40 protein-coding genes and 1 pseudogene (1 of these 41 only partly in view) are annotated in these 50,666 nt (G+C 60.3%); 19 read left to right on the top strand and 22 right to left on the bottom strand.

Translation table 11 applies throughout. The features are described 5' to 3' along the window. Positions 1-2,036, top strand: a 2,036-nt coding sequence (locus ICY20_RS25155; RefSeq protein WP_194938889.1) for a hypothetical protein, incomplete at its 5' end; no start/stop codon positions are given. Positions 2,037-2,140: 104 nt separating this feature from the next. On the opposite strand, the gene ICY20_RS25150 is transcribed toward ICY20_RS25155, so the two are convergent. Both ICY20_RS25150 and ICY20_RS25145 read right to left on the bottom strand, forming a co-directional pair. Then, on the bottom strand, positions 2,141-3,091 hold the full coding sequence (locus ICY20_RS25150; RefSeq protein ID WP_194938888.1) for an alpha-E domain-containing protein: 951 nt from the start codon (positions 3,089-3,091) through the stop codon (positions 2,141-2,143). Between the two features lie 2 nt (positions 3,092-3,093). Beyond that, positions 3,094-4,503 (bottom strand): circularly permuted type 2 ATP-grasp protein, encoded by a 1,410-nt coding sequence (locus ICY20_RS25145; RefSeq protein ID WP_194938887.1) that lies wholly within the window; start codon positions 4,501-4,503, stop codon positions 3,094-3,096. Between the two features lie 255 nt (positions 4,504-4,758). On the opposite strand from ICY20_RS25145, the gene ICY20_RS25140 reads away from it, so the two are divergent. Both ICY20_RS25140 and ICY20_RS28280 read left to right on the top strand, forming a co-directional pair. Next, positions 4,759-5,304, top strand: coding sequence for a hypothetical protein (locus tag ICY20_RS25140; protein WP_159962104.1), 546 nt, complete (start codon positions 4,759-4,761; stop codon positions 5,302-5,304). A gap of 22 nt (positions 5,305-5,326) precedes the next feature. Continuing rightward, complete coding sequence (locus ICY20_RS28280; RefSeq protein WP_267464015.1) at positions 5,327-5,449, top strand: hypothetical protein; 123 nt, start codon at positions 5,327-5,329, stop codon at positions 5,447-5,449. 6 nt (positions 5,450-5,455) lie between these two features. Here ICY20_RS28280 and ICY20_RS25135 read toward each other — a convergent pair whose 3' ends face one another. Next, the gene (locus tag ICY20_RS25135; RefSeq protein WP_194938886.1) at positions 5,456-8,197 is read right to left on the bottom strand and encodes a hypothetical protein; all 2,742 of its coding nucleotides are present in this window, start codon (positions 8,195-8,197) and stop codon (positions 5,456-5,458) included. Positions 8,198-10,244: 2,047 nt separating this feature from the next. Between ICY20_RS25135 and ICY20_RS28515 the strand changes: the two are divergent. From ICY20_RS28515 to ICY20_RS25100, 7 genes and pseudogenes are all read left to right on the top strand, one after another. Continuing rightward, positions 10,245-10,754, top strand: a pseudogene (locus ICY20_RS28515) (methyl-accepting chemotaxis protein); the annotation flags it as partial. A 167-nt stretch (positions 10,755-10,921) separates the two neighbouring features. After that, positions 10,922-12,454: a sugar ABC transporter ATP-binding protein gene (locus tag ICY20_RS25125; protein ID WP_159962101.1), complete on the top strand. Its 1,533-nt coding sequence runs from the start codon at positions 10,922-10,924 to the stop codon at positions 12,452-12,454. Beyond that, positions 12,447-13,424: an ABC transporter permease subunit gene (locus ICY20_RS25120; protein WP_159962100.1), complete on the top strand. Its 978-nt coding sequence runs from the start codon at positions 12,447-12,449 to the stop codon at positions 13,422-13,424. The genes ICY20_RS25125 and ICY20_RS25120 overlap by 8 nt, the downstream gene beginning before the upstream one ends. 34 nt (positions 13,425-13,458) lie before the next feature. Beyond that, complete coding sequence (locus ICY20_RS25115; RefSeq protein WP_159962099.1) at positions 13,459-14,391, top strand: ABC transporter substrate-binding protein; 933 nt, start codon at positions 13,459-13,461, stop codon at positions 14,389-14,391. Positions 14,392-14,412: 21 nt separating this feature from the next. Further along, a complete protein-coding gene (locus ICY20_RS25110; RefSeq protein WP_159962098.1) occupies positions 14,413-15,414 on the top strand; it encodes a LacI family DNA-binding transcriptional regulator in 1,002 nt (333 codons plus the stop codon). Positions 15,415-15,421: 7 nt separating this feature from the next. Continuing rightward, positions 15,422-16,882: a xylulokinase gene (gene xylB / locus ICY20_RS25105; RefSeq protein ID WP_194938884.1), complete on the top strand. Its 1,461-nt coding sequence runs from the start codon at positions 15,422-15,424 to the stop codon at positions 16,880-16,882. A 180-nt stretch (positions 16,883-17,062) separates the two neighbouring features. Next, on the top strand, positions 17,063-17,734 hold the full coding sequence (locus ICY20_RS25100; protein ID WP_159962096.1) for a DUF3313 domain-containing protein: 672 nt from the start codon (positions 17,063-17,065) through the stop codon (positions 17,732-17,734). Here ICY20_RS25100 and ICY20_RS25095 read toward each other — a convergent pair. The 4 genes from ICY20_RS25095 to ICY20_RS25080 all read right to left on the bottom strand — a co-directional run bounded on the left by ICY20_RS25095 (position 17,731) and on the right by ICY20_RS25080 (position 22,578). Further along, positions 17,731-18,717 carry a DUF3829 domain-containing protein gene (locus ICY20_RS25095; RefSeq protein ID WP_159962095.1) on the bottom strand — a complete coding sequence of 329 codons (987 nt, stop codon included), beginning with the start codon at positions 18,715-18,717 and terminating at the stop codon, positions 17,731-17,733. The two genes, ICY20_RS25100 and ICY20_RS25095, sit on opposite strands and share 4 nt — an antisense overlap. Then, positions 18,714-20,243, bottom strand: coding sequence for a J domain-containing protein (locus tag ICY20_RS25090; RefSeq protein ID WP_194938883.1), 1,530 nt, complete (start codon positions 20,241-20,243; stop codon positions 18,714-18,716). Before ICY20_RS25090 ends, ICY20_RS25095 begins: the two co-directional genes overlap by 4 nt. 16 nt (positions 20,244-20,259) lie before the next feature. Beyond that, positions 20,260-21,660, bottom strand: coding sequence for a DUF1254 domain-containing protein (locus ICY20_RS25085; protein WP_159962093.1), 1,401 nt, complete (start codon positions 21,658-21,660; stop codon positions 20,260-20,262). Positions 21,661-22,212: 552 nt separating this feature from the next. Then, the gene (locus ICY20_RS25080; protein ID WP_159962092.1) at positions 22,213-22,578 is read right to left on the bottom strand and encodes a response regulator; all 366 of its coding nucleotides are present in this window, start codon (positions 22,576-22,578) and stop codon (positions 22,213-22,215) included. Positions 22,579-22,818: 240 nt separating this feature from the next. On the opposite strand from ICY20_RS25080, the gene ICY20_RS25075 reads away from it, so the two are divergent. From ICY20_RS25075 to ICY20_RS25055, 5 genes are all read left to right on the top strand, one after another. Next, complete coding sequence (locus ICY20_RS25075) at positions 22,819-26,310, top strand: response regulator (RefSeq protein WP_194938882.1); 3,492 nt, start codon at positions 22,819-22,821, stop codon at positions 26,308-26,310. After that, positions 26,311-27,141 (top strand): CheR family methyltransferase, encoded by an 831-nt coding sequence (locus ICY20_RS25070; RefSeq protein ID WP_371857052.1) that lies wholly within the window; start codon positions 26,311-26,313, stop codon positions 27,139-27,141. Beyond that, complete coding sequence (locus ICY20_RS25065) at positions 27,138-27,743, top strand: chemotaxis protein CheB (protein WP_159962090.1); 606 nt, start codon at positions 27,138-27,140, stop codon at positions 27,741-27,743. Before ICY20_RS25070 ends, ICY20_RS25065 begins: the two co-directional genes overlap by 4 nt. Beyond that, on the top strand, positions 27,737-28,930 hold the full coding sequence (locus ICY20_RS25060; RefSeq protein WP_159962089.1) for a hybrid sensor histidine kinase/response regulator: 1,194 nt from the start codon (positions 27,737-27,739) through the stop codon (positions 28,928-28,930). Before ICY20_RS25065 ends, ICY20_RS25060 begins: the two co-directional genes overlap by 7 nt. A gap of 79 nt (positions 28,931-29,009) precedes the next feature. After that, positions 29,010-29,387 carry a response regulator gene (locus tag ICY20_RS25055; protein WP_016974745.1) on the top strand — a complete coding sequence of 126 codons (378 nt, stop codon included), beginning with the start codon at positions 29,010-29,012 and terminating at the stop codon, positions 29,385-29,387. Positions 29,388-29,526: 139 nt separating this feature from the next. Here the strand turns inward: ICY20_RS25055 and ICY20_RS25050 are convergent, their stop codons facing one another. The 4 genes from ICY20_RS25050 to ICY20_RS25035 all read right to left on the bottom strand — a co-directional run bounded on the left by ICY20_RS25050 (position 29,527) and on the right by ICY20_RS25035 (position 34,838). Next, a complete protein-coding gene (locus ICY20_RS25050; protein WP_159962088.1) occupies positions 29,527-31,197 on the bottom strand; it encodes an ATP-binding protein in 1,671 nt (556 codons plus the stop codon). Further along, on the bottom strand, positions 31,197-32,696 hold the full coding sequence (locus ICY20_RS25045; RefSeq protein ID WP_159962087.1) for an ATPase domain-containing protein: 1,500 nt from the start codon (positions 32,694-32,696) through the stop codon (positions 31,197-31,199). Before ICY20_RS25045 ends, ICY20_RS25050 begins: the two co-directional genes overlap by 1 nt. 124 nt (positions 32,697-32,820) lie before the next feature. Then, positions 32,821-33,879: a tetratricopeptide repeat protein gene (locus ICY20_RS25040; protein WP_194938881.1), complete on the bottom strand. Its 1,059-nt coding sequence runs from the start codon at positions 33,877-33,879 to the stop codon at positions 32,821-32,823. Positions 33,880-33,944: 65 nt separating this feature from the next. Then, positions 33,945-34,838: a bestrophin family protein gene (locus ICY20_RS25035; protein WP_194938880.1), complete on the bottom strand. Its 894-nt coding sequence runs from the start codon at positions 34,836-34,838 to the stop codon at positions 33,945-33,947. A gap of 201 nt (positions 34,839-35,039) precedes the next feature. Between ICY20_RS25035 and ICY20_RS25030 the strand changes: the two genes are divergently transcribed. From ICY20_RS25030 to ICY20_RS25015, 4 genes are read left to right on the top strand one after another with little or no spacing between them, the layout of a single operon-like run. After that, on the top strand, positions 35,040-35,807 hold the full coding sequence (locus tag ICY20_RS25030; RefSeq protein WP_159962084.1) for an SDR family NAD(P)-dependent oxidoreductase: 768 nt from the start codon (positions 35,040-35,042) through the stop codon (positions 35,805-35,807). Positions 35,808-35,820: 13 nt separating this feature from the next. Continuing rightward, the gene (locus ICY20_RS25025) at positions 35,821-37,005 is read left to right on the top strand and encodes an acetyl-CoA C-acyltransferase (protein WP_159962083.1); all 1,185 of its coding nucleotides are present in this window, start codon (positions 35,821-35,823) and stop codon (positions 37,003-37,005) included. 12 nt (positions 37,006-37,017) lie between these two features. After that, positions 37,018-38,145: an acyl-CoA dehydrogenase gene (locus ICY20_RS25020; RefSeq protein ID WP_194938879.1), complete on the top strand. Its 1,128-nt coding sequence runs from the start codon at positions 37,018-37,020 to the stop codon at positions 38,143-38,145. Positions 38,146-38,156: 11 nt separating this feature from the next. Next, positions 38,157-38,930, top strand: a complete 774-nt coding sequence (locus tag ICY20_RS25015) for an enoyl-CoA hydratase (RefSeq protein ID WP_159962081.1) — start codon at positions 38,157-38,159, stop codon at positions 38,928-38,930. A 291-nt stretch (positions 38,931-39,221) separates the two neighbouring features. Here the strand turns inward: ICY20_RS25015 and ICY20_RS25010 are convergent, their stop codons facing one another. The 11 genes from ICY20_RS25010 to arnT all read right to left on the bottom strand — a co-directional run. Continuing rightward, positions 39,222-40,373 (bottom strand): acyl-CoA dehydrogenase family protein, encoded by a 1,152-nt coding sequence (locus ICY20_RS25010; protein ID WP_194938878.1) that lies wholly within the window; start codon positions 40,371-40,373, stop codon positions 39,222-39,224. A gap of 3 nt (positions 40,374-40,376) precedes the next feature. Next, a complete protein-coding gene (locus ICY20_RS25005; RefSeq protein WP_194938877.1) occupies positions 40,377-41,480 on the bottom strand; it encodes an enoyl-CoA hydratase/isomerase family protein in 1,104 nt (367 codons plus the stop codon). A 117-nt stretch (positions 41,481-41,597) separates the two neighbouring features. Beyond that, a complete protein-coding gene (locus ICY20_RS25000; protein WP_194938876.1) occupies positions 41,598-42,464 on the bottom strand; it encodes an alpha/beta hydrolase in 867 nt (288 codons plus the stop codon). Beyond that, positions 42,449-44,062: a cytochrome P450 gene (locus tag ICY20_RS24995; RefSeq protein ID WP_194938875.1), complete on the bottom strand. Its 1,614-nt coding sequence runs from the start codon at positions 44,060-44,062 to the stop codon at positions 42,449-42,451. Before ICY20_RS24995 ends, ICY20_RS25000 begins: the two co-directional genes overlap by 16 nt. A 2-nt stretch (positions 44,063-44,064) precedes the next feature. Next, positions 44,065-45,675 (bottom strand): acyl-CoA dehydrogenase family protein, encoded by a 1,611-nt coding sequence (locus tag ICY20_RS24990; protein WP_324187965.1) that lies wholly within the window; start codon positions 45,673-45,675, stop codon positions 44,065-44,067. Between the two features lie 262 nt (positions 45,676-45,937). Further along, positions 45,938-46,642 (bottom strand): HPP family protein, encoded by a 705-nt coding sequence (locus ICY20_RS24985; RefSeq protein WP_194938874.1) that lies wholly within the window; start codon positions 46,640-46,642, stop codon positions 45,938-45,940. Positions 46,643-46,807: 165 nt separating this feature from the next. Continuing rightward, a complete protein-coding gene (locus ICY20_RS24980) occupies positions 46,808-48,430 on the bottom strand; it encodes an ArnT family glycosyltransferase (RefSeq protein WP_194938873.1) in 1,623 nt (540 codons plus the stop codon). Next, entirely contained in the window at positions 48,431-49,813 is a 1,383-nt protein-coding gene (locus ICY20_RS24975) for a UDP-glucose dehydrogenase family protein (protein ID WP_159962075.1), read from the bottom strand. It abuts the gene before it with no gap. After that, on the bottom strand, positions 49,810-50,211 hold the full coding sequence (gene arnF, locus ICY20_RS24970) for a 4-amino-4-deoxy-L-arabinose-phosphoundecaprenol flippase subunit ArnF (RefSeq protein ID WP_159962074.1): 402 nt from the start codon (positions 50,209-50,211) through the stop codon (positions 49,810-49,812). The genes ICY20_RS24975 and arnF overlap by 4 nt, the downstream gene beginning before the upstream one ends. Then, the gene (gene arnE, locus ICY20_RS24965) at positions 50,208-50,555 is read right to left on the bottom strand and encodes a 4-amino-4-deoxy-L-arabinose-phosphoundecaprenol flippase subunit ArnE (protein WP_159962073.1); all 348 of its coding nucleotides are present in this window, start codon (positions 50,553-50,555) and stop codon (positions 50,208-50,210) included. The genes arnF and arnE overlap by 4 nt, the downstream gene beginning before the upstream one ends. Then, positions 50,552-50,666, bottom strand: partial view of a lipid IV(A) 4-amino-4-deoxy-L-arabinosyltransferase gene (gene arnT, locus ICY20_RS24960; protein WP_159962072.1) — the end only. Its footprint extends 1,541 nt past the window's final position; 115 of the gene's 1,656 nt are visible here — the last part of the coding sequence; its start codon lies off the right edge, out of view — the gene reads right to left on this strand; it ends in the stop codon at positions 50,552-50,554. Before arnT ends, arnE begins: the two co-directional genes overlap by 4 nt.

The raw sequence follows: 50,666 nt of genomic DNA, 5'->3' as shown, positions 1-50,666 counted from the left end.
CCGGCGAAAGTGGCTCGGTGCCGCACGTTGGCAACCAGGAGCTACCTGGCGGCAGAACGTATTATTTCGATGTACCGAATGAGCTGGTCAAGGCCATCGCCAAAGGCAGCGCAGTGGTGCATTACCGACTCGAAGGCAACGGGCAACCGCCCAAGCGCTCGCATAATCTATTTTTGTCGGTCATTGGCGAGGTTATCCGCTGGCCAGCGCCTTGGGTGGTGGAGCAAGTGGGCGGCATTCTCGACCCGGACCTTACGGCGATTACCGTGCAGTTTCCTGCGCAGGCCCTGTGGCGTCCTGACGATGAAATTCAAGTCAACCTGTTGTACAGCGACGCTAGCAACACCATCGAATACAAAGTCAGTGCACGGTTTGACAGCCTCCCCAACAACAACGGCACGTTGTCGTTTGTGCTGACGGACGCCAATATCAAGCGGTTTGACGGGCTGCGCATGGAGGTGTTCTACGTGCTGCTGCGCAACGGGCTGGAATCACTGCGCGAAAGCTACCAAGTAGGCGAACCCAAGCGTGACATGCCGGCGCCGCAGATCGAGAAGGAAAGCGGCGGCCAACTGGACCCGGGCGATGTGCCGAGTGGCGCCGAGGTGGTTGCCCCGTTCACCGGCACCTTGGTTGGCGACCGGATGACACTGTTTTGGAGTGGGCCGCTGGCCAGCACCCAGGTAGAAAAAGATGTGGTGCAAAGTGGCGCCCAGACCAAGTTTGTGGTGGCGCACGCCTTCATCGCGGCCAATCTGGGCCACGAGGTACTTGCCTGGTACATCCTTGAACGCGGCACAGAAAGGCCACGCTACTCTGAAATCACGCCCGTGCTGATCGCCGAGGGCTTGGCAGACCTGCCGCCACCGGACTTGATCCAAGCGGTCATTACCGGCCCAGGCACGGCGACGCTGGTCCCACTGGATGCCCTGAATGGCAGCAAGTTACGGGTCAGTTATGCCGGGATGCGTAACGACGACGAGATCAAAGCCTACGTGAGCGGCACGCCGGGTGACGGCTCGCCTGACATCCCCAGCAAGTGGGGCGATGCGGCCACGCAGTGGGTAGAGTTTGATGTTTCCAGGGAGACGGTTGCGGCCAACATTGGTAACGGCAATAAAATCGTGACGATCAGGTATGAAGTGACACGCGCCGGTAAACAGAAAGAATCACAAGCGTTAACCGTGACAGTGACGCCGATACCGCAAGATGAGCTGAATAAAACGATTATCCGCATCAACGAAGCGGACCCACATACCCAGATATTGGACCTGACGAAAGTGACCGAAGGGGCGACGTCATATGTGGGTACCTGGCCGTTTATTACCGCGCCATGGCCTGTTTGGCTGCGCCTCAAGGGCAAAAAGAATGGTGTGGATTATGCGCATACGCTCTATGACGGCAGTGCAGGGGCTTACGTCAATGCGGGCTGGATCGCCAATGGTTACTTTGAATACCCCATTCCTTACGATTACTTGAAAGAGCTGGATCATGGCTCGGTGCTGATTATGGAGTTCAAGGCGGCGTTTAGTGGGAGTACCGTTGAGGCGGATGCGATCAGTTTCCGAGAAACCCAATACTCTGTTATGAAACAAGAAGACTTATCTCTCGATTTTACGCCCTTTGATAATTATTCTTTTAATGGTTGGGAAATAGGCCCTGCTGCTGACCCTAGGGACTTGCGTTTCAGAGTTGATCAAGGACGCGTTCGCTTGTTCAACAACAGCTACAGTAACAAGGTCGGCGTGCTGCTAAAAAAAACCTTCGAAAATATGCGCATAGGCGCACGCTATCAATTTAGAACACAATTTGCTCGCGTATATATCGGGGGAACCTCTAATATTCCGATAATTTCCCTAGAAACCAGCCAAGGGATATTGGTACCCGCTATCTCTCTCACTGGTACGAACTGGCATGTGCTTGAAGGTGAATTTGTAGCGAACACCACCATGATTGAATTCAGGGTAAATCATCTCCTCGCCACCCATGATGGCAATGATTACGATATCGCCTATTTTGTAATCAAGCGGCTTTAGCCGTCGGTGTAGTAACGGGCCACCAGAAAGCGATTGCCGCGATTACGCTTTTTCTTGCTGGTGGAGTGGGGGCGGAGATGGACAACTCCATAACCGCCCTTGGATTACAAGACTTCCAAGTAAGAACTGTGAATCGCCCGCGCCAACTCGCGCACACTGTCGATAAAGTCCGTCAGCCGGCTATGCAACCCATCCTGCAAAATCTCATCAATGCCCGTATACCTCAGCCGCGCCTCGAACTCGGCGGCCAAGCGCTGCGCCGCACGGCCATAACTGCCGGGGAGGTCCGCCAGGATATGGCTCAACTCCTCGATACACGCATGCAACGAGCGCGGCACATCACTGCGCAACAACAGCAACTCGGAAACGGAGCGCGCGTTCAACGCGTTGGGGTACAGCTCGGTATACGCCTCGAATGACGACAACGCGCGGAGCAGGGCGCTCCACTGGTAATAACCACGTGCCGACACGTCGCTGACTTCTTCCGACTCTTCACCAAACATCTCATAACGCGCATCCAGCAGGCGCAAGGTATTGTCGGCGCGCTCGACAAAGGTGCCCAGGCGGATAAACCGATAGGCGTCATTACGCATGATCGTCCCGGAAGTAGCGCCCCGGAACAGGTGCGAACGCTGCTTGACCCAATCACAGAAGTGGCTGATGCCATGTCGCGCCAGGCCGCCGGCGGCGATGCTGCGCATTTCCAGCCAGGTGGCGTTGAGGTTTTCCCACATGTCGGCGGTTATGCGACCGCGTACCGCGTGGGCATTGCCCCGGGCGGCGCGCAGGCAGTTATAGATGCTGGCGGGGTTTTCTTCGTCGAGGGCGAAGAAGTGCAGCATGCGCTCGGCGTCCAGTTGTGTGTGGCGTTCCAGGTAACTGTCCAGGGTGCCGCTGCTGAGTAGCGACATCGCCAGTTCATCCAGGCCATCGCTGCGCCCGGCCTGGGGCATCAGCGACAGGGAGTAACTGACTTCGAGCATGCGGGCCAGGTTCTCGGCGCGTTCCAGGTAGCGGGACATCCAGTACAGATCTGCGGCGGTTCTACTCAACATACTCAGCCCTCCACCACCCAGGTGTCCTTGGTTCCGCCGCCCTGCGACGAGTTGACGATCAGTGAGCCTTCACGCAGTGCCACCCGCGTGAGGCCTCCGGGCACCAGGCGGGTTTCCTTGCCCGAAAGCACGAAGGGCCGCAGGTCGATATGCCGGGGCGCGATGCCGTTTTCGACAAAGGTGGGGCAGGTGGACAGGCTCAGCGTGGGTTGGGCGATGTACGCATGGGGGCGCGCCTTGATGCGTTGGCGGAAGTCTTCGATCTCAGCGGCGCTGGAGGCCGGGCCCACCAGCATGCCGTAGCCGCCGGAGCCCTGGGTTTCCTTGACCACCAGTTCCGGCAGGTGCGCCAGCACGTGGGACAGCTCATCAGGCTTGCGGCACTGGAAGGTCGGCACGTTCTGCAACACGGGCTCCTCATCGAGGTAGAAGCGGATCATTTCCGGCACGTAGGGGTAAATCGACTTGTCATCAGCCACACCGGTGCCGATGGCGTTGGCCAGCACTACATTGCCCGCGCAGTACGCCGCCACCAGGCCCGGTACACCGAGCATCGAGTCGGGGTTGAAGGCTTTGGGGTCGAGGAACGCATCGTCGATTCGCCGATAAATCACGTCCACCGGTTTGGGGCCATCGGTGGTGCGCATAAATACTTTCAAGTCCTGCACGAACAGGTCGGCGCCTTCCACCAGCTCTACACCCATTTCCCGCGCCAGGAACGCGTGCTCGAAGAACGCGCTGTTGAAACGCCCAGGGGTGAGCACCACCACATTGGGGTTATCCAGGCGGCTGGAGCTTTTGAGGGTCTTGAGCAGCAGGTTGGGGTAGTGGTCTACCGGCGCGATGCGTTGTTTGGCGAACACCTCGGGGAACAGGCGCATCATCATTTTGCGGTCTTCGAGCATGTAGCTCACGCCGCTGGGGGTGCGCAGGTTGTCTTCGAGTACGTAGTAAGTGCCGTCGCCGTCGCGTACCAGGTCAACCCCTGAAATATGCGAGTAGATGTTGCGGTGCAGGTGCAGGCCAATCATGGCCTTTTGGTAACCCTCGTTGCCCAGCACCTGATCGGCGGGAATGATCCCGGCCTTGATGATGCGCTGGTCGTGGTAAATGTCGGCCAGGAACATGTTCAGCGCGTTGACCCGCTGAATACAGCCACGTTCGATCAGGTTCCACTCACTGGCGGGGATGCTTCTGGGGATGATGTCGAAGGGGATGAGGCGCTCGGTGTCTTGCTCGTCGCCATACAGGGTGAAGGTGATCCCGGCGCGGTGAAACAGCAAGTCGGCTTCGCGGCGTCGCTGTGCCAGCAGCTCTGGAGGCGTATTGGCCAGCCAGCGGGAGAAATCTTGATAATGCGCACGGCACTTGCCGTCTGCGTCATTCATTTCATCGAAGAAGGATCGAGCCATTCCAGTACCCCTAAGGCCGGCAGTGATGAATGGATAAAGCAATGCCTGTGCCGAAACACTCAAAATGCCGGGCTCTTGTAGTGAGCGGGCTTGCCCCGCGCTGGAGTGCGCAGCGCTCCCATTTTTTGGGCCGCTTCGCAGCCCAGCGGGGGGCAAGCCCGCTCACTACATGCCCGACATTGGTGCATGAACAAACTTGAACTTCACACAACGCCGGTTCTTCTAAAAGGGCTTGAACCCCAATGGAGCACCACCGTGCCCAGAATCATCTCGCCACAATCCCCGGAAACAGCCCTGACCGATCACAGCGAACACAACGCCAAGATTTTCGGCTCGCCCAAGGACCGCCTGGACTTCTACCGGCGTGAGATCCAGTACGAAACCACCATCCTGGCCAACCGCACCGACGCCTACCTCACGGCACAATCGTTTTTGGTGATCGCGTTTGTTTCCGGCATGGGCAATCTCAACCCGGAGTGGGGCAAGCTGTTCACCCTGGTGGTGCCCGTGTTTCTGGTGCTGCTGGGCGTTCTCAGTTCGCTGAATGCGTGGCCGGGTATCCGCGCGGCGTACGAAATCATCGACCATTGGCACTACAAACAAAGCGAGTTGCTGCGCAGCGAACCGGTGATGGGCCTGGCCTACGACGAATCGCCGCTGTTTTCCGAGGTCGAGTCGTCCCACAAGGGCTATCGCAAGTCGCTGCTATTCTCAATGCGTGCGCCGTGGCTGTTTATGGTGTTTTGGCTGTTGCTGGGGGCGTACGCGTTTTACATCCAAGTGGATAATCCGGGCTCCTGAACAAGGGCCGAAGGAGGCTGTCATGGCACCGGTGCCGGAAGATGATCGGGAGGACGAAGAAGAGGAAGAGCTCAACGACCCCGGCAATGAAGATCCAGGATCGTTGATGGATGATGCAGAGGTGCCGCTGCGTGAACCGCAGTGATTGCTATCAGGGTGCCATGCGCAAAACACTTGCGTTGAGCTCGCGGGTGGGCGTGTAAGCCATTTCTCGCGCCGGTGGGCCATCCAGCCATTTTTGCAGGTTGGCCTTGCCAGTGTTGTCCAATGCGTAGACCTGGCAGGCCCCAGCCGTGACAGGTGACTGATTGCGAGCGGCCATGGCCATGTCCAGGCTCGGGTCGTTTTTGTTGAACAGAAACAACTCGCCGGTCTTCGACCGCTGTATGTAGACCGTGTGAGAAAAGGGCTCGGTTTGACCTGCACGCTTAACATTCAGAATGCCGGATTCGGTAATGGCCTCGGGTTTGAACGTCTTGGTGGTGTTGCTGGACGTGATGCCCATCAGGTGCTTGTAAGCCTGTGTATAGCGTGTGCCGATTGACTGGGCGTCATTGGTTACGTGCAAAACCCAGTCGAGGGTCTTGGGCATTACCGTGCCTTCAACGATCCCGACCCTTAGCGCGGCTTCGTAACAGGCGGCTTTGGCCATATCAGGTTTTTTTGCCAGGGCAATATCCAGCTTGTTCAGCAACTGGCTGTGGCTGATCGGGCGCTGCAAACCCGCCGCTTGCGGGTTGAAACGGATGGGCAGCCCATAGGCCTCGCCGGTTTTGGCGTTGTAGTGGTACCACTTACCTGAGCCGTGATCATACTTGGCGAGCGCCTGGAGCTCGATGCCATCGGCTGTTTTCATGCTGCCCTTTGCCACATCCTTGCCTTCAATCACGGCACGGTACGTCACTTCGTGAACGTCGGGGCTCAAGCGCCGAAGACCTTTAACGCCCAGTTTTCCAAGTTTTCGCCCGAATCGGGCAACCCCCTTGGCCATATCACCCAAGCCGTCCACCGGATTAAGCGCGCTGAGGGTGGCTCGCCCAAGGATGCGGGCAGTCCGCGCGAGCTTTGTGCTGAGCGACGCGGTGGTTTGCGCAACTTTGGCCACCTTTGCCAGCGCACCGGCAAACACCATGAAGCCGAATAGATCGACCACCAGGTCGGCGCTGCCTTTGCCCGTGCGGCCCATTCGAAAGTGCTCGACAGCCGAGTAAAAGGGAACCAACCCGGTCACGATCCCGTGGGCGACCTTGAGCGGCGTTTGCTCGGTATCAAACGTGGTCACGCCGCGGGCTTGCTGCCCCAGTTTGTCAAAATCCAGTTGTGCGAGCGTGGCCTCGGCGAGGTATGCGCTGCGTGGGCTGTTGAAACTGTCCGGGATGGCCTGGTTATGCCCTTCGACAGGTTTTTGCGTAACCGGGTTTGCCTCATAAATGACTTGGCAATACTCATCTGTCGATTTGAACGCCAGCACTTTGACGAATGGAATGGGAAATTCCGGGTAGGGATTATCGGGCTTTTCCAGTATCCCGTACTCCGGGCGCGACACGATCCGCCCCCCACTCAGGTCAACCTCGAAGTTAAGGTGAGGTGCGCCGGCATTGAACAGCAAGGTATTGGTGATCTCTTCGTGTTTATGTGACTCCAGCCCGCGATTGGGCACCGTGGCGAGTTTGAACAGCTTGAGTTCACCACGCTCCAGCGTGTCTCTGGTTTGCAGGGGCAGGGCCGAGATCATCAATTTGACTTGCACGGTGAGGGCGCTTTTCAGGTCGGTGAGGTAGCGCTTGATGTCCTCTTCAAATGTACTTTTGAGCACATTGATATCAGCCAACAGGCTGGTTTTTTTTAGGACCGCGCTGTAAGGCAGTGCCGCGTTGGAAGAGGTCCAGGCGTTATTGGTAATCACCAGCTTCCCGTCCTGATACAGGTCCAGTACGGAGTAGGGGCCTTTATAGCCTGGGGTGCTGTTGCGCAGCGTAATGCACTTGTCTTCAAGGGGTAACTTGTCGCCGTAGACCCGCCGCAGTTCGGCCAATGCGCGCTGCGTACGGCCCGGTATCGGCGTGGCGAAGGTGAGCAGGGCCGCGTTCAGTTGTTCCAGTTGTAGGTTGAAGTGCTGGTGAACCTCGTTTAGCTGGGCGTCTGTGTAGTGGTCGTCAGGGTCGAAACGGATCAGGCCATTGGCGACACCCCAATCTTTGAGTGCGTCATGCAGCGCCGCGCGTTCGACGGCTTGATCCTCAGGGGTTGTCGGTGCCAGGTTGCCGCGCGCCATTACCTGCGCAAAGCTCATGCTCGATGTCGCCCCCGGCGTCTGGTGTTCGACACGGGCCACGGCGGTGCTGAAGGTGACCCACGCGTGGGAACCCACCTTCAGGGTTTCGGGGAGGTCACGCACCCAATACGCGGGCGCGCGGTGGGCCAGCAACAGGGCCGCTGCAACGGGCGCGAGCTCGGCGGTGGCGACCTTGCCTTTGATCAAATGCTCAATCAGCCCTTGCTTGACTATAGAAGGGTGCCTGCCCCAATGCTCAGCCTGTGACAGATCGTAGCCGGCAACGATGCCGCGAGGGGATTGCTCCACAGCGGCTTTGTCCAAAGAAAGCTGCAGTGCGGCCAATACCAGGTCATCGGCGCTGCCGGGTAACGCCTGGTGGCGCTCCTGGAGTTTTTTGCCCAATGCCTGAGCCGGCTCTGACTGGAGCATCAGGGCAACCACCTGGCGCGGGTCGGCGAGCTCGGCGGCCGACCACGGCCGCTGGCGGGTCAGTTGGTCAAACAGGTTGTCGGTGTACAGATCGGCGCGTTGCGCCTTGTTCAACGACGCCGGCCAGGATAAGGCACCTCCCAGGTCGCCGTGAGGTGGGCGGGCTTCATGCCGGGATGCTGACACCGCCTCTTCGTCGTCTTCGACAACTCGACTCAGCGAGGGGGCGGCATTCTTCGCTGCAAGCGCAGGGGCCGGCGGGGAGGGTGAGAACACATGAGACAGCAGCGAAAGTATCATCCGGCGAGCACTCGATTGGGGGCACTTGCATTGGTGTCAGTAGGGCGCGGCTGATTCCAGTGACCTTGCACTCAAAGGTAACAACCCGCGACATCGGTCACTGCGTCACCGGCGGATCAATGGGCTTGAACGATCATCCGTTGGCAACAATCTGGTGCAACCTACTGATAGCGCACCATTTTGTGACGCTTGTCGAAAGGCTGGGTGGCGGAAAGCCTGGAGTCGGTAGTTAGCTAGCTATCTGGCGTGGTAATTGCGTTAGGTCATGGCAATTGGATATCACTTCGGGAGAAATGCCATGAGCTTATCGAGCGCCGCCATGCAGTTGTCACCCTCCGAAAAATCCTGGCTACCGTGGCTGGGTAAGACCGGCAAGCTTTCCATGGGCTGGTCCTGCCGCCTTAATCGGTCGCTGTACCCGGTGATGGAGCGCACCTTCGATGCCTTTGCCGATACCCGGGTCAAACTCCTGCAAAACTGGGCTCGGGAACAGTGGGAACATCTCAGTGAACTCTCATGCGCTCTGGCGGGCGAGGCAGGCCCTGGCGACAACACCTTGCTGCTCGACAAGTTGCGCCAGGCCAGCGATTTTTCCGAGCTGTTTGTAGTCGATACGAGTGGCCAGGTGCAGGCATCCACCTGGAGCCCGGCAGCACCTCGACACCTCAGTGCCGAGGCCTTGGCTGCCGGTTTAAAAGCGCCGTTTCTGCACGGCCCGTATATCGACCCGCTGACCCTGGAAATCGGGCCGTCGTCGTCGCGCTTTCATGATGAAGTCACGCTGATGTTTTATCAGCCGCTGGCCCGCGAGGGGCGGGTGGTGGGTTGCTTGTGCGGGCGCGTACCCAACGACATCCTCGGTGACCTGATTCAGCGCGAAGCCGGGCACATCTACCCGGAGTCTGGTGACAACTACCTGTTCATGGTGCAGTCGCGTTTCGACCCGTCGATTCAAGCGGGCATCGCCTTGTCGCGCTCACGCTTCGAAGACGGCGCCTTCACCCATGGCGAGAACCTCAAGAGCGGCGTGCACACGCCGTGGAAAACCGTACAGATCCAACGCCACACCGAGCTGGAGTTGCGCTTTATCGACCCCGCTACGCAACAGTTGCATCCCGGCGTGCGGGAAACCATCCGCAAGGGCTCCAACCTGTTTGTGACCTATCCCGGTTATTCCGACTACCGACACATCCCTGTCGTCGGCAAGGGCGTGACGTTTGAGCTGCCCGGTTCGCCGGACCGTTGGGGCATGATGTGCGAGGCCGATCTTGAGGAGGTCTACCGCCGCCGCTCCTTGAGCCACGGGTTGATGAAGCCTTACCTGGCGACCATGGCGGGCTTGTTTGCGAGCAACTTCCTGGCCCAGCACTACAGCGGCCTTACCCAACCCTGGCTCGACGCGCTCGAAGTGCTCAGCATGGGCGTCGCGGCACTGTTGTTCAGCCGCCTTGGCCCCAAACGCCTGGCCAGGCGCCTGGACGAAATGACCGATGTGATTCGCACCATTGCCGAAGGCGAGGGCAACCTGCGCCAACGGCTGGACACCGGGCGGATGGTCAATGATGAAACCGGTGAGATGAGCCGCTGGATCAACAGTTTTATCGACCGGCTCGATTCAGTAGTGGGCCAGGTGGTCAAGGCCAGTCACAGCGTCGGCAGTACCAACCAGATGATGCTCGGCCGTAGCCAGGAGGCCGGGGCGATGTCGATTGAAGTAGCCGACGCCACTCACCGCATGATGATCATTGTCGAAGAGCAACTGGGAGAAATCCAACAGGCGTCAGTCAGCGCCGAGCAAATGAAGCAGGCCATGGACGAAGTGGTGCACCGTGCGCGTGAACAGTTTCAGGCGGTCCAGGCCGGCACCCAGTCGATTCGCGAAGTGGTGCTGCGCTCCAGCGAGAGCGTGCAGTTACTCGACAACCGTATGGCGCAGATCAGCTCGATCACCGGGTTGATCAGCACCATCACCAATCAGACCAATCTGCTGGCGCTCAATGCGGCCATCGAAGCGGCACGCGCCGGTGAACACGGGCGCGGGTTTGCGGTGGTTGCCGATGAAGTTCGCAGCCTGGCGCTGCGCACTTCCCAAGCGGCAGACGATATCCGGCAGATGGTCGAAGGGCTGCAGGGTGAGACCCAAAAGGCGGTGAGCTTTATGGACAGCGGGGTCACGGACGTTGACAACAGCCTGCGTCTGGCCGAAGAGGCCTCGTCGGAGAATGTCCAACTGCACCAGGCCGTGGAAAGCATGTTCAGCATCATCCAGCAGCTCAACGCACGCAGCCTGGACTATGGCAAGACCATCAAGCAGGTCAGTCATTCTTCCGAGCAGATGCGGGTAACGGTGAGTGTGATGCAAAGCAGCGCGCAGACAGTGCGGGCCAATGCCAACAAATTGCAGAAGTTGGTGGGCTTGTTTGAAGTCAGTCACGCGGCATGAAGTCGCAGCATTTTTGCAGGGTGAAACGTTTAATCAGCCGATAAACGGCATACGCAAGCGCTTGCGTAAACAAATGTGTCTCCATTAGAGTCGGTAGCACTCAGGTTCGCCCATGGCCTTCATGGGCGTGACCACACAATAAAAATAATAAATCCAGGAGCTCATTCATGAGCCTTGAACCCTTGCTTGAGATGCAGGGCATCAGCAAGACCTTCAACGGTCTGCGCGTGCTCAAGAATGTCGGCCTGAAGGTCTACCCCGGCGAAATCCACGCCTTGATGGGGGAGAACGGCGCCGGCAAATCCACCTTGATGAAAATCCTCTCTGGCGCCTACCAGGCCGACCCAGGCGGTGAAATCCGCATCGGCGGTGAACCGGTCGCCACCTTCGACCCTGCTACCGCCAAAGCCCTCGGCATCGCCGTGATCTACCAGGAACTGAGCCTGTGCCCCAACCTCAGCGTGGCCGAAAACATCTACCTGGGCCGTGAACTGCGGCGCGGCTGGACCATCGACCGCAAGGGCATGCAGGCCGGTTGCATCGAGGTGCTGCAACGGCTGGGCGCCGAATTCACCCCGGCCACCCAGGTCAGCAACCTGTCGATTGCCGAGCGCCAATTGGTCGAAATCGCCCGCGCCCTGCATGGCCACGCCAGGATCCTGGTGATGGACGAACCCACTACGCCGCTGTCGTCCCGCGAGACTGACCGCCTGTTTGCGCTGATCAAGCAACTGCGCAGCCAAGGCCTGGCGATCATCTATATCAGCCACCGCATGGCCGAGATTTACGAGTTGTCAGACCGGGTGTCGGTGCTGCGCGACGGCCACTACATCGGCGAACTGACCCGTGAGGCGCTGTCGGCTGAGGTGCTGGTGAAGATGATGGTGGGGCGCGACCTCTCCGGGTTCTATAAAAAGGAGCACGCCGCCTATAACCCCGGCAACGTGGTGATGCGCGTGCGCGACATGGCCGACGGCAAGCGCGTGCGCCATTGCAGTTTCGACTTGCATGCGGGTGAAGTGCTGGGCATCGCCGGGCTGGTGGGGGCAGGGCGCACGGAGCTTGCGCGGCTGATCTTTGCTGCCGACCCGCGCACCTCGGGCACGCTGGAAGTGGTTGGCAAGACCATCACGCAACTGCGCACCCCCGCGGACGCGATTGGCGCCGGTGTCGTTTACCTCACCGAAGACCGCAAGGCCCAGGGCCTGTTCCTCGACATGAGCGTGGCCGACAACATCAACGTTTGCGCCTGTGTGCCGGACGCCCACGCCGGTGGCGTGCTGGATCGCGGGCATGGCGCGCAGCGTTCCAATGACGCGATCAAGTCGCTGTCGATCCGCGTGGCGTCGGGCAAAGTCAATGTGGGCTCACTGTCCGGCGGCAACCAGCAGAAGGTGCTGCTGGCGCGGCTGTTGGAGGTCAAGCCCCATGTGCTGATCCTTGATGAGCCCACCCGTGGCGTGGACATCGGCTCCAAGTCCGAGATCTACCGCATCATCAATCAACTGGCATTGGCGGGCGTGGGCGTGGTGGTGATCTCCAGCGAGCTGCCGGAAATCATCGGCACCTGCGACCGCGTGCTGATCATGCGCGAAGGCCAGTTGGTGGCTGAAGTCGGCGGGGCCTCGGGCCACGTCATCTCCCAGGAACGTATTATTGACCTCGCCACCGGTGGCGATCAGGTGGCTGCCAATGGCTGAGTTGAATATTGCAACGATGGGCAAGGCTGAACGCGCCCGCGAACTGATGCGCACCGTGGGCATGTTGCCGGTGCTGGTGCTGCTGCTGGTGGGCTTTGCCCTGGCCAGCGAGAACTTTTTGACCGTGCAGAACCTGTCGATCATCACCCAGCAGGCGTCGGTCAACGTGGTGCTGGCGGCGGGCATGACCTTTGTGATCCTCACAGCGGGCATCGACCTGTCGGTGGGGGCGATCCTGGCGGCGTCCGCCGTGGTGGCGTTGCAGGCTTCAATGTCGCCGCAGTTCGGCATGTTCGGGATTGCGGCCGGTATTGGTTTTGGCCTGTTGCTGGGGTTGGTCAACGGTGGGCTGATCGCATTTATGCGCCTGCCGCCCTTTATCGTCACCCTTGGTGCGCTTACCGCCATGCGCGGTTTGGCGCGGCTGCTGGCCGATGACAAGACCGTATTCAACCCCGACCTGCCGTTTGCGTTTATCGGCAATGACTCGATCCTCGGCGTGCCGTGGTTGGTGGTGATTGCCGTGGCGGTGGTGGCGCTGTCGTGGTTCATTCTGCGGCGCACGGTCATGGGGGTGCAGATCTATTCCGTGGGCGGTAACCCGGAAGCAGCGCGGTTGTCGGGCATCAAGGTGTGGAAGGTGCTGCTGTTTGTCTACGCCATGTCCGGTGCATTGGCCGGGCTGGGGGCGGTGATGAGCGCCTCGCGGCTGTTTGCAGCCAACGGCCTGCAACTGGGGCAATCCTATGAGCTGGATGCGATTGCGGCGGTGATCCTGGGTGGCACCAGCTTTACCGGCGGTGTCGGCACCATCGGCGGCACGCTGATCGGGGCGCTGATTATCGCGGTACTCACCAACGGCTTGGTGCTGTTGGGGGTATCGGATATCTGGCAGTACATCATCAAGGGCATCGTGATCATTGGCGCGGTAGCGCTGGATCGTTATCGCCAGTCCGGTGCGCGGACCTGATTTCACTCATACAACAATCACAAGAGAGACCGGCATGAACTTCAAACGCGTATTTCCCGTTATTGCCTTGGCTGCCCTGATGTCCCAAGCCGTGGAGGCCCGTGAGTTGAAAGCCTTGGGCATCAGCATGGGCTCGTTGGGCAACCCGTACTTCGTGACCCTGGCCGATGGCGCCACGGCGAGGGCCAAGGCGCTTAACCCCAATGTGAAGGTCACGTCGGTGTCGGCCGACTATGACTTGAGTAAGCAGTTCTCGCAGATCGACAACTTTATCTCGTCCAAGGTCGATTTGATCCTGATCAACGCCGTCGACCCATCGGCCATGGCCTCGGCGATCAAGAAAGCCCGTGACGCCGGCATCGTCGTGGTGGCCGTGGATGTGGACGCCAAAGGCGTGAATGCCACGGTGCAGACCGACAACGTCGAAGCCGGCAAGCTGGCCTGCCAGTACCTGGTGGACAAGCTCGGGGGCAAGGGCAATGTGATCATCCAAAACGGCCCGCAAGTCACCGCCGTGACCGACCGCGTCAAAGGCTGCAAGGCCGCGCTGGCCGGTGCGCCGGATATCAAGGTGCTGTCTGATGACCAGGACGGCAAGGGCTCGCGCGAAGGTGGCCTGAACGTGATGCAGGGTTATCTCACGCGCTTCCCGAAAATCGACGGCCTGTTTGCAATCAACGACCCGCAAGCTATCGGCAGTGACCTGGCGGCCAAGCAGCTCAAGCGCAGCGGCATCATCATTACCTCGGTAGACGGTGCGCCCGACATCGAGAACGCCTTGAAAACCGAGACGCAGATCCAGGCCTCATCCAGCCAAGACCCCTGGGCCATGGCCCAAACCGCAGTGGATGTGGGCAATGACCTGCTCAATGACAAAGCGCCCAGCGAAGCAGTTACCCTGCTCACGCCAAAATTGGTCACCCGCGATAACGTCGGTACGTACAGTGGCTGGTCGAGTAAACATTGATTTATTGAGAGGAACGCCAGCGTGGTGACCATGGATGACGTGGCAAGCAGGGCCGGCGTGTCGGCATCCACCGTGTCCCACGTGTTGAACGGCACCCGCAAGGTCAGCCCGGCCACGGTGCAGGCGGTGCAGCAAGCGATCCAGGCGTTGGGTTACATCCCCAACACCCTGGCGCGCTCGTTGGCCCGTTCGAGCACTAACACCATTGGTGTGGCGATCTCGGCGTTGTCCAATCATTACTTCAGTGAAACGGTACACGCGATTGAAACCGAGTGCGCCAAGCACGGCTACATGATGTTGTTTGTCGATACCCACGATGACCCGGAGCAAGAGCTTCGGGTGGTCGCGGCGCTGCATCATCGGCGGGTCGACGGCATTCTGCTGGCGCCGACCACTGGCTCCAGGGCGTTGCAATACCTGCGGGCCAACGCGGTGCCAACGGTGTTGGTGGACCGCATGCTGGGCGAACAATTCGATCAGGTCGGGGTGGAGAATACCCAGTCTACCCAGGCGCTGATCACGCATTTAATCGAGCACGGGCACCGACGCATCGGCTTTATTGCGGGGCGTGAGGGGCTGGGTACGACGGATGAGCGCGTCGCGGGTTACCGCGCTGCGTTACACGCGGCGGGCATTGAGTTTGACCCCCAATTGTTGGTGTCTGGCGGTTCCAGCAGTGAGCCCGCGCGGGCCGCCACCGCTCAGTTACTGGCGCTGCATGCACCGCCCACAGCGATCATGGCCGGCAACAACCTGATGACCCTGGGCGCCATGCATGCCCTGCGCGATGCGCACATTGAGGTGCCGGGGCAGATGGCCTTGGTGGGGTTTGATGATTTTGACTGGGCGGACTTTTTTGTGCCGCGCCTGACGTTGATTGCACAGCCGGTCAAGGCCCTCGGTGCCCGGGCGGTGCATTTGTTGCTGCAACGCATGGCCGTGCCGACGGCGCCGATCGCCCGTGTGCGCCTGGCACCACGCCTTCAATTGCGTCACTCATGTGGCTGTACTGGACTGGAATGAGCTGCGTATGAGCAACCCTGTATCCCTCGGCATAGACCTCGGCACCTCGGAACTCAAGGCGGTTCTGATGGACCTCGATGGCGCTGTATTGGCCCAGGCCGGCGTACGCCTGAGCGTATCGCGACGCCATAGCGGTTGGTCCGAACAGGCCCCAGAAGACTGGTGGCAAGCCTGTCTACAAGCGCTTGCGCAGTTGCGTGAACACGAAGCCTTTGCGCGCGTTGCCTGTATCGGCCTGTCGGGGCAGATGCACGGCGCGGTACTGCTGGGGGGTGACAACCGCGTGTTGTATCCCGCGATCCTGTGGGACGACTCCCGCGCTATTAATGAGGCGCAGCAGTTGTGTGCCGGATTTGCCCAGACCACCGGCAGCTTGCCCATGGCCGGCCTTACGGCGCCGAAATTGCTGTGGTTGCAACGCCATGAGCCCGACGTGTTCAACGCGATCGATTGCGTGCTGTCACCCAAGGATTACCTGCGTCTGCGGTTAAGTGGTGAGCGCATCAGCGAGATGTCCGATGCGGCCGGTACGTTGTGGCTGGACGTGGCGCAACGGCAGTGGTTCAGCCCGATGCTGCGTGCCACCGGCCTTGTGCCTGAGCAAATGCCCAGGTTGGTGGAGGGCGGCTCAGCGAGCGCCCGTGTGAGCGCAAGCGACATGGGGTTGCCGGCTGGCGTGGTGATTGCCGGCGGTGGAGGCGACAATCCCGTGGCCGCTGTGGGCATCGGCGCAATCAACGCCGGTGACGGCTTTATTACCCTCGGCACCAGTGCCGCGATTGTGGCGATTACCGACCATGCCGCCGGCAACCCGGCCAGCGCCGTGCATAGCTTTTGCCATGCGCTGCCCAACCGTTGGTACACCATGGGCGCCATGCTGGCCGGCGCCAGTTGCCTGCGTTGGGTGACCCGGCTGACGGGCACCATGGATGAACAGACGTTGCTGCAGCAGGTGCAGGCGCAATTGCCAATTGAGCAGCCGGTGCCGGCAAGCACCCCGTTATTTCTGCCGTACCTGGCCGGTGAGCGCACGCCCCATAACGACCCGTTGTTGCGTGGCGGTTTCATGAACCTGGGCCACGACTGCACGCCGGCCATGCTTGGCTATGCGGTCATGGAAGGCGTGGGCTTCGGCCTGCTGGATGCCTTGCACGCGGTGCAATCGGCTGGCGCCCAGGTGGGTGCGTGCGCCTTGGTGGGCGGCGGCGCGCGCAGTGAGTACTGGGCGCAGTTGCTGGCCAATATCCTGCAACGCGAAATCTTTACCTTGCAGGGCAGCGAGCTAAGCGCGTGCATAGGGGCGGCGAAATTGGGGTTTTTGGCGATCGGGCAGGGAGAGCACTTGTTGCAGGCGGGGATGCCGGTGAAGGCTCGGTATATGCCCGACCTGGCCCAACGGCCGGTGCTGCAAGCGCGTTATCGCCAGTTTCAGGGCTTGTTGGTAGCGGCTAAGACGCTGCATGGGTAGATGCAGCGGGCATAGAGGTGTTGTGCCTGCACCACCGCCATCGGGGGCAAGCCCCCTCCCACAGTTGAGCGCATTTCAAGGGGGTGAACGCGTTCAACGGTGGGGGCTTTGAGCTAATTTCCCAGGATTGGCTATACCTACAGCTCAATGTTTCTGTGATAACCGCCAGGGAGTTCAATGATGAAACCAAGGCTCATGGTCAGCACGCTCTGCCTCGCTTCAATCGCAATGACAGGCTGTGCCAGCAAAGTCACCCAGCCGGACGAGTATTCCGGCTTCCTGTCGGACTACAGCCAACTCAAGCAGGCCCAGTCACCGTCGGGTGCCGAGGTAATGCGCTGGGTTGATCCCAAGCTGGACTTGAGCCGCTACCACGCGGTGTACGTTGAGCCGACCCAGTTCTACCCCAAGCCCCAGGCCACGGCGAAGATCCCGCAGAGTACCCTCAACGGCATCAATGCCTACTACAACCAGGCGCTCAAGCGTGAGTTGGTAAAATCACTGCCCCTGGCCAATGCGCCCGGGCCGGGCGTGATTGTGGTGCGTGCCGCCATTACTGCGGTGAGCAGCAAGACCGAGGCCCTCAAGCCCTATGAGTACGTGCCGGTGGCACTGGTGCTCGCAGCGGTGAGCACGGGCACCGGCATTCGGGACCAGGAGACCACCCTGGGCACCGAGGCGCAGTTCCTCGACGGCGCCAACGGCAAGGTGCTTGCCCAAGTGGTGCGCAAAGGCACCGGCAAGCCGCTTTCCAACGACGCCCAAGTGATGCAGGCCGGCGATGTCAAAAGCGTGATCGACGGTTGGGCGTCAGACCTGCACCAGTCCTATGTGAAGCTGCACACGCACTAGAACGAATTACGCGCCTGCCGGTTGTAGTAGCTGAGCAGGGCGTCGTAGCGGCGGGTGACGAGGTAGTAGTCGTCGCTCAGTTGCTGCGGTTTCGCGCGGCCTCGCCAGTCTTGCTCCAGTGTGTGTAGCGCGGTGAGGTAGGCATCTGCCGCCGGCGTAATGGCCTGCCACATGTACTCGGCTGCTTCATCGCGCTCCGGGCTGGCGGGCCTGCGGATGTAGGCCTTGGCGCCCTCGGCGGCCTGTTGCAGCGTTGCCGCCAGCGTCGCGACGGTTTGCGGCGTGAGGCTTTTGTCGCGCATGCCGTGTTCGATCTGATTCACGGCTTCACGTGCCGCGATCATGTAATTGAGGATGTGCCAATGCACATCCCGGCCAAATCGTGACTCCAGCACTGCCAGTTGTGCCGGGCGTACGCTCAGGTCTTCATCCTCCAATTGCTTGCGCAGATCAGTGGACGCCCGCACGTAGTCGTCGCCCTTTTTTTCCAGTTCCTGCGCCAAGTGCTTGTTCATCACCTCGGCCACCATTTGCCGAGCGCTTGGCGGTACGCCGTCGACCCGATAGACCGGTGTGACCATGTTTGCCAGCGAGGTGAATTTATTCAGTTGGTAGGCGTAGTCACTGGCAAGGCTGAGCAATCGACTGCCCGGCTGCTGGCGTTCCAGTTTCAGGGTGTACAACTGCGAACACACCGACGCCTGGATCAGGCGTGGCTCGGCTTCGTTACGGTCGCCAAATTTATCCGTATCAGGCGCCTCGGGCTGGGTTGAGCGCTTACGGTAATACGCCAGGCGCGTATCGCGGTCGATGCGGTTAACGCAGTCGATGATGGGTGCGAGGGCGCTGGCGGTTGCGGTGTGGGGGCCGTCGCGCTGGTCGAGCCACAACTGCACCCGTTGCAGGGGCTTGGTGGCGCCGGCCACGCCGAGCAGTCCCAAGCCCAGCACCAGACTGATAGGCAGTAACAACTTCGGGTTCATTGCGGGGCCTCCTGGCCGTACCACTGCACTTGCGTGGCGGGCGCTTGGCAGTCTGTGTCCGTGCGTGGCATGCGGCTGCACAGCCGCTCGGTCCACTGTTGCAGGCCCTGGTTGCGGTTGAGCAAGCTCTGCCGGTCGAGCAAGACGAGACCGCTGTAGAGGGCGATCCCAAAAAGTACAAATAGCACCAGGCCTGCGTTGGTCCAGCGGGGGTGGCGTACGGTCCAGGGTGTGTGGTGGTTGCTGAATGGGCGTTTGATCAGGCCGATCAGGGCGAGGGTGCTCACCAGCGTCAGGCTGGCGACCGGGCTGAAGACATACCCCAGCGCAGCGGCCAGGACTGCGCCGGGCACCAGGTCTCGTATGGGCAGCAACTTGAGCGGCAGGCGCTCGCTGAGTCGTTCATCCAGCACGCGGTATTGGTGGGCCAGTGGCCGCCAGACTTGCCAAGCCAGCCCGGCACCGACCACGGCGCCCAGCGACCACAGCACTCCATAGCCCAGCGTCGGTACCACATGACCGGCCAGACGCTCAGCCTTGACCAGCACACCCACCAGGCAACTCAACACCAACGCGACGATCCAGGGCCAGGTGTCTGTGGCTTTATCCCAACCTTGCCAGAAATACACGGTGCCACCGGGCATGGCTTCGGCGATGGCGACGTGGTCGGCATAGATATCAGCGCTGAGGGCCTGGCAGGCTTTCCAGTCGTGCTCGTCAAACCGCTGGGCGAAAGCACGTCGCTGAGCCAGGCTCATCGGTGCCAGCAACAAACGTGCGGCCCGTTGCTGGGGCGTGAAGGGCGGTTCGGCGGCTAACGCACGTTGGCGTGCAATGAAGACCGGCCCTTGTTGGCGCCGTAACAGCAATGCCCAGTCACCGGCTGGGCAACCATGGTCAGTGCCGCCATGCCAGTTTTGGCCCGCACACACCGCCGCGAACACTGCGCTGGACCAGTAATGATTCTGGGCCAGCAGCCTGGCCAGCCACCCGTTGAACCACTCGGCATGGGGGTGGTTGTTTACCCACGCATGCTCATCGCGCGCGGCGATATAGGCGGCCAGGAAGGCTGCCTCATCTTTGTGCTCAAGTGCTTGGCGCAACGGTTGCTGCAAGGCTGCGCGGTGCTGGCGTTCGAGCGTTTCGATCAGGGCCGTCGGCAGCTCAAGCCGCTGCCAGGCGGTTAGCCAGTTGAAGGTCGCGAATGCCCAGCGCGTGTCGTTGGCATCGAGTTCGCCTTCGACGCTGCGATGCAGCAAATGGATCTCGAAGAACAGCGCTGTGGCGTCGGCCATTGCCGCCTGATAGCGTTGCTCCAGGGGCTGCTCCAGATCGTCGACGATGATGTCGACGGTCTCCTGCGGCTGCGCGCTCCATTGCAACGCAGCCTCATAGGCTTCACGCAGGCGCTGAAAACCTTCGGGGTCATCGTCCGGTCGGGTTTTTTTCAGCAGCGCCGCGTACTGGCGCTTGATCGTGCGGCTATCGGCATCCGGCGTCAGGCCTAGCACATTCCAGTAATTCATCATTGAGTACCGAGTATTACTTGAGTGGCGTCAGCGCCGGCAGTTTCCATTGACCGCTGATGACTTCCGGCTTTGGCAGGTAAATCCGCAGCACGGCATAAAATGGCCCGGGTGGGGCCGGCAACCAGTTGGCTTGTTCCGCTTTGGGTGGTTCGTGGTGCTGCAACGCCAGCGTGAGGCCGCCGTCGTCGTCCAGCTTGAGGTTGGGCATCATCCCGGAATTGATCAGGTAGCGTTTCTTGTGGTTAGGCACCAGCAGCTTGGTCTTGGCGTCGTACATGGTCAGCGACCAGAAAGCGTCGGCCGGCGGCAGTTGGTCCTTGGCGAAGTGCACGGTGTAGCTGTGGCGCGCGCCGTTGGCTGGCTTGCCTTCACTGTCGACGACATACTCCAAGTGAGTGGCTTCATCGGTGGAGTTGCCAAACATGCCCAGGTCAGCCCCGGCGTAGCGGTACAGGTAGTTGTTCTTCAGGCGGTCGCGGCTGCCGAACAGGTCGCCCTTGGCCACTTGCTGGGTGTCGAGCTTGTCTTTTTTGAACGCAGCGAACTCGGCACGGCCATCGCTGATCCCGTCTTCCAGCGCCTTGCGTTGTTCGGCGGTCAACTGGTTGAGCTTGAACGGCGCACCGGGGGCAATGCCGATCTTGGCAAAGCGTGCCAGAAGGTCTTTTTCACTGTCCTGTGGCGCAGCAAAGGCCAGCATAAAGTTGAGATAGCGAAACAGTTGCGGGCCTTCAGTCATGGTAGCCATGGGCTTGGGCCATTCGATCTTCGCTACCGCTGCCGGTGCCGGCTGTTTGACGTAGTTGCTCAGCGGCTGCACTTTATAGCCGGCCTGAATCTGCTTGACCTTGCTCAGGTCTTTCTCGTCAAACAACTGGGTGCGATACAGCGCATAGGCGATGTTGCTTTCGCTGTACACCACGCGGTCAACGTCCACCGGTTGCTGACCTTTCCAGTCCGGCCCGGCGATCATGTAGTGGCCGCCATTGTTGCCGGTGCTGCGGGTGCCCAGGTACGCGATGTTCTGCGTGTAGAGGTCGATCAACTGCACCGAGTAATAGCGATTGTCTTCGATCTTCGGCAGCGTCAGCACCAGAGGCTCTTTGCGCAGGTCCATCCACACAAACGAGTAGGGGGTGTCGGCATTGGGCGTAAGGTGCGCGGCGTCTTTGGGCGTGAACACCTGGGCGGTGCTACCAATGCGGTTGAACGGCGCCTTGAAATGGGCGCCGCCCTTGTCAACGGCCTGGGTGTAGAGCGTCTTGTACATCGCTACCACCGGGTAGCCATACAAATAGGCTTCCTTGGCGATGGCACGGGCTTCGGCAGGGGTGGCCGTGAAGTCGGCCAGGGCACCGGTACTCATCAGTAGCGAGAGGCTCGCCAACAGCAGGCGCGTCGGTTTTCCAATCATGTTGTTGCGTCCTTCCAGAGATCTTTTAGACGGGCGTGAAATGAACGCGCCGAGTTTCCAGTTTTATTGACCGAACGTCACGTTAATCTCGGCGAATAAGATGAAGCAGGGCGCGGCTGCACCTAGGGGACATAGGTATCTACACAAACCCAAAGCTCTGGCTCTGGCTCTTGATTTGGCTTTTGATCTTGATCTCAGGCGCCCCGTTAACCACGCTGGCCGAACGCAGGCTTGAATCCGTGGGTAACCCGGCAGGACGCCGGGTTAGCCGCCCCGCGCCATGGATGGCGCGTGGCGGCGGCCCACGGATTCAAGCCGGAGTGAGGGCACACCGAGCCTAGGCGAGGTGCCGAGTGGTGGGGCGAGGACCTTTTGGTTACTTTTGGGTCCTTCCAAAAGTGACCCGCCGTAAGGGCGGAACCATAAGCCGCCGTTACCTAAATAACGGATATGCACTCCAACAAAAAACCCTCTAGCGCCTGACGCATAGCTATCGCAGGCAAGCCAGCTCCCACATTAGCGCGCTGTACATCCCACAAAACTCGGCCAACCTCAGCCGGCAGGCAACATCGATTTGACTTTGTCGCGCAGTTGATCGATTGAAAACGGTTTGGCGATCACCTGCATGCCAGCAGGCACGTCGATATTCTCGGCATAGCCGCTGGCAAACAGGATCGGCAGGCTGGGCCGCAGTTCACGTACTTTGCCCGCCAGTTGTTTGCCGTCCATGTCCGGCAGGCCGACATCGGTCATCATCAGGTCAATGATTTGGTCAACGTTCTGAACCACTGCTAGCGCCTCTTCGGCATCAGCCGCCTCAAGCACGCTGAACTCCAACTCCTCCAGAACATCGACGATGAGCATGCGCACGATGGCATCGTCTTCAACGACAAGAATGGTGGAGGTGACTGCGGACATAATATGGAATTCCCGAAAAAGGCGAGGGTGACAGGCGGCTATTCAGACCGGCCTCTTCCATGAGTAAGCGCGGACTCCCGACAAGTTCCCGCTGGCCGTAAAAACAATGCAATAAAAAAGATGCGAGAGAATAGCCTGTTCCGCTGTAGGAATCTGTACAAAACCGTTCCAGAAAAATGGTCTTGCCCGCCACTTTGGGGCAAACTCCCGGCTTTTCCAGTATTTGGCCAAGGCATGCCCATGACTCCTGCGTCGTCCGTCGATGAAAAGAGCTTTCGTACTCTCCTGAGCCGTAACGTTGCGCTTCCATTGGGTGTGGGCGTGCTCAGCGCCGCGTTTTTCGTGTGCCTGATCACCTATTTGCTGACGGTGATCCAGTGGGTGGAGCACACCGACCGGGTTATCAATAACCTCAATGAGTCGTCAAAACTGACGGTTGACCTGGAAACCGGCATGCGCGGGTTCCTGATCACTGGCGACGAGCATTTTCTCGACCCTTACGAAGTGGCCAAGCCGCGAATCATTGCTGACCTGCGCAACCTCCAGGAGCTGGTAGCGGACAACCCTCAGCAGGTAGATCGCCTCAAGCGTCTGGAGGCCATGCAGGCCGAGTGGAACAATTACGCCCAGTCGATGATTGATATGCAGCGTCAGAGCGGCGACTACCGCAGCGCGGTCAAGGCGGGGCGCGGCAAGCGGTTGACCGATGAAATTCGCAAGGAATACGACGATGCTGTGGCCATGGAGCAGCAGTTCCGTATTAGCCGCAATGAAGAAGTTACCCGCGCCACGGTAATCAGCGTCACCTTGTATCTGCTGTTTGTGCTCGGGCTGAGTGGCTTTCTTGCCTATAATGGTAGAAAAAATTTACTCGTACTTTCAGAGAGTTACAGCGCAAACCTCGCGTCACAACAAAAGATTGCGCGACGTCTTGAACAGCAGGCCTGGCTACGTAACGGCCAGACCGAACTGGCCGAGCAGGTGCTGGGGCAGCTCACCCTGAGCATGTTGGGCCGTAATATCTTGCAGTTTTTCGCCCAATACATGGGCTCGGCCGTTGCCGCGCTGTACGTGCGCGAAGAACACGGCGGCCTCAAGCGCGTGGCCACCTATGGTTTCTCCCGTGAGCAGTCGCAGCTGGAACAGTCGATCTACAGCGACGAGGGCATTGTCGGTCAGGCCGCCCAACTGGATCGCCTGATTCGGCTGGACGATGTACCGGTGGATTACTTCAAGGTCAGCTCCGGCCTAGGAGAAGGCTCGACCCGCAGCGTGCTGGTGATGCCTACCAGCGATGATGACCGCGTCAATGGTGTGATCGAGCTGGGCTTCCTGCGCCCACTGGAAGATCGCGATGTCGAGTTGCTGGAGCTGATCGCTGGCAATATCGGCACCTCCATCGAAGCCGCCCGTTATCGCCAGCGCTTGCAGGAGGTGCTGGCCGAGACTCAGCAGCTCAACGAAGAGCTGCAAGTGCAGCAGGAGGAACTCAAGACCGCCAACGAAGAGCTGGAAGAACAGTCGCGCATCCTCAAGGAGTCCCAGGCCCACCTGGAGACGCAGCAGGCCGAACTGGAACAGACCAACGAGCAACTGGCCGAACAGACCCAAACCCTGGCCGAGCAACGCGACGCCATGGACCGCAAGAACGTTGAGCTGAGCCAGGCCCAGCTTGATCTGGAAGATCGCGCCGACGAGTTGCAGCGCTCCAGCAAGTACAAGTCAGAGTTTCTCGCCAACATGTCCCACGAGCTGCGCACGCCGCTCAACAGTTCGTTGATTCTGGCCAAGCTGCTGGCTGAAAACCCCCAGGAAAACCTCAGCGCCGAACAGGTCAAGTTTGCCGAGTCGATTTATTCGGCCGGCAATGACCTGCTTAACCTGATCAACGACATCCTCGATATTTCCAAGGTTGAAGCCGGCAAGCTTGAAATGCGCCCCGAGAACTCCAGCGTGACACGCCTGGTGGACGGCCTGCGTGGCATGTTCGAGCCACTGGCAGCCGACCGTAAGCTGGGTTTTCAGGTCGAAGTGCAGGAAGGCACGCCGGTCATGCTGTTTACCGACCGACAGCGCTTGGAGCAGATCCTCAAGAACCTGTTGTCCAACGCCGTCAAGTTTACCGAGCACGGCGACGTCAGCCTGTCGGTCGGCCGGGCGCCGGGGGAGGGGATTGCCTTCACTGTGCGCGATTCGGGTATCGGCATTGCACCGGACCAGCAAGAAAGTATCTTCGAAGCGTTCCGCCAGGCCGACGGCACCACCAACCGTCGTTACGGCGGCACCGGCCTGGGCCTGTCGATTTCCCGCGACCTGGCCACCTTGCTCGGTGGCTATATCAGCGTCACCAGCGAGCCGGGCAAGGGCAGCGTCTTCACGTTGGTACTGCCGGAGCAGTATGTAGAACGCGAGGAAGACGCTGCGCCAATCGAGCAGCCACGCCAGGTGGTGGTAGCGCCCGCACCGATCAAGGTCTCGCCGCTGCCGATAGCCGATACCAATCTGATCCCGCGCTTTGCCGATGATCGTGACAAAGCGCCGTTCACCACGCGCTGCATCCTGGTGGTGGAAGATGAGCCGAACTTTGCCCGCATCCTTTTCGATCTCGCCCACGAGCTGGGCTACAACTGCCTGGTCGCCCATGGTGCAGACGAAGGCTACAGCCTGGCCGAGGAGTACCTTCCTGATGCCATCCTGCTGGACATGCGCCTGCCGGACCACTCCGGGCTGACCGTGCTGCAACGCCTGAAGGAACACGCCGGCACCCGGCATATCCCGGTGCACGTAATCTCGGTCGAAGACCGTGTCGAAGCCGCCATGCACATGGGCGCCATCGGCTATGCGGTCAAGCCCACCACCCGCGAAGAACTCAAGGACGTGTTTGCCCGCCTGGAAGCCAAGCTGACCCAGAAGGTCAAGCGCGTGCTGCTGGTGGAAGACGATGACCTACAACGTGACAGCATTGCTCGCCTGATCGGCGACGATGACATCGAAATCACCGACGTCGGCTACGCCCAGGCCGCCTTGGACCTGCTGCGCACCAACGTCTACGACTGCATGATCATCGACCTCAAGCTGCCGGACATGCTCGGCAATGAGCTGCTCAAGCGCATGGCCACCGAGGATATCTGCTCGTTCCCACCGGTCATCGTCTACACCGGGCGCAACCTCACCCGCGATGAAGAGGCCGAGCTGCGCAAGTATTCGCGCTCAATCATCATCAAGGGCGCTCGCTCGCCAGAGCGTTTGCTGGACGAGGTCACACTTTTTCTGCACAAAGTCGAATCGCAGCTGTCCCATGATCGCCAAAAGATGCTCAAGACCGCCCGCAGCCGCGACAAGGTCTTCGAGGGGCGCAAGATCCTGTTGGTCGACGACGATGTGCGCAACATCTTCGCCCTGACCAGCGCCCTGGAGCACAAAGGCGCCGTGGTGGTGATCGGGCGTAACGGCCGTGAAGCCATCGACAAACTCAATGAAGTTGAAGATATCGACCTGGTGCTGATGGACGTGATGATGCCGGAAATGGACGGTTACGAGGCCACCGCCTTGATTCGCCAGGACCCGCGCTGGAAAAAGCTGCCGATCATTGCGGTGACGGCCAAGGCCATGAAGGACGATCAGGAGCGCTGCCTCGCGGCCGGCTCCAACGATTACCTGGCCAAGCCGATTGATCTGGACCGTCTGTTCTCACTGATTCGCGTATGGCTACCGAAGATGGAACGCATTTAAGTGGAGCGAAGTTTCTTGGAAAAAAGCAGCGATATTGAGCTGCGCCTGTTGATCGAGGCGATTTACCTCAAGTACAGCTATGACTTTCGCGACTACTCCGGTGCGTCGGTAAAACGCCGCGTGGCCCATGCGTTGCGCCAGTTCGACTGCGCGACCATCTCAGCGCTGCAAGAGCGGGTGCTACACGACCCGGCGGCGTTTATGCAGTTGCTGCAATTTCTTACGATTCCGGTGAGCGAGATGTTCCGCGACCCGTCGCACTTTTTGGCGATCCGCCAGGAAGTCGTGCCGCTGCTCAAGACCTACCCGTCGATCAAAATATGGATTGCCGGTTGCAGCACGGGCGAGGAGGTGTACTCCATGGCCATCCTGCTGCGCGAAGAAGGCTTGCTGGAACGTACGATCATCTATGCCACCGACATCAACCCGGCGTCGCTGGACAAGGCCAAGCAGGGTATCTTTTCCCTGGAGAATGTAAGGGCTTACACTGCAAACTACCAGCAGGCGGGCGGGCAGCGTTCCTTTGCCGACTACTACACCGCGGCTTACGATTACGCGATTTTCGATAAGACCCTGCGAGAAAACGTAACGTTTGCCGACCACAGCCTGGCGACCGATAGTGTATTCTCAGAAACTCAATTAATTTCGTGTCGTAACGTATTGATTTATTTCAATAAAAAATTGCAGGATCGTGCGTTTGGGTTGTTCCACGAGTCGCTGTGCCATCGCGGCTTCCTGGTGCTGGGCAGCAAGGAGACCCTGGACTTCTCGGCCTTCGGCAAACAATTCGAACCCTTGGTCAAACAGGAACGGATCTACCGCAAACTATGAATGAAGCGGCTGCCAGCCCGGCATTGGTCCGGGGCATAGAAGCTATCGTCATCGGCGCATCCGCCGGCGGCGTCGAGGCGTTGCTGACGGTTTTTGCCGAGCTGCCCGCGGATTTCGGTTTGCCGATCATTACGGTGCTGCACTTGCCGGACGAGCGCCGCAGCCAGTTGGCAGAAGTGTTTGACCGCCGTGTGGCAATGCCGGTGGTGGAGGCGCGTGACAAGGAAGTGCTCCAGCCGGGCACCCTCTACTTCGCGGGCCCCGGCTATCACTTGTCGGTGGAGCATGATCGCAGCCTGTCCCTGAGCCAGGAAGACCGGGTGCACCACTCGCGGCCAGCGATCGATATTCTGTTTGAGTCGGCTGCGGATGCCTTCGGCAAGGGCTTGTTGGCGATCCTGTTGACCGGCGCCAACCATGACGGTGCCCGAGGCCTGGCCTTCGTCAAGCAGCAAGGCGGCATCACTGTTGTACAAGACCCGGCAGAGGCGCGTGTCGCCGTCATGCCCCGTGCTGCGCTGGCGTTGCACACACCTGACCACATTCTGTCGCTGAGCCGCATTGGCTCACTGCTGGCTTCCCTGGAATATTCCCCATGTTAAGTACTGTCCAGGCCAAACTGCTGATCGTCGACGATCTGCCGGAGAACCTGCTGGCCCTCGAAGCGCTGATCAAGCGTGAAGACCGTCAGGTATTCAAGGCATTGAGCGCCGACGAGGCCTTGTCCCTGTTGCTGGAGCACGAGTTCGCCATGGCGATTCTCGACGTGCAGATGCCCGGCATGAACGGTTTCGAGTTGGCCGAGTTGATGCGCGGTACCGAAAAGACCAAGAACATCCCGATTGTGTTCGTCAGCGCCGCCGGCCGCGAACTCAACTACGCCTTCAAGGGCTATGAAAGCGGCGCAGTAGACTTCTTGCACAAGCCCCTGGATATCCACGCGGTCAAGAGCAAGGTCAACGTGTTCGTCGATCTGTACCGCCAGAGCAAGGCCATGAAACAGCAGGTCGAAGCCCTGGAGCGCAGCCGTCGCGAGCAAGAACTGTTGTTGAACCGCTTGCAGGCCACGCAAGCGCAGCTTGAGCAAGCCGTGCGTATGCGTGATGACTTCATGTCCATCGTTGCCCACGAAGTGCGTACGCCCCTCAACGGCCTGATTCTGGAAACCCAACTGCGCAAGATGCACCTGGCGCGGGACAACGCCGCCGCGTTCACCCTCGACAAGATGCACGCCATGGTCGACCGCGACGAGCGCCAGATCCAGAGCCTGATTCGCCTGATCGAAGACATGCTCGACGTCTCGCGGATTCGCACCGGCAAGCTGTCGATTCGCCCGGCGCGCTTTGACCTGGCCCAACTGGTGCGCAACCTGGTGGAGAACTTCGCGCCGCAAGTGGCGGCTGCGGATTCGTCCATGCACTTGGTAGCTGAAGGCCCGGTGGAAGGCCATTGGGATGAGTTTCGTATTGAGCAAGTGGTCACTAACCTACTGACTAACGCACTGCGCTACGGGGCCAAGAGCCCGGTGGATGTGCGTGTCTACACCGAACACGGTGAGGCGCGGATCGAAGTGCGTGACCGTGGCATTGGTATCAGCGAAGACAATCAGAAACGAATTTTCCAGCAATTCGAGCGCGTTTCCGCCAGCCAGGTTGCGGCCGGGCTGGGGCTTGGGCTGTTTATTTCCGAGCAGATCGTTGCGGCCCACGGTGGCGCAATTGAGGTCGAGAGCCAGATAGGCGAGGGGGCCCTGTTTCGAGTGTGCCTGCCCCTTGAAACATCGCCATGAAATCAATCGTCACCTCGACGCAACCTTCTGCGTGACCCCATGGTCGTAATTGCAGCAATTGACCGGACAAAGGTTCCCCATGAGTGAAGATGCACAAGATGTCGTTCTGATCGTCGAGGATGACGAATCCATTATGTTTGTGCTGGGTGAATACCTGGCCGGCCTGGGCTATCGGGTGTTGAAGGCCATCGATGGGGAGCAGGCCTTTGAAATCCTCGCGACCAAGCCGCACCTGGACCTGATGGTCACCGATTACCGTTTACCGGGTGGGATTTCCGGAGTGCAGATCGCCGAGCCTGCGATCATGTTGCGACCAGAGCTGAAAGTGATCTTTATCAGCGGCTACCCCCAGGAAATTCTCGACTGCAATAGCCCGATCACGCGCAATGCGCCGATCCTGGCCAAGCCGTTTGACCTGGATACGTTGCAGGAGCACATCCAACGCTTGCTGGCTTGACCTGCCTCCTGTAGTGAGCGGGCTTGCCCCGCGCTGGGCTGCGAAGCGGCCCCAAAACCAGGCAATCAGGTTCTACCTGAAGGAGTTCGTTGGCCCGATTAGGGCCGCTTCGCAGCCCAGCGCGGGGCAAGCCCGCTCACTACACGCGGATCATCTCGCGCACTTTGGCCGTCAACAGGTCGAAGGTGAAGGGCTTGGTGATCAGCTGCATCCCGGGGTCCAGGAACCCGCCCCGCACCGCTGCATGTTCGGCATACCCCGTAATAAACAACACCTTGAGGTTGGGGCGAACCTGTCGGCCGATTTCCGCCAACTGCCGGCCGTTCATGCCAGGCAGGCCAACGTCACTGATCATCAAGTCAATACGCTGGTCGGATTCGATGATCGGCAATGCCGTGTTGGCGTCTGCGGCCTCGACAAAGCCGTATCCCAGTTCCTTGAGCACCGCGCTGACCAACACGCGCACCGCTGGGTCGTCTTCGACGATCAGCACCGTTTCGCCGGCCTGGGCGAAGGGCAGCATTGCCGGGTCTGCCGCCACATCCGCGACGATTTCACCGATATAGCGGGGCAGAAACAGGCTCACCGTAGTGCCCTTGTCTACTTCACTATGAATCGTCACGTGCCCATGAGACTGGCGCGCAAAGCCATAGATCATCGACAGCCCTAGGCCGGTGCCCTGGCCAATCGGTTTGGTGGTGAAGAAGGGATCGAATACCCGGCTCATCAAGCCTTCAGGTATGCCGCAACCGGTGTCGCTGACGCTCAGCTCGACGTAATCGCCAGGCTTAAGGGTGCCGTAGGCCGCTGTAAATACGCTGTCCAGATGGCGATTGGTGGTCTCCACCCGCAAGCTCCCGCCATTGGGCATGGCATCGCGTGCATTGATGACCAGGTTGAGCAGGGCGCTTTCCAGTTGATTGGGGTCGGCTTCGGCCGTCCATAGCTCGTCGGTTAAGCGCATGTCGAGCGTGATGCTTTCATTGATGCTGCGCTGCAGCAACTCGCCCATGGAAGCCACCAGTTGGTTGATCTCCACCGGTTTTGAATCCAGCGATTGCCGGCGGGAAAACGCCAGCAGGCGATGGGTGAGGCCAGCGGCACGGTTGGCTGAGGTGACGCCCAGATCGATCAAACTGTCCAGGTCGTCGAGCTTGCCACGGGACACACGCCTTCGCAGCAGCTCCAGGCTCCCGATGATGCCGGTGAGCATGTTGTTGAAGTCATGGGCGATGCCACCGGTCAATTGGCCAACGGCTTCCATTTTTTGTGACTGACGCAAGGCTTCTTCGTTATGACGCAATTGGGCGGTGCGTTCTTCTACCTGTTGTTCGAGGGTTTCCAGCGTGCGTTGCAGGCGCAACTCACTTTCGCTCAGGTCGATCAAGCGGTCGCGGGCTTCGTATTGCCGGCGACGGCCACGCAGGGCGGTGCTCACCAGGCTGATCAACGTCACCGGGTGGAAGGGCCGCTCCAGGAAGGTGACGTTGCCCAGTAACCCGCTGAATTGACTGGAGCCGATTTGACCGCTGCCGCCGTGGTGGGTCATCAAAACAATGGGCAGGTCTGACCAGGCCGGCTGCTGATGCAAGTACTCAAGCAACGGCTCCAGGTCAACGCCGCGCAGGGCTTCAGCAGCAATGATAAGCACACCGCTGCCGTGTACCAGCGCCTCACAGAGTGCGTTCAAGTCGGTGGTGACGGTGCCACTGAAACCCGCCTCGTTGAGCATCATTAATGCCAGTGCCCCGTCGCGCCCCAGGGGCGCGAGGATAATGGCACGTTCGGATACGGGAGAAAGGTCCGCCACTAGCCTTGATCCTTGAGCAGGGGGGAGCCCGCGCCCATGTACGTAGGAATGCCGCGTAGTACACCCTGGAAGTTGTTCAATGGCTCACCCACCGTCATGCCGCGGCTGCCGATGCGGTATTCGCGGATTGTCGACTCGTGGGAGCCGGTGCGTTTCTTGATGATCGAAATCGCGCGACGGACTTCACCGACGGCCTCGAAGTAGCGCAGCAGAATGACGGTGTCGGCCAGATAGGTGATGTCTACCGGCGCCTGCATATCGCCCACCAACCCATGCTGGGCGACGGTCATAAAGGTCGCCGCGCCACGGCGATTGAGGTAAAGCAGCAACTCGTGCATATGCAGGATGAGCGCGTTCTCTTCCGGCATGGCGGCCGTATAGCCGTTGATGCTGTCGATCACCACGGTTTTGATCCCGCGCTCATCCACACAGCGTCGCACACGGTGGGAGAACTCTCCAGGCGACAGCTCGGCAGCGTCCACCTGTTCGATGAGCAGATTGCCCGTAGCCTGCAGGGCCTCCAGGTCTATGCCCATGTTCTTCATACGCTCGAACAACAGCCCCAGCTCTTCGTCAAAGATAAACAGCGCCGCTTTTTCGCCTCGGGCCACGGCGGAGGCAGCGAAGATCATCGAGATTAGCGACTTGCCCGTACCGGCTGGCCCCAGGATCAGGGTGCTGGAGCCGGTCTCGATGCCTCCGCCGAGCAGAGAGTCCAGCTCTTTGATGCCGCTGGTCAGTGTCTGGCGGTTGTAGCCGCCACGGTGTTCTGCGGCGACAAGGCGCGGAAACACCTGCACGCCACCCTGCATGATGGTGAAGTCATGGAAGCCGCCCCGGTATTTCTGGCCCCGATACTTCACGACGCGCACTCGCCGACGTTCGGCGCCGTAGGTGGGGGTGAGTTCCTCCAGCCGGATCACGCCGTGCGCCACACTGTGTACCGTCTTGTCGAGGGACTCGGTGGTCAGGTCGTCCAACAGCAACACGGTAGCGTCGTAACGCACGAAATAGTGCTTGATCGCCAAAATCTGCCGGCGATAGCGCAGGGAGCTTTGTGCCAGCAGGCGAATCTCGGAAAGGCTGTCCAGCACGACGCGCGTAGGCTTGACCCGTTCGACGACTTCGAAGATCTGCCGCGTAGCTTCGCCCAACTCCAGGTCAGAGGAGTACAGCAGGCTTTGCTGGTGCTCAGCGTTGAGCAGGCTTTCTGGCGGCGTCAGTTCGAAAATATGGATATTGTCGTCCAGGTCCCACCCATGAGACTTCGCGCCCTGGCGCAATTCGCGCTCGGTTTCCGACAGGGTGATGTAGAGCGATCGCTCACCATTCTTGGCGCCGGCCTGCAGGAAGTGCAGCGCAACGGTCGTTTTACCAGTGCCCGGCTCACCTTCCAGCAGGAACAGGTGGCTGCGCGACAGGCCGCCGGAAAGAATGTCATCCAGACCTTCGATGCCGGTAGCGGCCTTTTCACTGAACTGCGCATTGGATGTAGTCAAGGAGTACCCTCAGGTCACGTACAAATAGAGGTGCGCACCACCTCTGGCGCGCCTTAATCACTTGACCTTAGTGGCACGTAGCCGTTCCACAGTTTGTAAAATTTGTACAAGGCCTCTGTAGTTTTCAAAGACCTTGCTGCAACGCGGGATCATCCGGATTCTGCTGTTCAAGCTGCGCCAGCAGCACCTGGACATTCTGCAACTGGCCGCTTTCTGTCCAGTAATTGACCAGCAACACCCGCGCCTTGCGGTTGGCCGGATGGCGCTGGATGATTTCTTCCAACTGGCGTTGGGCGGCCTCCAGCTCATGCTGGGCGTGCAGGGTCGTGGCCAGGTCGTAGCGGTAATCCTGATTGTCCGATTCAAGCTCTACCGCTTTTGAAAGGCCCAGCAGCGCATACGGCCGCTCGCCATGGTGCAGCAACCACATGCCCAGCGCGTGTTGCAGGTAAGCCGACTCGGGGTGGGCAGCCAACTGGCGGGCCAATAGTTGACGGGACTCTTCGGACTTGCCTTGCTTGTCGAGCAACTCGATCTGGGCGACCACGGCCTGCAGGTTGTCGGGCTCAAGGCGCATGGCTTGCTCCAGGGCATTCTGCGCATCCGGGAGCAAAGCGCTGTGGATATACAACTGCGCCCGCTGAATCCAGTTTTCGGCGGTTTCGGGCTGCGCCTTGAGTTGCTTCACGAATTCATCGAGCACTTGCTGCAAGGGCCCGAAATACAAACCCAGGGTGTCGGGTGAGAGCCCCAGCAAGGCATTGGCGGCGGTGAAACGCACGCTTTGTTCGGGGTCGTCCAATGCCGGGCCCAGCAATAGCGTTCGCTGGCCGGAGGGCACCAGGCCGACGATGCTGTGGATCGCGGCTTCGCGCACCAGCGGGGAGTCGCTGACCAAGTCTTTGTCTGCCAGTTTCAACGCCTGTGGGCTGGGGTAGTTGGGCAGCTCGGCGTGCAGTGCGGCGCGGCGTTCAGGAGAGAGGTCCGGCCGGGCCAATTGCTGATACAGCACCCGCGCCGCGCCGGGCTCGCCATTGCGCGCTTGTTTCAGGGCTTTTGAATAACCGTGGGCAATCGTGGCAGGTACGCTCACCGGGGTGGTGCGGGTGAAATACCAAGTGAGCAAGACAACAAACAACAGGGCGCACAGGCCGATGATGGAGTAACGGCGTGACTTTGACATGCAGGCGTCCGAGCTATCGCAAAGCCGCCAGCTTCGGCCAGACCACGGCGAGTGTCAAACCCGTATCAGGTGAGCACGTAATCAGCCGGCTCAAGGGCTGGCGGCAGCTCGGTTTCACCGAGGGCGGCGAGCATCTCGCGCTCCAGGGTGCGCACGATGGCATTGCACGGCAGGTCATTCTCGTCGAAGCCGAACGGGTCTTCGAGGTCATCGCCAATCTCATCCAGGCCAAAAAACGTGTAGCTGACGATGGCGGTGAACACCGGCGTGAGCCAACCCAACGGCTCAGCCATGGCAAACGGCAACAGGATGCAGAACAGGTAAATGGTGCGGTGCAGCAGCAGGGTGTAAGGGAAGGGCAGCGGCATGCTTTTGATGCGCTCGCACGAAGCCTGCACCTGGCTGAGGCTGACCAAACGCGCTTCCCACTGGGTGTAGCGCCATTCGCTGATCACACCCTGCTCGGCCAATACTGAAAACCGCGCCCCGAGTTTTTGCAGCACGTTATCGGGGAGGTTTGGGTGGCCCGCCTCTATGCCGATCCAGGGCTTGATAGCCCGGGCCTCATCTTCAAAGCGCAATCTTGCAATCAAGCCATGGGCAAACCCGCACAACCCGCGCAGCAGGCCTGCGCGCTCCGCGCAGTCGCCAAGCACCTGGGTTTCGCGGGCCAGCGAGCGCATATCGATAATCATCTGGCCCAATTGCTTGCGGCCTTCCCACCAACGGTCATAGCAGGCGTTGTTGCGAAAACTCATGAAGATCGACAACGACAGGCCCAGCAGTGTGAACGGCGTGGCATTGACCTTGGAGAAGTAGGCGGGGTGCAGGGTTTCTACCAGCACAATCACCGAGGCCAGTAGCGTGACCATCAGGCTGCGCAAGGCGATGCGCTTGGCAATCGAGCCCTTGAGGGAAAACAGGATACCCAGCAAGTTGGGCTTTGGACGCACGATCATCAGCGGGAGGACTTCTTTGGTGGCGCAGGCCATCAGGTTAGAAGCTGGTAGGCGGGGCGTCCAATCGCTTGGGCCGACCGGTTGATCGGCGCGGTCGATCACTGGCCAAACCAGTCAGTCATATTGATGGCTTTGACCATTGCTGCACGCGCGCGTCGGGGCGACTATCTGGACCATTCTGATAGCCCAAGGAAAATAAAAATGCAGATTGAAAACAAGGTGTTCCTGGTCAGCGGCGGCGCATCCGGCCTGGGTGCCGCTACCGCAGAAATGCTGGTGGCGGCTGGTGCCAAGGTGATGCTGGTCGACCTGAACGCAGACGCTGTGGCGGCCAAGGCCGAGCAGTTGGGGGATAACGCCCGCAGTGCGGTCGCCGATATCAGCCAGGAAGCCGCAGCCCAAGCTGCCGTACACGCCACGGTCGCCGCCTTTGGTGGGCTGCACGGTTTGGTGAACTGCGCAGGCGTGGTACGTGGCGAGAAGATCCTCGGTAAGAACGGCCCCCACGCGCTGGCCAGTTTTGCCCAAGTGATCAACGTCAACCTTATCGGCAGCTTCAACCTGTTGCGCCTGGCCGCTGCGGCCATTGCCGAGACCGAGGCGAATGCCGACGGCGAGCGCGGCGTGATCATCAACACCGCCTCGGTCGCCGCGTTTGACGGGCAGATCGGCCAGGCGGCGTATTCGGCGTCCAAGGGCGCTATTGCCAGCCTCACCTTGCCAGCCGCTCGCGAATTGGCGCGCTTTGGCATCCGCGTCATGACCATCGCCCCCGGCATTTTCGAAACCCCGATGATGGCAGGCATGACCCCTGAAGTTCGCGACTCCTTGGCCGCCGGCGTGCCATTCCCGCCGCGCCTGGGTAAACCCGCTGAATACGCTGCACTGGTGCGGCACATCATTGAAAACAGCATGCTCAATGGCGAGGTGATCCGTCTCGACGGTGCCTTGCGCATGGCGGCCAAGTAAGGAGTTTTTTGAGATGACTGATCCCATCGTAATTGTCAGCGCCGTGCGCACCCCCATGGGCGGTTTCCAGGGCGACCTCAAGGGCCTGACTGCACCCCAGCTGGGTTCTGCCGCGATTCGTGCCGCTGTCGAACGTGCTGGTATCGCCACCGACGCTGTGGATGAAGTGCTGTTCGGCTGCGTACTGCCCGCCGGCCTCGGCCAGGCACCGGCACGCCAGGCTGCGCTGGGTGCAGGGCTGGACAAGTCGACCCGTTGCACCACCCTCAACAAGATGTGCGGTTCAGGCATGGAGGCCGCGATCCTGGCCCATGATTCACTGTTGGCCGGCAGCGTCGATGTCGTTATTGCTGGCGGCATGGAAAGCATGTCCAACGCCCCTTACCTGCTCGACCGTGCCCGCAGCGGCTATCGCATGGGCCACGGCCGCGTGCTGGACCATATGTTCCTCGACGGCCTTGAAGACGCCTACGACAAAGGCCGCCTGATGGGCACTTTTGCCGAGGACTGCGCCCAGTACAACGGTTTTTCCCGCGAAGCACAGGACGCCTTCGCCATCGCCTCATTGACCCGCGCGCAGGAAGCCATTGCCCATGGTAGCTTCGCGGCCGAGATCGTCCCGGTGCACGTCACCGTGGGTAAAGAGCAGAAGACCATCGAGCACGACGAGCAGCCACCCAAGGCCAAGCCTGAGAAGATCAGCAGCTTGAAACCCGCGTTCCGCGAAGGCGGTACGGTGACGGCGGCCAATTCCAGTTCTATCTCCGACGGTGCGGCGGCGCTGCTGCTGATGCGCCAGTCCGAAGCGCTCAAGCGCGGTCTCAAACCGTTGGCGGTGATCCATGGGCACGCGGCGTTTGCCGACGAGCCGGGGTTGTTCCCGGTGGCGCCGGTCGGTGCGATTCGCAAGCTGATGACCAAGACCGGCTGGACGCTTGACGAGGTCGACTTGTTTGAGATCAACGAAGCCTTCGCCGTGGTCAGCCTGGTCACCATGAGCAAACTCGAAATCCCCCACGCCAAGGTCAATATCCACGGCGGCGCCTGCGCCCTGGGCCATCCGATTGGCGCCTCGGGTGCGCGTATCCTCGTGACCCTGCTCTCGGCCCTGCGCCAAAACGGCCTTAAGCGTGGTGTCGCTGCGATTTGCATCGGCGGTGGTGAAGCCACGGCCATGGCCGTCGAATGCCTGTACTAAGGACCAATCACCATGCTGCCCAATGACGAACAATTGCAAATCAGCGACGCGGCCCGGCAGTTTGCCCAGGAGCGTCTCAAACCTTTCGCCGCCGAATGGGACCGCGAGCACCGCTTTCCCAAAGAGGCCATCGGCGAAATGGCCGAGCTGGGCTTTTTCGGCATGCTGGTGCCGGAACAGTGGGGCGGTTGCGATACGGGGTACCTGGCCTACGCCATGGCCCTGGAAGAAATCGCTGCTGGCGACGGCGCCTGCTCCACCATCATGAGCGTACACAACTCGGTGGGGTGCGTGCCGATACTCAAGTTTGGCAATGACGAGCAGAAAGAGCGCTTCCTCAAACCTTTGGCCAGCGGCGCTATGCTCGGCGCCTTTGCATTGACCGAGCCACAGGCGGGCTCCGATGCCAGCAGCCTGAAAAGCCGCGCACGCCTCGAAGGCGATCATTACGTGCTCAACGGCTGCAAACAGTTCATTACTTCCGGGCAAAACGCCGGGGTGGTGATCGTGTTTGCGGTGACCGACCCCGCAGCGGGCAAGCGCGGCATCAGCGCATTTATCGTGCCCACCGACTCGCCGGGCTACAGCGTGGCGCGAGTTGAAGACAAACTCGGTCAGCACGCGTCCGACACCTGCCAGATCCTGTTTGAGGATGTGAAGGTGCCGGTAGCCAACCGCTTGGGCGAGGAGGGCGAAGGCTACCGCATCGCCCTGGCCAACCTCGAAGGTGGTCGCGTAGGCATTGCTTCGCAAGCGGTGGGCATGGCCCGCGCCGCCTTTGAAGCCGCCCGCGACTATGCCCGAGAGCGCGAAAGCTTCGGCAAGGCCATCATTGAGCACCAGGCTGTGGCCTTTCGCTTGGCCGACATGGCCACGCAAATCGCCGTCGCCCGGCAGATGGTGCATTACGCCGCCGCGCTGCGCGACAGTGGCAAGCCGGCACTGGTCGAGGCGTCCATGGCCAAGCTGTTTGCTTCGGAAATGGCCGAAAAAGTCTGTTCCGCTGCCTTGCAAACCCTGGGCGGTTACGGTTACCTGAGCGACTTCCCGCTGGAGCGGATCTACCGCGACGTGCGGGTCTGCCAGATTTATGAAGGCACCAGCGATATCCAGCGCATGGTCATCTCACGCAATCTCTAAGGAGCCGATACATGAGTTACGAAACGATTTTGCTCGACATCCAGGGCCGCGTCGGGCTGATTACCCTCAATCGCCCCCAGGCCTTGAATGCGTTGAACGCGCAGTTGGTCAGTGAACTGAACCAGGCGCTGGATGGCTTGGAAGCCAACCCTGAAATCGGCTGCATCGTGTTGACCGGCTCGAAGAAAGCCTTCGCCGCCGGCGCCGATATCAAGGAAATGGCCGAGCTGACCTACCCGCAAATCTACCTCGACGACCTGTTCAGCGACAGCGACCGAGTGGCCAACCGCCGCAAGCCGATTATTGCCGCTGTCAACGGCTTCGCCCTGGGCGGTGGCTGCGAGCTGGCGCTGATGTGTGACTTTATCCTGGCGGGCGATGGCGCGAAGTTCGGCCAGCCAGAAATCAACCTCGGCGTACTGCCAGGCATGGGCGGCACCCAACGTCTGACCCGTGCGGTGGGCAAGGCCAAGGCCATGGAGATGTGCCTGACCGGGCGTTTTATCGATGCGGTCGAAGCAGAGCGCTGCGGCATCGTTGCGCGCATCGTGCCCGCTGATGAGCTGCTGGAAGAAGCGCTGAAAGTCGCCACCTTGATTGCCGGCAAGTCGGTGCCTATCAGCATGATGGTCAAGGAAAGCGTGAACCGGGCGTTTGAAGTGAGCCTGTCTGAAGGCGTGCGTTTTGAACGCCGGGTGTTCCATGCGGCGTTTGCCACGCTGGATCAGAAGGAAGGCATGGCGGCGTTTGTGGCCAAGCGGGCGCCGGAGTTCAAGGATAAGTAATCGTATTTAGCACACGCTGGCGATCAAAGTGTGGGAGCGGGCTTGCTTGCGAATGCGGTGGTTCAGTCACCTGATATGTTGACTGACACTCCGCTATCGGGAGCAAGCCCGCTCCCACATTGATTTTGTGGTGTGGCAGTTAGAGCTGACCACTCTCTATCTGGTACATGAAGATAAAAACTGTGGGAGGGGGCTTGCTCCCGATAGCGGTGGTTCAGTCAGCTTACCTGTAGCTGACCCACTGCAATCGGGGGGTAAGCCCCCTCCCACATTTGGTTGTCGGTGTGTCAGTTAGAGCGGGTAGTTCTTGAGCTCCCTGGCAATCACCATCCGCTGAATCTCGCTCGTACCCTCGTAAATCTGTGTGATCCGCGCATCCCGGTAGTAACGCTCCACCGGGTAATCTTCCAGATACCCATACCCGCCATGAATCTGCATGGCTGACGAACACACCTTCTCGGCCATTTCCGAGGCAAACAGCTTGGCCTGGGACGCTTCCGACAGGCATGGTTTGCCAGCACTGCGCAGACGGGCCGCGTGCAGGATCAACAGGCGTGCAGCGTTGAGCCGGGTTTGCATATCTGCCAGCAGGTTGGCAACGCTCTGATGTTCAATGATCGCCTTGTCGAACTGCACGCGGTCGCGGGCATAGGCGAGCGCCGCCTCAAAGGCTGCACGCGCGATGCCCAGCGCCTGGGCGGCGATGCCAATGCGGCCGCCTTCCAGGTTGGACAGGGCAATGGCCAGGCCCTTGCCGCGTCCACCCAACAGGTTGGCTTCGGGCACGGTGCATTGGTTGAGCGTGACGGCGCAGGTGTCCGAGGCACGAATGCCCATCTTGTGTTCGGTGCGGTCCACCACAAAGCCAGGGGTGTCAGTCGGTACCAGGAACGCGGAAATACCTTTCTTGCCCAGGTTGGGGTCTGTCACTGCAAACACGATGGCCAGCTTGGCGCGTTTGCCATTGCTGACGAACTGTTTGGCGCCATTGATCACCCACTGGCCGTCGCGCAGTTCGGCGCGGGTGCGCAGGTTGTGGGCTTCGGAGCCGGCCTGCGGTTCGGTGAGGCAAAAGCAGCCAATCGCCTGGCCGCTGGCGAGGTCGGCGAGCCAGGTTTCTTTCTGTGCAGTTGTGCCGTAGTTGAGGATCGGCCCGCAACCGACTGAATTATGAATGCTCATCAGTGCGCCAGTGGCACCGTCACCGGCAGAAATCTCTTCGACAGCGAGGGCGTAGGCCACGTAATCGACGTAAGTACCGCCCCATTCTTCTGGCACCACCATGCCGAGGAAGCCGAGTTCACCCATTTTGGTCACCAAGCCGTCATCGATCCAGCCGGCCTTTTCCCAGGCTTGGGCGTGAGGGGCTATTTCACCACGGGCGAAGTCACGGGCCATGTCGCGAATCATGACTTGTTCTTCTGTGTATTCAATATCTTGCATGGCTTAGTTCGCAACCTGCTTGAAGTGATGAAAAAAGCTTTCGACATGGCTGGCATCCAGCCCGTGGAGGGTGGGCGGGTTCCAGCGCGGGGTTTTGTCCTTGTCGATGATCAGGGCGCGCACGCCTTCGATGAGGTCGCCACGCTCAAACCATTGTTGGTCCAGGTGCAGTTCGAGGGCAAAGCACTGCTCTAGCGGCAGGCGTCGGCCACGGCGCAGCATTTCCAGGGTTACGGCCATGGCCAAGGGCGAGCGGGTTTGCATGAGCCTGGCGGTGGCCAGCGCCCACTCATGGCTGTCGGCAACGGTGACCGCTTGCAATTGCTCGACGATGCTAGGCACATCCGGCAGGGCGAAAAAGTGGTCGATCACCGGGCGCAAGGCGGCCAGCGGCGCGTCGGGCAGCTGTTGCACAGCTATTTTGGCCAGTACGCCTTGCAGGTCCTTGAGCGGCGAGTCGTGCCAGTGCAGATGGTCGAGCTTGTGGTCGAGATCTGCCAGCCGGGCGCTGTCGAGGTGCCAGTCTGCCAGGCCGCAGTACAGCGCGTCGGCGGCACGGATTTGCACGCCTGTCACGCCGAGGTAAATGCCCAGCTCGCCGGGGATGCGCGACAGGAAGTAGCTGCCGCCCACGTCGGGGAAGTAACCGATGGCCACTTCGGGCATCGCCAAGCGGCTGCGCTCAGTGACCACGCGCAGGTCGGCGCCTTGCACCAGGCCCATGCCACCGCCCAGCACGAAGCCGTCCATCAGCGCCAGGACCGGTTTGCGGTAATGGTGGATGGCCAGGTCCAGTGCGTATTCCTCGACGAAAAAGTCCTGGTGCAGCGTGTCGCCGTCTTTGAAGCTGTCGTACAGGGAACGAATATCACCGCCGGCGCAGAAGGCTTTTTCACCGGCACCTCGCAATACCACGGCGTAGACGCTCGGGTCATCGGCCCACGCCTGCAACTGATGGGTCAGGCTGCGGACCATGCCCAGGGTGATGGCATTCAAGCCGGCGGGGCGATTGAGGGTAAGGTGGCCGATATGGTTGCGGACGTCGGCCAGCACCTCTTCTTGACTTGATTCGACACGGCTTGCCTCGGATGAAACCTGAGCAGTCATCTCTAACTCCCTGCTTTTATTGTTCTTTATCAAGATGTTCGCGTACGAACCATCTCGCGATCGTACCAGTGCAAATTTGCCCAGTACAACCGTCAATCATGCAGGTAGTTGTTGCATTTATGCACGAGCACCGCGCGGGTGAAAATACGCTGACAATGCCTCGGCACAGTGCAGGATGGCACGCCGGGCCTTGGGGGCGGCACCTGGATAGTTGATAAAACCGTGGTGCACGCCTGCATACTCCCAATGGCTGACGCGTACTCCCGCTTTTCTCAGCTGACGGGCATAGGCTCGGCCCTCGTCGCGCAGTAGGTCCAGGCCGGCAGTCACGATCAGCGCTTGCGGCAAGCCGCGCAACACGGGGTGGCGCGCCGGTGAAAGCCGTGGGTCAGCCAAGGAATGCCCTTCGGGTACATACTGGCTCACATACCAGTCCATCAGGCTTGCGGTCAGCCCATCCCCTTGAGCAAAGTCGTTTCGAGAGCGGTTGCTGGCCAGGCAATCAAGCACCGGGTAAAGCAGCAGTTGAAAGCCGATCGCTGGCCCTGCGCAATCGCGGGCGCGCTGGCAGATAACGGCTGCCAGGCCGCCGCCTGAGCCACCACCGGCAACGGCGAGGCGTCTGCTGTCTATGCCGAGTGCCGACCCGTGAGCGGCGACCCACTCGGTGACGGCATAACAGTCGTCAATGGCCGCCGGAAAGCGATGCTCGGGGGGCCTGGCATAGTCCACGGCGACGACTGCGCAACCGGCCCACTCACAGATGACCCGGCAGAAGCTGTCGTGGGTGTCCAGGTCACCTGCCACCCAACCGCCGCCGTGAAAGTACAGCAACACCGGCACCGGCGGCGCCATGGCCGGCCCGTACACTCTGACACGCACGGGACGGTCAGGGCCTGGGATCGAGCGCTCATGCACTGACATGACCACGGCATCCCGCACGGCAGTGCGTACGCTGTCGGGCGTCATCACTGGCCGGTCCATGCCTGTGCCTCGATCTCTATCAGATATTCGGGCGCGATCAACTCCTTGACCCCCAGCAACATGGTGGTGGGCGGACATTGGCTGAAAAACTCCTGATGGGCCTTGGCGATTTGCGGCCAGCGGGCGACATCCTGGGTGTACATGCGCGTGGCGACCACCAGGGTTCGGTCCACACCCAACTGCTGGAGTGCGGTCTCGATGATCTCCAGGCAGCGCCGGGTCTGGCGATAAACGTCACCTGGCGCGTAAGGGTTGCCGTCTTCGTCGAACGCTACGGTGCCGCTGGTGACCACGAGGTTGCCGGCCCGTAACGCACGGCAGTAGCCGCCGTTTTTCTCCCAGGGCGCTGCCGAGAAACAGCGTTGTATCGACGGGCACGTGTCAACAGGCTCCAGATCGACGTGCAAGGTTTTCAGACCGCGAAACTGCAGGTTGTTGGTACGCCATACCGGCGGTTTCTTTTCTGAGAGGCGCAGCGTTGGAAACCGCTGCAGCAGGCGCGTGAATAACACCTCGGCTTCCAGACGAAACAGCGCCGGGCCCAAGCAAAAATGCACACCGAGCCCAAAGGCCAGGTGCTTGTTTTTCTCACGTCGAATGTCAAAGCGGTCGGGGTCGACAAAGTGTTCAGGGTCTCGATTGGCTGCAGCCCGCATGAGGTAAACCAGATCGCCTTTGCGCAGTGTCTGGCCTCTGAGGTGCACATCCTCTGTCAATACGCGATGACTGAATTGCCCAGAGGGGTCGATACGCAACATTTCTTCGACGGCGGGTTTGGTCAGCGAAGGGTCAGCCAGCAACGCGCTCAGTTGTTCGGGGTTGCGCAGCAGATACCAAAGGCCGATCCCGAGCATATCGGCGCTGGTGGTATAGCCTGCGACGAGTACGAACACCACTTGGGCCAGCAGATCGTCCTTGCTCGCGTCGGGGCCTGCGGCAGCGATTACCCGGCTGACCAGGTCATCTTTGGGTATTTTTTTTCGCCTATCGATCAGCTTGCCAAAGTACTCATACATTTCTTCCAAGCCCTGCAACGCTCTCGATGGCCCATCAGCCTCGAAGTTGCCTACCAGGAACATCAGGATCACGTCTGTCCAGCGGCGCAACTTGAGCGCGTCTTTTTTGGGGATGCCGTACAGCATCGCCAGCACCCTGGCCGGCACTTGATTGAACACTTTACTCATGAGTTCCGGCGCGGGGCCCAAGGATGACAGGATTTCATCGGTGACCGCCTCAATGTCTGCGCGCAACGCCTCGATGGAGCGCGGTGTGAACGCCTTGCCCAACAAGTGGCGGCTGGCCTGATGCACCTTGCCATCCTGGGAGTACATCCACTGCGAGGCCTTCTCGATAAACGGTTCAAACAGCGCGCGTTTATCGGGAGGCAGTTGGACATTGACCAACTGACGCATCCTGTCCGATGAGTAACGGGCGGCATCGCCTTGTGCTGCATGTACGTCGTCATAGCGAGTCAGCAGCCAAGCCTTGTGTTGGTCGCTCCAGTACACCGGGTTATGCTCACGCAAATAGGCGAAGGCAGGGTAGGGGTCGCGAATAGTCTCGGGGTCGCAAAAGTCAGGTTTCCATTGGGCGTCCATGTTCATTGCTCCTCATACAGTGCTCGGGTGAACTGCTGGATGTAATCGGCGTGGGCGATCGGCGCGCTGACCAGCAACTTGTGTGGCTTGAGCCAGGCGGCAAGCTTTGTGACGCGGGCCGCGCTGGCGCGTGGCTGTGGCATTGCGGATGTGTTCCAAGGGTGCAGGTAGTGCATGAACACACGGGTCAAGTCAGCCTGCATACCGGAGTCGAGTTGCTGGTGTTGAGCTTCTTGGATGATCAGGTCCAGGGCGCGGGCGTAGGCCAGGCCAACGGCTTGTTGATGGGTGAAACCCTTGGGCTGGCGGCACTGCTTAACAATGCGTTGCTCAATCTGCTGACCAAGGTTGCTGGGCGGATCGTTGTCGAAGCGTGGCCGCGTCAGTGCGTCTTTGATCACCTGGTAGGCCATCACGCTGTTGTCACCGGCAAACGTGGGGCTTATTTCGAAGTCCATGCGCATCGTGACGATCTGGTTGTAGTGGTGAAAACCTTGCGAGCCGCACAACTCACGGCACTGGGCGATGATCTCCAGGCCCATCCAGGTGCCGATGCATTTGCTTAAGGCGGCGAGGATATGCAGTTGCTTGCGCTGCTCTATGTGCTGCCATTGGCGTTCGAAGCGCGTGAGGATGGCCTGCTCCAGGTACTTGAGCGCAATCGCTTTGAGCTGCGCGCTGTAAAGACGCTGGCGGAACAACGGGTTGGCCAGCAAAGGCCCCATGGATGACCCGGTTTGCACCTGGCGGTGCTGGGCGAATCGATAGGTCAAATGGGCGCTTAACCCCGCCCCATGCCGCGAGGCAGCCATCAGCAGCAGGCGTTCCTGCAGGAAGGTCTCGAGCGCATTGATAAAGCGCTCGCTTTTGGGCAGGTCGCTGACAAATTGACCCTCGGCGGTAAACCGCGCATGCCGTTGCAACAGTGCGTCGGTGCTCAACGGCATCTGGTTAAAGCGCAGGCCAGCGACCTGGTTGGCATGAATGCCGCCTTTGGGGTCGCAGGCCATGACGGTGACGCCTGGCAGTAACGGGCCGTTTTCGCTGTCGCGAATTCGCACACGAAACCAATGGTGCCCCTGGTCTTCGCCATTGGCGTGCAATTGCGCGAGCACCATTACGACCTGTGCGGCGTACAGGCTATTGCCGATCCAGTATTTGCACGCATCCGCGCTGGGTGAGTCCAGTAACAGGCCGTGTTGCTGGCTGTCGTAGGTCACGCGTGTCTTGAGGTTGCGTACGTCGGTGCCGCTGGCGATTTCAGTGCAGCCGAAGGCGTACACCGCGTGCATCTGCGTCACTTCGTCGTGAAAGCGCGCCACTTGCGCGGGGCTGCCTTGGGTCAGCAACGCATTGGCCGCGATCATGTGATCGACCAACGACGAATACAGGGCGTAATCGTAGGCGCCGATCTGGCCGATCAGCTCGCACAGCTCGCGAAAGCGTGCCCCGTGGGGCTGGCCCAGCCACATGTCGTTGTTGATGAGCCCCGCATCGAAAATAGCGTGCATGCGCTGGATGGTCAGGTCCATGTAGGCCCTGAGGGGTAAGTGATAACGCGATCTGGCGTCGAACAAGGTCGAGCGCAGCAGCTTTTGTAAGTTATGGTCCACGGTGAGATGCTCCAGGCCCGAACGCACAATTCGAAACCACCTGGGCATGAGGGCCGGCGTGCAGAGCGATGGGCAACTGTGCAATGGGAGAGGCGGGCAGGGGCTACCCGTTTGGATCACCGCACGTGAACACCAATCTTTGGCCAGACGTTTCATGTCTTCGCAACTGGTATACGGCGACCCAGACTTCAGGATGAACAGCAGACAATGCCAAGTGACTTTTAAACGTTAGTATTCAAATCCCCGAGTGCAAGCCCGTTCGTCACCGCTGTGCGAGCACTTGGCCGATGCTGCGCCGCCTCGCGTGGTGTTCAGCGGCATGGATCAACTGTTCCAACTCACTGGGTTCGATATCGTAGAACTGCTCCATGTCAGCCAACGCCAGTTTCAGGTCGGCAGCGGTTATCGCTGGGTCGACAGGCGCCGCAGGGCCGCCCACGGTAACCGCCGGTGTGTCGACACCACCCTTGGGGTAGCGCGTGCGCGTGGCGTTGTTATAGGCCAGCGCACACGCCAGCAGCGTGCCGGCACCGAGCATCACCGCGCCCAGTTCATACCAGCCCAGGCCGGCTGACACCGGGTCGGTCAACACCAGCGTCATCGCCAGGCCACCAGCGGGCGGGTGCAGGCAGCGCAGCCAGCAGATCAACACCACGGTCATGCCCGCCGCCAGGCAAGCGCTGCCCAGGGTGCGCCCGAGTACGCGAGCGACCAGCAAGGCGACAACGCCTGCGCACAGGTAGCTGCCGATGATCGACCACGGTTGCGCCAACGCGCCGGATGACACGGCAAACAGCAACACTGCCGAGGCGCCAAGTGGCCCGAGAAGATGGAGGGCGACGTCCATGCCAAACACCTGGGCGCACACCCAGACACTGAACATTGTGCCCAGAGCCATGCCGATGGCGGCACGGCTCCATTCCGTGGGGTGGGTGTTGATTGCAGCGGGGAACCAGCGAGCGAGCATCAAAGGGCAGTCCATAAACGGCAGGCAAAAAAAAGGCTTGTCTGGTTGCCCGGAGAAGCCTTTTGGAAAGTTCCAACATTGGGGGAAGGAACCTGTGCAGTGTGCCGCGCCTGTTAGCACGTCGCCAATGCATATTAATGAGGGTTAAATGCAATATTAATGCAGTTAGGGTGCGTTGGACTTATCCAAGTGCAGCAGCACATACGGGTTCATATCGAACTCCCCCCTCAACGCCGGCGTTATGGCGCGAAAGCGCGGGTCTTGCAGCGTTGCGAAATCCTCAGCGCTCATGACCAGCCACGCCGGGGTAGGAATTCGGTTCAGGTCAGCAGGCCGTTGCGTAAACAGCGGTACACGGTCGCAATCGTAGCTGACCATGAACTTGATCGCTTTAGCATCCTTGCCCAAGCCGTGCAGCACTACTGGCGCGGGATCCTGCTGGATCATGGCCTTGGCGGCGAGACTGAAGGTGCGGGTGTCGTAGAGGCTGCGCTGCAACGGTTCGACCACCATGATGTAGGTGGCCCACAACGCCAATACGGCTGTGATCGCCGGCCCGACCGGGCGCATGCGTGGCTTGAGCACGGCCAGTAACGCCACGACTTGCAGGGTAGCGAGCACTGCGAAGATCAGCTCAAGGTGGTCCAACCGCTCGGCATAACGGCGCCGCACAACCAGCAGCGCGACCGCCAACAGTGCCGGCAACAGCACCCATATTCCCAGCATCAAACCCCGCAGCCACGCGAACAGCCGTCCGTGGGCGACCTGGAAGGGGTACGCCGCAATGATTGCCGCCATGGGCAGCATCGCCAGCACATAACGTGCTTTCTTCGCTTGAGGAACCGACAGGCCGAGCATCACCAGCAAGCCCGCGGCTGCGCAGTACAAGACCAGTTGCAAGGCTGGGTCTGGCTGGCGACGCCCGCCTGCAGCCACCGCAAGCAGCACCAGCAGCGCCACCGGGTAGGCGAAGGCGTAATTACCCAGCGAGCTGGTGAAGTAATACAGCACGCCGCTGGAGCCTTCGCTGCCATCCATGCGCCCCAGGAACTGCATGCGGATCACGTCCTGCATGAACGCTTCGCCGCCGCTGAGCTTGGCCAGCAGCAACAGCACGCCGACGCACGCCACCAGCAATGCCAGGGCGACCAGCCCGAAGCCGAACAGCGGGCGCCATTGCCGATTGATCAGGTAGTAGCTGCACAGCACGCCGGTGGGAATCACCAGCCCGATGGGCCCGCGAATCGCGAAACCGATGATCAGCAACGCGTACAGCCAATGCAGGCGTTTGCTGGCGCCGAAGTGATCATGGGCATAACCCAGGTAAAACACCGCCAGTGCCACTGCAGCGAGCATCTGGTCGAGGGACACTGCCCGGGTTTCGCTGACGAACGTGCTGCTGAGCAGCAACATCGCCACGCTCAACAGGCCCCAGCGCGAAGAGTGGGGCGCGGTGAGGCGATAGACCAGCGTGACGATGCAGGCCGAGGCAATCGCCGTCGGCAACCAAGCGGTAAAACTGGTGACCTGGCCCAACGGCAACGACACCAGCCAGGTCAGCAGGGTCGAGGTGGCCAGGTAGTCGGCATACGGCTGCCCGTACGTGGTGGGGAAAAAGCTCGGCCCATGACGCAGCATCTCCTGGGCGAACACCACAAAGCGCGAGTCAAAACCAATGATCGCCTGGTGCCAGTTGCCAGCAATAAACAACAACAGCGCCAACACACCCAAAGCGATGGATTGCTGGCGCACGGTTGTATTCAACAGGGGCGGTCGGGCTGTGTTCACCTATCCGGCTTCCACGACCTGAGGCACCCACTGCTGCTGGGGAATCGGCAACTGGCAGGAGTCGCCACGCCCAATCGGGTAGTACTGGAAGCCTTTGCGCGCAAGGCGCTCGCCGTCGTACAGGTTGCGGCCGTCGAAGATCACCGGGGTTTTGAGACGCTGGTGGATCAGGTCGAAGTCCGGGGCCTTGAATTGCTGCCACTCGGTGCAGACGATCAGTGCGTCGGCGCCGCCCAGGGTTGATTCCGGGGTGCCCATCAGCATCAGCCGTGGGTCGTCGCCGTAGATGCGTTGGGTTTCCTGCATGGCTTCCGGGTCAAAGGCACGCACGTTGGCGCCAGCCGCCCATAAGGCTTCCATCAATACCCGGCTTGGCGCATCGCGCATGTCATCGGTGTTGGGCTTGAAGGCCAGGCCCCACAAGGCGAACGTCTTGCCCCGCAAGTTGCCTTTGAAGAACGCGTTGATGCGCTCAAACAGCTTGCTCTTCTGGCGCTGGTTGATGGCTTCCACCGCTTGCAAAAGATCACTGGAGCAATTGGCTTGCTTGGCGCTGTGGATCAGGGCGCGCATGTCCTTGGGGAAGCACGAGCCGCCGTAGCCGCAACCGGGGTAGATAAAGTGATAGCCGATACGCGAGTCGGCGCCGATACCCTGGCGCACGGCCTCGATGTCGGCGCCCAGGTGTTCGGCCAGCTCGGCGATCTGGTTGATAAAGCTGATCTTGGTGGCGAGCATGCAGTTGGCCGCGTACTTGGTCAGTTCGGCGCTGCGCACGTCCATGAAGATGATGCGATCGTGGTTGCGGTTAAAGGGCGCGTACAGGTCGCGCATGACGTCGCGCACCTCTTCACGCTCGCAGCCGATCACGATGCGGTCCGGGCGGCGGCAGTCGGCGACCGCCGAGCCTTCCTTGAGGAATTCAGGGTTGGAGACGATATCGAACTCCAGGTGCCGGCCGGCCACGTGCAGGGCTTTTTCCATGTGGGCGCGCAGGGTGTCACCGGTGCCGACGGGCACGGTGGACTTTTCCACCAGGATCACCGGGTTGCTGCGGTGACGGGCCACGGCATCGCCCACCGACAGCACGTACTTGAGGTCGGCCGAACCGTCCTCGTCCGATGGCGTGCCCACGGCGATAAACAGTACTTCACCGTGTTCGACGGCGATTTTTTCGTCATGGGTGAAGGTCAGGCGTCCGCTTTCCAGGTTTTCCTTGACCATCGAAGCCAGCCCCGGCTCGAAAATGGTCACATGGCCTTTTTGCAGTTGCTCGACTTTGTTTTTGTCCACGTCCATGCAAATGACATCGTGACCGACTTCAGCTAATACAGTGGCCTGCACCAGGCCGACGTAACCGCTACCAAATACACTGATTTTCATGGGGTATTCCTGGGACTTGTAGTGCTAGCACGGCGAGAGTTGATAACTACAACACCAAGGATGACCAAGGCCACCCCCAGGGTTTTTGAAAGCGAAAAATGCTCGTTGAACACTGGCAGGCTGGCGGCCAGCAGGTACACCAGCGCGTAGCTGATACTCAGCAACGAATAGGCGCGGCCCAAAGGCAAGTGTTTGAGGGCGCCGAGCCAACAGAGCATCGACAGCGCATAGGCGAAGATCGCCAGCAGCACCATGCCGAGCGCGCCAACATCAATCCGGGCGCTTAACCATTCGTTGGGCAGCGGCAAGCGCGTCATGCTCCAGCGCATGCCCAACTGGGCAGCACTGACGAGGCCGACGCTGCCCAATGCCAAGGCAAAACCCTGTAGGCGGCTCATACCTGGCGCCCCAGCAGCACGACGCCGGCAATCACCATCGCCACACCCAACCAGTGGCGGGTATCGATCGGTTCATGGAACACAAACCGCGCCACCAGGGTCACCAGCACAAAGTTCAGGCTGAGCATCGGGTAGGCAATGCCGACTTCCAGGCGCTGCAACACCAACAACCACACCAGCAGGCCCAGGCCCAGGCAAGCCAACGCCGCCCACAGCCACGGCGAACGCAGTTTCAGTGCCCAGCCATCGGGCAGGTGGCGCCAGCTTTCCACGGCGAACTTCTGCGCCACCTGGCCCATGCACGTGAGCAGGCACGCTGCCAATAGCAGCAGCAGGGTGATCATTGGGTAACCTGCGGGAAGATCAGAATCATGAGATTGCCTTGCTCATAGCGCTGGCCGTCATTGGGCAGCAATGCAACTTCGGCAATTTCATCGTCACCTTTAACCCGCATT

The sequence above is a fragment of the Pseudomonas pisciculturae genome, assembly GCF_015461805.1.
In the GTDB taxonomy this organism is placed as follows: domain Bacteria; phylum Pseudomonadota; class Gammaproteobacteria; order Pseudomonadales; family Pseudomonadaceae; genus Aquipseudomonas; species Aquipseudomonas pisciculturae.
This window is presented reverse-complemented; position numbering and strand designations above follow the sequence as displayed.

Excerpts from the sequence above, each read along its gene's own strand:
- ICY20_RS25150 (WP_194938888.1), bottom strand. The coding sequence starts at position 3,091 with ATGTTGAGTAGAACCGCCGCAGATCTGTACTGGATGTCCCGCTACCTG.
- ICY20_RS25145 (WP_194938887.1), bottom strand. The coding sequence starts at position 4,503 with ATGGCTCGATCCTTCTTCGATGAAATGAATGACGCAGACGGCAAGTGC.
- ICY20_RS28280 (WP_267464015.1), top strand. The coding sequence starts at position 5,327 with ATGGCACCGGTGCCGGAAGATGATCGGGAGGACGAAGAAGAGGAAGAG.
- ICY20_RS25125 (WP_159962101.1), top strand. The coding sequence starts at position 10,922 with ATGAGCCTTGAACCCTTGCTTGAGATGCAGGGCATCAGCAAGACCTTC.
- ICY20_RS25120 (WP_159962100.1), top strand. The coding sequence starts at position 12,447 with ATGGCTGAGTTGAATATTGCAACGATGGGCAAGGCTGAACGCGCCCGC.
- ICY20_RS25115 (WP_159962099.1), top strand. The coding sequence starts at position 13,459 with ATGAACTTCAAACGCGTATTTCCCGTTATTGCCTTGGCTGCCCTGATG.
- xylB (WP_194938884.1), top strand. The coding sequence starts at position 15,422 with ATGAGCAACCCTGTATCCCTCGGCATAGACCTCGGCACCTCGGAACTC.
- ICY20_RS25100 (WP_159962096.1), top strand. The coding sequence starts at position 17,063 with ATGAAACCAAGGCTCATGGTCAGCACGCTCTGCCTCGCTTCAATCGCA.
- ICY20_RS25095 (WP_159962095.1), bottom strand. The coding sequence starts at position 18,717 with ATGAACCCGAAGTTGTTACTGCCTATCAGTCTGGTGCTGGGCTTGGGA.
- ICY20_RS25090 (WP_194938883.1), bottom strand. The coding sequence starts at position 20,243 with ATGAATTACTGGAATGTGCTAGGCCTGACGCCGGATGCCGATAGCCGC.
- ICY20_RS25085 (WP_159962093.1), bottom strand. The coding sequence starts at position 21,660 with ATGATTGGAAAACCGACGCGCCTGCTGTTGGCGAGCCTCTCGCTACTG.
- ICY20_RS25080 (WP_159962092.1), bottom strand. The coding sequence starts at position 22,578 with ATGTCCGCAGTCACCTCCACCATTCTTGTCGTTGAAGACGATGCCATC.
- ICY20_RS25075 (WP_194938882.1), top strand. The coding sequence starts at position 22,819 with ATGACTCCTGCGTCGTCCGTCGATGAAAAGAGCTTTCGTACTCTCCTG.
- ICY20_RS25065 (WP_159962090.1), top strand. The coding sequence starts at position 27,138 with ATGAATGAAGCGGCTGCCAGCCCGGCATTGGTCCGGGGCATAGAAGCT.
- ICY20_RS25060 (WP_159962089.1), top strand. The coding sequence starts at position 27,737 with ATGTTAAGTACTGTCCAGGCCAAACTGCTGATCGTCGACGATCTGCCG.
- ICY20_RS25055 (WP_016974745.1), top strand. The coding sequence starts at position 29,010 with ATGAGTGAAGATGCACAAGATGTCGTTCTGATCGTCGAGGATGACGAA.
- ICY20_RS25040 (WP_194938881.1), bottom strand. The coding sequence starts at position 33,879 with ATGTCAAAGTCACGCCGTTACTCCATCATCGGCCTGTGCGCCCTGTTG.
- ICY20_RS25035 (WP_194938880.1), bottom strand. The coding sequence starts at position 34,838 with ATGATCGTGCGTCCAAAGCCCAACTTGCTGGGTATCCTGTTTTCCCTC.
- ICY20_RS25030 (WP_159962084.1), top strand. The coding sequence starts at position 35,040 with ATGCAGATTGAAAACAAGGTGTTCCTGGTCAGCGGCGGCGCATCCGGC.
- ICY20_RS25025 (WP_159962083.1), top strand. The coding sequence starts at position 35,821 with ATGACTGATCCCATCGTAATTGTCAGCGCCGTGCGCACCCCCATGGGC.
- ICY20_RS25020 (WP_194938879.1), top strand. The coding sequence starts at position 37,018 with ATGCTGCCCAATGACGAACAATTGCAAATCAGCGACGCGGCCCGGCAG.
- ICY20_RS25015 (WP_159962081.1), top strand. The coding sequence starts at position 38,157 with ATGAGTTACGAAACGATTTTGCTCGACATCCAGGGCCGCGTCGGGCTG.
- ICY20_RS25010 (WP_194938878.1), bottom strand. The coding sequence starts at position 40,373 with ATGCAAGATATTGAATACACAGAAGAACAAGTCATGATTCGCGACATG.
- ICY20_RS25005 (WP_194938877.1), bottom strand. The coding sequence starts at position 41,480 with ATGACTGCTCAGGTTTCATCCGAGGCAAGCCGTGTCGAATCAAGTCAA.
- ICY20_RS25000 (WP_194938876.1), bottom strand. The coding sequence starts at position 42,464 with ATGGACCGGCCAGTGATGACGCCCGACAGCGTACGCACTGCCGTGCGG.
- ICY20_RS24995 (WP_194938875.1), bottom strand. The coding sequence starts at position 44,062 with ATGGACGCCCAATGGAAACCTGACTTTTGCGACCCCGAGACTATTCGC.
- ICY20_RS24985 (WP_194938874.1), bottom strand. The coding sequence starts at position 46,642 with ATGCTCGCTCGCTGGTTCCCCGCTGCAATCAACACCCACCCCACGGAA.
- ICY20_RS24975 (WP_159962075.1), bottom strand. The coding sequence starts at position 49,813 with ATGAAAATCAGTGTATTTGGTAGCGGTTACGTCGGCCTGGTGCAGGCC.
- arnF (WP_159962074.1), bottom strand. The coding sequence starts at position 50,211 with ATGAGCCGCCTACAGGGTTTTGCCTTGGCATTGGGCAGCGTCGGCCTC.
- arnE (WP_159962073.1), bottom strand. The coding sequence starts at position 50,555 with ATGATCACCCTGCTGCTGCTATTGGCAGCGTGCCTGCTCACGTGCATG.